The following is a 57,350-nucleotide window of genomic DNA, read 5'->3' as shown; positions in this document are numbered from 1 at the left end:
CTTGAAAAACCGTCATATGCAGGCTGGAAACCGGTGTGAAGGCGAGTTGCGACGCCTCCGGCATGTCAAGGAAACGCTGACGGGTCGAGACGATAGCGCTTTCGGTCTGCGATCCCTCGACAAGATGGCACACGACCGTATTGCCGGGCTCCGGCAAAAACTCACCCTCTGCACTGAAACGGCTGCCCAGATGGCGTGGTGGCTGATCGTGATTGGCGGCAGAGATATAGTCGAGGTCTTTCGAAACGAGCGGGGCGTGCATGGGAAACTCCTTGTGAGATGTTTCCCCCTAGCCTGCACAGACGACAAAGCAATGACATCGACCGCTCAAAGGCCAGTCAATGCGCCTCATCCCAATTGTCGGCCGCCCGCGCATCCACTTTCAGCGGTACCCTCATTGAAATAGCCGGCATGGCCGCATCCTCCATGACTGAGACGACGACAGGCAGGGTCTTTTCGATTTCCGCTTCCTCAACTTCGAAGATGAGTTCGTCATGCACCTGCAACAGCATGCGGGCGGAGAGCTTTTCCGCCTCCAGCGCCGGCTCGATGCGGATCATGGCGCGGCGAATGATATCGGCAGCCGAGCCCTGGATCGGCGCATTGATGGCTGCGCGTTCGTTGAAGGCTTTCACGGATGGGTTGGAAGAGCGGATTTCCGGATAGTGGGCACGGCGGCCGAAAATCGTCTCGACATAACCGTTCTCGCGGGCGAACGCCTTGGTCGCTTCCATGTAGTCACGAATGCCGGGAAACCGCTCGAAGTATTTCTTGATATAGTCCCCCGCCTCCGAGCGGGCGATGCTGAGCTGGTTGGCGAGGCCGAAAGCGGAAATGCCGTAGATGATGCCGAAGTTGATCGCCTTGGCGCGGCGGCGCACTTCCGATGGCATGCCTTCCACCGGTACACCGAACATTTCCGATGCGGTCATCGCATGAATGTCGATACCATTTTCGAAGGCGTTTCTGAGCTGCGGGATATCAGCGACATGGGCAAGCACGCGCAGTTCGATCTGGCTGTAGTCGGCCGAGAGAAGCTTGTGTCCTGGCGTGGAGATGAAGGCCGTGCGAATCTTGCGGCCTTCGGCGGTGCGGACCGGGATGTTCTGAAGGTTCGGCTCCGACGACGACAGGCGCCCCGTGGTGGTGGAGGCGAGCGCGTAGGAGGTGTGCACCCGTTTCGTCTCGGGATGGATATAGCTGGGTAGCGCATCCGTATAGGTGGATTTCAGCTTGGTCAGCTGTCGCCAGTCGACGATCTTGCGCGGCAGCTCCGCCCCTTCCGCCGCGAGATCCTCCAGAACCTGCGCCGAGGTCGACCACTGGCCGGTCTTGGTCTTGGAGCCGCCCGGCAGTCCCATCCGGCCAAACAGGATATCGCCGAGCTGTTTTGGCGAGCCGATGTTAAAGCGCTCCCCCGCCAGCTCGTAGATTTCCTCTTCGAAGCTCGCAGCCTTCTGCGCAAGTTCGCCAGAAAGGCGTGACAGGATCTGCCGGTCGACGGTGATGCCGCGCTCCTCCATATGTGCCAATACGGGCACGAGAGGCCGTTCCAGCCGCTCATAAACCTTGGTCAGCCGTTCCGAGACGAGCCGGGGCTTAAGCGCCATCCACAGCCGCAGGGTGACGTCAGCATCTTCAGCCGCATAGGCGGTCGCTTTGTCGATATCGACAAAATCGAAGGTGATGCTCGACTTGCCCGATCCCGCCACGTCCTTATAGGCGATCGGCGTGTGACCCAACCAGCGTTCGGAGAGCGTATCCATGCCATGCGTGGTCTTGCCGGCTTCGAGAACATAGGAAATCAGCATCGTATCGTCGAAGCTGCGCATAACCACGCCGTGGCGTTTCATCAGCAGGTAATCGTATTTGAGGTTCTGTGCGACCTTGAGGACAGCCTCGTCCTCATGCAGGTCCTTCAGACGCTCCAGCGCTTCGGCAAAGGGGGCCTGGCCCTCTGCGAGCTTGATGCCATCGCTGAAGAGATCGCCACCGGAGCCGGTCTTGTGCGTCAAAGGGACATAGGCGGCGCGGATATCCGTGCCTGAGGCATCCTTGCCATTATCGGCAATGGCCAGCGAAAAACCGACGAGTTCAGCCTGCATCGGGTCGAGCGAGGTCGTTTCCGTATCGAAGGCGACGACGCCCGCCTCCCTGGCCGCGGCGATCCAGAGATCCAGCGTCGCGATATCCCTGATCGTCGTATAGGCGGTGGTATCGATCTCGGTGGCGGCAAAAAGCGCCTGTCGCGCCGTGGCGAGATCGGCGGGCGTGCTGCCTTCGCCAATCATCCTTTTTGCGGGAGCTACAGCCGAAGCCGGCCTATTGTTAGCCTCGGCGGACACGTCACCAGCCATAGCGGCGGCCGGCGCATCGAGATCGGGACCATGGGCATCGGCGCCCCATTGCACCGGCACATTGGCGGGGTCGATGGCAGAGGCATCGCTGTCAGTCGCTTCGGCGACGCGGCGGGTCAGCGTCGTGAATTCCATGGCCTTCAGGAAGGCAATGAGCTTCGGGCCGTTCTGCGGCTCAAGCACCAGTTCCTCGAGAGACTGCTCCAGCGGCACATCGGTTCTGAGCGCCACGAGCTGTCTGGAAAGGCGGGCAAGCTCCGCATTGGCGATGATGTTTTCCCGGCGTTTCTGCTGCTTGATTTCCCCTGCCCGCGCCAGAAGCGTATCGAGATTGCCATATTCCTCCAGCAGCTGCGCCGCCGTCTTCGGCCCGATGCCGGGAATGCCCGGAACATTGTCGGTGGAATCGCCGGTCATCGCCTGCAGGTCGATCATCTTTTCGGGGCCGACGCCCCATTTTTCGATGACATCGGGAACGCCGATCTGCTTGTCCTTCATGGCATCGTACATATGCACATTGGCGGTGACGAGCTGCATCAGATCCTTGTCGGACGAGATGATGGTGACATCGGCGCCGATCGCCTCGGCCTGCCGGGCATAAGTGGCGATGATGTCGTCTGCCTCGAAGCCTTCCGTTTCGATGCAGGGAAGGTTGAAAGCGCGCGTCGCCTCGCGGATCAGACCGAATTGCGGCACCAGATCTTCCGGCGGCGCAGAGCGATTGGCCTTGTAGAGATCGTAGAGCTCGTTGCGGAAGGTTTTTGACGAATAGTCGAAAATGACAGCGAAATGGGTCGGCGTGACGCCGACATCGGTATTGCGCGCATCCTTCAGGAGCTTCCACAACATGTTGCAGAAGCCGGAGACGGCGTTGACCGGCAGCCCGTCCGACTTGCGGTTCAGCGGCGGGATGGCATGGAAGGCCCGGAAAATGAAACCGGAGCCGTCAACGAGGAAGAGATGATCGCCTTTTTTCATGGGTAGCATGGATAGCGCGCCAGAGGTGAAAGGTCTATCGTCGAGATCAGATGCGAGGCTATATCTTTGATGATTTCTAGGGAAAAAGCCGATGTCCAAAGTTTCTATATTTAAGGCCTATTTCGGAGCAGTTTTTCTCACCGCCATAATCGCGATTGCCGCTTGGTGGCAGGGGGATAACGCAACAACGATTTTTCACAAAGCCCTCGTCGTGCCGCTTTACCTGTTAGCAAGCACGGGTCTGCGCAGCTATTTCCCAGAGATATTCGACTCTAAACGCGGTATTTTGGGCACGCTTGAGTTTCACATCCTTAATTCAGCGATCCTGGCGGCATTCTTCATTCTTGTACTCCGTCCTTTTCCAGACGACATTGGCAACCAGCTAGTATCTTTCTTCTTCTTGATCGCCTTTACGGGGACCGCCAATTTCGCAAGGGCGATGCACGCGAGGAAGAAAAATCAATACAGCGACCAAACGTCACCACACCTTACCGATTTGTAATCCGCTCTTCCCTTGAAAAGCCGCATTTGCACACACATTTCTTAGAGGACGGCGCCTGATCACGCCGTAGTCTGATAGCTGGCTCGTCCCCCGCCGCGTCAGACCGGACAAAGGCCTTTCCCCCTCTCCGGGCCTTTGTCCTCCAATATGACCGCCATGGCCGACCCCTCCCGGCCATGGCGGTTTTATTTTGCCCCCTGTTTGGGCTAGTCTAAACATATCATGCGATATATACCACGCTATTAAAGTTACCGGCTTTCCGCTGGTGGCGACGTGCATGGACGGAAGAATGGGTTTTTCCCGGGATGAATCGGCAATCTATCTCGCCGCGAAGATGGCGCGGGAATTTACCATGGCGCTGCAGAAAAGAGCCGCTGCGCTCGGTTTTTCTCCCGGCCAATTTCCCATCCTCATCGAGCTCTGGCATGAAGAAGGCCTGACCCAGCGGCAATTGCTTGATCGAATCGATGTCGAACAGGCAACGCTTGCCAACACGCTGTCTCGCATGGAACGTGACGGGCTGATTGTCCGCAAATCCCATCCGAGCGATCGCCGCGCCCAGATCATCGAACTGACCCAGCGTGGCAGGGATCTGGAGGCGAATGCCATCGCCGCTTCCGAGGCCACCGAAGACACATTGCTTGCGAATTTCCGCCGCTTCGAGCGACAGCTTTTGCTGGAATATATGCGCCGGGCGATCGAAAGCGCAAAAAAAGCAAAATAACGTCTACGGTCCAAAACCGCTTCGCAGTTTTCGTGAACTGCTCTATCGTTCCGGCGGCCACGCGCTTGCCGATTCACGACAAGCCCGCGCCTTGTTTCCCGCGATGTGCGATGCCCGGATATTTCGTCTTTCGCCGGGTCACGACAGACATGACAGGATCAGCGATGACAGACGTTTCCCCTATTCTTTCCAACGCCGACGACAATCTGACTTCCAGCCTGGAGCGGCTTTTCGAACTCGTGCGCATTCCGTCGATTTCCACCGATCCCGCCTATAAGGCAGAATGCCGCAAGGCTGCGGACTGGCTGGTGAGGACGCTTTCCGCGCTCGGTTTTACGGCTTCGGTGCGCGATACGGCCGGTCACCCGATGGTGGTTGCGCATCACGATGCGGCGACCAAGGATGCGCCGCATGTACTTTTTTACGGCCATTATGACGTTCAGCCGGTCGATCCGCTGGAACTCTGGGAAAATGATCCGTTCGAGCCTGCCATCAAGGATATCGGCGCCGGCCGGAAGGTGATCACCGGACGTGGCACGGCTGACGACAAGGGCCAGCTGATGACCTTCGTCGAGGCCTGCCGGGCCTATAAGGCAGTCAATGGTGTCCTGCCAGTGCGTGTTACCATTCTGTTTGAAGGCGAAGAGGAATCCGGCTCGCCTTCGCTGAAACCGTTCCTCGACGCCAACGCGCAGGAACTGAAGGCCGATTATGCGCTGGTCTGCGATACCGGCATGTGGGACCGGGATACGCCCGCCATCGCCGCTGCGCTTCGCGGGCTGGTTGGCGAAGAGATCGTCATCACCGCGGCAGACCGCGACCTGCATTCCGGCCTTTTTGGCGGCGCCGCCGCAAATCCGATCCACATCCTCACCGATATCCTCGCCGGACTGCATGACGAGACGGGCCGCGTGACGCTTGCCGGCTTTTATGACGGTGTGGAAGAACCCCCTGCCAACATTAAGGCATCCTGGGAAACGCTCGGACGTTCGGCGGAAGCCTTCCTCGGTGAAGTCGGCCTTTCGGTTCCCTCGGGTGAAAAGGGCCGTTCCGTGCTGGAGCAGACCTGGGCGCGGCCGACGGCGGAAGTCAACGGCATCATCGGCGGCTACACCGGCGATGGTTTCAAGACCGTGATTGCGGCGAAAGCCTCCGCCAAGGTGTCGTTTCGCCTAGTCGGCGAGCAGAACCCCGCAGCCATTCGCGACAGCTTCCGGGCCTATGTGCGCTCCAAAATTCCAGCCGATTGCTCCGTGGAGTTCCACGAGCATGGCGCATCACCAGCCATCCAGCTGTCTTACGACTCGCCCGTGCTCACCAAGGCCAAAAACGCGCTATCGGAAGAGTGGCCAAAACCCGCCGTTGTCATCGGCATGGGCGGCTCGATCCCGATCGTCGGCGATTTCCAGAAGATGCTGGGCATGGATTCGCTGCTCGTCGGCTTCGGCCTGACTGACGACCGCATTCATTCGCCGAATGAAAAATACGAGCTGCAATCCTTCCATAAGGGCATCCGCTCCTGGGTCCGCATTCTGGACGCACTCGCAGCGAAATGACAAAAAAAAGAGGAAGCACCGGGTAATCCGGCGCTTCCTCTTTTCCGTTTGCGCATCGCAAAAACAAAAAGGCCGGGCGAGCCCGACCTTTCCATCCGTTTTTCGTCAGTGCCAGTACATCCGTGGTCAAAGCGTTCAACGGTCTGATGTTCCAGGGCGCGTCCATTTTCATGGCCGCTGCCTTTCACCATCAGGATCGGCTGCTTCGGTTAATCTTTGGTTAACACGATAACAGCGGCACTTTCAAAATGCCCGCCTGACAGTTTTCATCCGAAACACTGCTGAACCCTATATTGGTATGCACTGCCACTTTTTCAAGGCCTGCCTGTTCGGCACGCTTTCAAAAGAAAAAGGCCGGAAAAATCCGGCCTCTCCATTCATGCGAATGACCCTTCAGGCCAAAGCGCTTATCAGGAAGCGACGAGCTCACCTGCGGACATCTTGCCCGAGCGGCGGTCCTGCATCAGCTCGTAGGAGAGCTTCTGGCCGTCGTTGAGGGCGGTCAGACCAGCACGCTCAACAGCGGAGATGTGAACGAATACGTCCTGCGAACCGTCGTCCGGCTGAATGAAGCCGTAGCCCTTGGTTGCGTTGAACCACTTTACTGTACCAGTCGCCATAACGATTTCCTTCCGTTGGCAATTGTATTTGCACTGCAAGCAGTGCGGACTTGGGTCGAATTTGAAGGAAAAGATCGTCGTGAGCGTCTGGAAAGACGCCGAAGCTCTGGTCGTCAAACAAATATCGATGGCGAAGTACGTAGGTTGGAAGGGTCTCAAAGTCAAGTTTCTTTGAACCGCGCAGCGTCTGAGAGCGGAGGGATAAAAAGACAACCAGATCGCCAAAAACGCAAAAACCCGGCGCGGGAGGAGGTGCGCCGGGTTCTTGAAACTGACTGACAATTGGGAGGAGGAGTATTGTCAGTCCAATCGGGCGACGCTGGGAGGAGGAGTGCGTCGCTTCGATGATTTGAAGATACAGGATACCAGCTTAAAAAAAAGACGTTTCATCGCAGCGCAGCATTGCAAAAAATGCATGGCTATTTTAGGACGACTTGAAGCCTGCCCGCTTAGCGCCTAATAAATACGCATGTCTATCGAATCCGTCAGAGCCTTTTTTATCGAGAAATCGCCCGAAGTGACCGTGATTGAAACGGAGGGGAGTTCGGCGACGGTTGCACTGGCCGCTGAAGCGCATGGTGTCGACCCCGACCAGATCGCCAAAACCATCTGCCTGAAGGCTGGCGACACCATTCTTCTCGTCGTCGCCGCCGGCACCAGACGCCTCGACAACCGCAAATTCCGCGATCATTTCGGTGCGAAGCCACGCATGCTCGGAGCGGAAGAGGTAGTTGCGGTGACCAGCCATCCCATCGGTGGCGTGTGTCCTTTCGGCCTTCCTTCGGCCCTACCGGTGTTTTGCGACATATCGTTGAAAAACTATCAAGAGGTGGTTCCAGCGGCTGGCGCCACCAATGCGGCGGTGAAGATTTCGCCTGATGTCATGGTTGAATTGACGGGAGCGGAATGGGTCGACGTCTGTCAATGACGCCGATTTGATCCGGCCAGGACTTAACCCCGCCTTAAATCGCCGCATTTACACTCTTCATCCTGGATTAAGGATCGCGCAGGCATAGAGACGCGAATAGGAGCGACTTCGGCTGGATGGCAGGCAAGGGTAAATCACGCGAACGGGTAGAACCTTCCTTCGGGGATTTTCACGAGTCCGGTGATGACCTGCGTCTTGACGCCAGCGAACGCATCAGCGGAACCTCAAAACGGCCGACGAAAAAGCCCCAACAAACATCTGGCCGCAGCAAGCCACGGAAGAAAGAAAAGCGCAGCCGCAATTCGGGCCGGGGCGTGACGGGCTTCATCCGCTCCCTCTTCTACTGGTGCATCGTGCTCGGCATCTGGGGCGGGATCGGCGTTGCCGGGCTTGTTCTTTATTATGGTGCGCGCATGCCGAGCGCCAGCAGCTGGTCCATTCCCGAACGGCCGCCGAATGTGAAGATCGTTTCGGTCAATGGCAGCGTGCTTGCCAATCGCGGCACCACCGGCGGCGAGGCGCTCGCGCTGGAAGACATGTCGCCCTATATTCCGCAGGCGGTCATGGCAATCGAGGATCGCCGGTTTTATTCGCATTTCGGGGTCGATCCGCTAGGTCTCGGACGCGCCATCGTGACGAATGTTCTGACGGGACGAGCTGTGCAGGGCGGCTCGACGCTGACGCAGCAGCTGGCGAAAAACCTGTTCCTCTCGCCCGACCGGACGCTGGAACGCAAGGTGCAGGAAGTGCTTCTGTCCTTCTGGCTGGAGCACGAGTTCACCAAGGACCAGATCCTCGCGATGTATCTCAATCGCGTCTATTTCGGCTCCAATGCCTATGGCGTCGAGGCGGCTTCCCGGCGCTACTTCAACAAATCCGCGCGTGACGTCAATCTTGGCGAAGCGGCAATGCTGGCCGGGCTTCTCAAAGCGCCCTCACGCCTTTCACCGGCGCGCGATCCGCAGGCGGCGGAAGAGCGGGCGCAGGTGGTGCTGCAATCCATGCGCGATGTCGGCTTCATCACCGATGACGAAATCAAGACCGCGATGTCGCAGCCGCCGACAAAGGCGAAGCGGTTCTGGTCGGGTGCCGAACATTACGCCGCCGATATGGTGCTGGAGGAAGTCCGCGGCCTGGTGGGCGAGGTCAAGCAGGACATCGTTGTCGATACAACCATCGACCCCAATCTCGAGCGCGACGCCGAAAAGGCGCTGACCCATGTGCTGCAGAGTGACGGCAAAAAACAGGGCGCCTCGCAGGCGGCGCTCGTTTCCATCGACGGTACGGGCGCGATTCGGGCCGTCGTCGGCGGGGCGGATTATGCGCAAAGCCAGTTCAACCGCGCCGTAAAGGCAAAACGGCAACCGGGCTCTGCCTTCAAGCCGTTCGTTTACGTCGCCGCACTCGAATCGGGGCTTACCCCCTACACGATCCGCAATGACGGACCAGTGCGCATCGGAAACTGGACACCGGAAAACTACGAGAAGAAATATCGCGGCGAAGTCACGCTCGCCACCGCGCTTGCCAATTCACTGAACACGATCGCCGCACAGCTGGTGATGGAGGTCGGCCCGGAACGGGTGACGCAGGTGGCGCATCGCATGGGCATCGAATCGGAGCTACAGAACAATGCCTCCATCGCCCTCGGTACCTCTGAGGTGTCGCTGATGGAACTGACCGCCTCCTATGCTCCCTTCATGAATGGTGGCTACAAGGCGACGCCGCACATCGTCAAGCGTATCACCGATGCCGACGGCAAGGTCCTTTACGAAAACAAATACGATAATCCGCCGCGCGTGCTGAGCGAAGAGATTGCCGCGACCATGAACGGCATGTTGTCCCGCGTCATCACCGAAGGCACCGGCAAGGCCGCGCGCCTGCAAGGCTGGCAGGCGGCAGGAAAATCCGGCACGACCCAGTCCTTCCGCGACGCACTTTTTGTCGGCTACACAGGCAACCTCACCACCGGCGTCTGGTTCGGCAATGACGACGGCACCTCCATGAAAAAGGTCACCGGCGGCGGACTGCCGGCACGGGCATGGAAGGATTTCATGACCGCTGCCCATTCCGGGCTCTCGCCTTCGCCGCTTTTCGGCCTCGGCGCAGGTGGCGTACCGCCGCTCGGGGACATGCATCAGCCGGCACCGGAAGCTGCTCCCTCATCCATCGGCGACATCATTTCCAATGCGCTGGGTGGCGGAACGACGGACACCCGCGCCTATCCCGATGCGCCGGTTTCACCCAACCAGCCGGGCATGGCCATGCCGCCGACGAACATACCCTCCCGCGATATCGAACCAGGCTACCCGGCCGGCAACGGGCCCGTGCCACCCGCCGACATAGGCGGCCGGGCCCCCGCACAATCGGGGCCGAAGCAGACGACGCTGCTTAACATTCTGATGGGAAATTGACCCGCGTCTGGTAATGGGCCAGCGGAGATCATCACGAATGGCGAGATGGTAGCGACACACTCGCCCTCCCGAAAAACCCCGCTTTTCCGAAGACTTTGCCCTTCGCATCCGCAGCCATGAGCGGAGGCGGCGCGACGGCGCAACATATGCGTGCGCGCCGATTAACCCTAGATTGCCATTTGCGCAAATACGACTACATTTCGGGTGACTTTTTAGGGTAAATGAATTATTAATCGTTCATATAAATTAATTTTCTTGTTTCAAAATAACTTTTCAGGGTTCCATATTATGCTGGGTACTAAAAGCTCATCGCATGCCGTTTTTTACGGCGCTCCCTATCCTGCCGTCCCGTTTGAAACGGCGGAAATGCAATCTCCCATATCGGATAAAAAACCATCTTCATTGCAGCGCGGTCAGTTTGCGCTCAAAAGAACCATCGACATTGCAGGGGCGTCCATCGCCCTTGTCGCACTTGCCCCTGTATTGGCGACCGTCGCATTGCTGGTAAAGCTCGACAGCAAAGGCCCGGTCCTGTTCTCGCAGGTCCGCTGGGGCATGAATGGAAGAAAAATCCGCGTCTATAAATTTCGCTCGATGCAGGCCGAACTGGGTGATGTCACCGGAGTAGCGCAAACGGTGAAGAACGACCCGCGGATAACCCGTATTGGCGCCATTCTCCGGCGTACGAATATCGACGAACTGCCGCAGCTGATCAACGTCCTGAAGGGCGACATGTCGCTGGTGGGCCCACGCTGCCATGCCGTCGGCATGCTGGCAGCCGGCCGTCTTTATGAGGAGCTGGTTCCGCACTATCACATGCGGCACCGAATGCGGCCCGGCATTACCGGCCTCGCCCAGATGCGGGGACTACGCGGCCCGACGGATCGCAGCGACAAGGCTCGTGCCCGAATCGTCTCCGATCTCTATTATGTCGAGAATTTTTCGGTCTGGCTGGATATCAAGATCATGGTCGGAACGGTGATTTCCGAATTGCGCGGCGGCAAGGGCTTCTGATTTTTCAGGCGCCATTGCCGTATTTTCAATCCGCCCGTCCAAAAATAAAAGCCCGGCAGCGATGCCGGGCTTTTATCATGAACCATCATGATCATCAGTTCATCGGTGCGGGAGCCGCATTCGGATCCGGAAGCGGAGCCGGGTTTGCCGAAAGTGAGCGCAGATAAGCGATGAGATCGGCTCTTTCCGTTTCCTTCTTCACACCCGCAAATCCCATGGCCGTGCCGGGAACGTGTTTCTTGGGGGCTTCGAGGAAGTAGTTGAGATGATCGTAATCCCAATGCACGGAAGCACCCTTGGAGAAATCCTTCATCCCAGCGGAGTAGCTGAAACCTTCGTGGCTGGCGATCGGCCGGTTGACGACATCGAAGAGATTGGGGCCGACCTTGTTTGCACCACCACTCTCTCCGGTATGACAGCTCGTACACTTCTTGAAGACCGCCTCGCCCTTGGCGGCATCGGCGCTCGCAAGCAATTTTGCGATCGGCGTCGCGGCTGCAGCGGCTTCTCCGCCACCGGCTTCACCACCGCCGCTTTCTGCCGCAACAATGGTGTAACCTTCCTTTTCGGGCGCAGGCGCATGAAAAATGCCCTCAGACGCAATCGACACCGACATCAGGACGAAAACCGTGCCGAGCAACGCCCCAACGCCCATATTAACATAAGAATTCATCTATATGCGCTCCCTCGCATCCGCTCCATATAACCGGGCATCTTGAAATTACTCGAAAGCTATGGCTTTTGCACAGCCTGCGCAACTTGAATGATGGTCCCCACTCCGTGACGTTTTGACACTTTTCGGGCGGGATTTGAAGGGTGTCGGATGAAGAATCGGGATTTCGAGAAAGCGGTGGTCCTTATACCGGCCCGGATGGCATCCACACGCCTTCCAGGCAAGCCGCTCGCGGATATTGGCGGCAGGCCAATGATCGTGCAGGTGGCGTTGCGCGCACGCGAGGCCGGTGCGGAACGAATCGTTGTCGCAGTCGACGACGAGCAGGTATTTGCAGCCGTTCAAAACGCCGGTTTCGACGTGATGATGACACGCGACGACCACCAGTCCGGCTCCGACCGCATTTTCGAGGCGCTGCAAAAGGCCGACCCCTATGGCAAGGCGGAATACGTCATCAACGTTCAGGGCGATCTGCCGACTATCGAGGCGGAAACCATTCGTGCATCATTGCGCCCGCTTGAGAATACTGCCGTCGATATTGCGACGCTGACGGTTGAAATCACCGACGAAGAGGAAAAAACCAATCCGAACGTCGTGAAAGTCGTTGGCAGCCCGCTTTCCGAAACACGATTGCGCGCGCTTTATTTCACCCGCACCACCGCGCCTTATGGTGATGGGCCGCTTTATCACCACATCGGGCTTTACACCTATCGCCGCGCCGCACTTGAAACATTCGTGCGCCTGCCGCCCTCGCCTCTGGAATTGCGTGAGCGGCTGGAACAGCTGCGTGCGTTGGAAGCGGGCATGCGCATCGATGCGGAAATCGTCCGGTCCGTTCCGCTTGGCGTCGACACGCCGCACGATCTCGAAAAAGCCCGCAAGATTCTTGCAGGCAGAACCCTCTAACGGACAGTCCCATGAATTTGATTACAAATCGCATTGCCTTTCAGGGCGAGTTCGGCGCGAATTCCGACATGGCATGCCGTGACATGTTTCCGGATATGGAGCCTTTGCCATGCCCGACATTCGAGGATGTCTTCAACGCTATCGAAAATGGCGAAGCCGATCTCGGCATGATCCCGATTGAAAACACGCTGGCCGGCCGCGTCGCGGATATTCATCACCTGCTGCCCGAATCACGCCTGCACATCATCGGCGAATATTTCATGCCGATCCGTTTCCAGCTGATGGTGGTGCCGGGCGTGACGAAAGACGAGATCCGCACCGTCCACAGCCATATCCACGCGCTGGGCCAGTGCCGCAAGATCATCCGTTCGAACGGCTGGAAGCCGGTCATCGCCGGCGACACGGCGGGCTCCGCAAGGCTGGTTTCCGAGAAGGGCGACCGCAGCATGGCGGCTCTCGCGCCGCGTCTTGCGGCAGATCTCTACGGTCTCGATATTCTGGCTGAAAATGTCGAGGATTCGGAAAACAACGTTACGCGCTTCGTCGTGCTCTCCCGCGATGAGAACTGGGCCAAGCGTCAGTCGAGCGACGAAATTGTCGTCACGACTTTTGTCTTCAATGTTCGCAACATTCCGGCCGCGCTCTACAAGGCCATGGGCGGTTTTGCCACCAACGGCATCAATATGACGAAGCTCGAAAGCTACCAGCTCGGCGGCAAATTCGTGGCGACGCAGTTTTATGCCGATATTGAAGGCCACCCCGATGACGAACCGGTGCGGCACGCGCTGGACGAGCTGCGCTTCTTCTCGGAAAAAGTCCGCATTCTCGGCGTCTACAACGGCCATGCGATGCGCGGCAAGCTCAACCAGAGCTGAGCCTGCCGCAACCCCTTACTTGGGCCATTCCACCCAGTCGCGCATCAGCCGATGCGCGATGGCGCCGATTGGCGGGGCCGAAAAACCTTCCCCCGCCGGAGCCTCCAGCATCTTGGCCACTTCTTCCCTGGTGAACCACCGGCAGTCCTCAAGCTCGATCTCGTCGCGGGCAATATCGGACGAGAGAGCCTCGGCATAACAGCCGATCATCAGCGTGTGCGGCATCGGCCAGGGCTGGGAGGCGTGATACCGCACCCGGCCGATTTCGACCCCGGATTCCTCATGCGTTTCACGGCGCACTGCCTGCTCTATCGTCTCGCCCGGCTCCACGAAACCGGCAAGGCAGGAATACATGCCCGGTGCAAAATGCGCGCCGCGACCAAGCAGGCAGAGATCACGCTCGATATCGATCGTCATCATGATGACAACGGGATCGGTGCGCGGAAAAATGGTGTGACTACAGGCGGCGCAGATGCGCTTGTAGCCGCCAATCCGCTGCTCCATGGTCCCACCGCACCTGCCACAGAAGCGGTTATCGGCATTCCAGTGGGTGAGGCTGACGGCCTGGGCGACCTCGCTCAGCAATTCCTCGTCGAGCAGATGATCGCGATAAAGCGTGCGGGCGTCCGCCAGCTTGTAGTGGCTCGCCAGCTGGTCTTCGGCCACGGCAACCGGCACCGCGATTCTCGGTTCGCCGGTTTCGCGATATCCCAGCAGCACGGCATTGTCGAAATCTGGCTGCAACTCGGCCAGCTCATAGGCGGAAAACAGGGGATCGATGACCTGCTCGTCATGTTTCAGAACAAGCCGGTTGCCCGAAAAGGCAAAAATATGGGTGCCGTCAACCTTCAGAGCCTCGGCAACACATTCCTCCGTTCGCTTTTCAGCGAAACGGTCGAGAGCATTTTTGGAAAAGGCCGTCAGCAGGCTTGCTTCGGGATGGGGGGCAGTGGTTTCAAAAATTTTCATTGACATCATCAGAGCGCGCCGGAGATTTTTTTCATTAAACTTTCCTTCTCGCCCGCCGCATAAGGCACCGCCGTTCCGTGCCCCCAGATGGGACCGGGCCAGCAGGTGTCGCCTTCATTGCGGGCGATAATATGGACATGCAGCTGCCGGACGATATTGCCCAAGGCACCGACATTTATCTTGGTGGCTCCGGTGATTTCCTTCAAGGCGGATGCGACGAGATTGGTCTCGAATGTCAGCACAGCCTGATCGAGCGGGGTGAGATCGAACAATTCGCTGACGCCGTCTCTTTGCGGCACCAGCACCAGCCAGGGCCAGCGATTGTCATTCTGCAAGCGAAGCTCGCAAAGACCCAATCGTGTCACCAGGACGCTATCGCGCGCCAGTCTCTCGTCCAGCCGGAATGTCTCCAAGGTGTCCTCCATGTTTGTTTTCATCGTGATAGCAGTTTTTTGAAGGCTTGGCTTGCATTTGCTGCCGATATTGCCGATATGTGGCCCCGGGAGGTTGGTGGTGGACGAGCCACTCGCCAACCGGGTCAGGTCCGGAAGGAAGCAGCCCTAACGAGCCAGGCACGGGTCGCCGTGCCAGCCTCCCACCTTTTTAAAAGACGTGCTCAGCTTTCGCCGGGCCAGTTCCGCGCCCCGAGACAACTGGCAAAACAAACTGGCGAGGCAATGAGCGATACCGTACCCCCCAAATCAAGCGAATCCCAGGTCGGGACCGGCTACCGGGTACTGGCGCGCAAATATCGCCCGAAGGATTTCTCCGATCTGATGGTCGGCCAGGAGCCGATGGTTCGAACGCTGACCAATGCGTTTGAGACCGGCCGCATCGCGCAGGCCTATATGCTGACCGGCGTTCGCGGCGTGGGCAAGACGACCACGGCCCGCATTCTCGCCCGCGCACTGAATTACAAGACCGACACCATCGACAAACCGACCATCGACCTTCGTATTCCCGGCGAACATTGCCAGGCGATCATGGAAGGCCGGCATGTCGACGTGATCGAGATGGACGCCGCATCCCATACCGGCATCGACGATATTCGTGAGATCATCGAGCAGGTGCGCTATCGCCCGGTCTCGGCGCGCTACAAGGTCTATATCATCGACGAAGTGCACATGCTGTCGACGCAGGCTTTCAACGGTCTTCTGAAGACCCTGGAAGAGCCGCCGGAGCATGTGAAATTCATCTTCGCGACCACCGAAATCCGCAAGGTGCCGATTACCGTTCTGTCGCGCTGCCAGCGTTTCGACCTGCGCCGCATCAGCGCCGCCGATCTTGTCGGCCTGTTCACCGCCATTGCCGGCAAGGAAGGTTTCGAAGCCGAGCCGCAGGCGCTGTCAATGATCGCCCGCGCAGCCGAGGGTTCCGCCCGTGACGGTCTTTCCCTGCTCGACCAGGCGATTGCCCATGGCGGCGGCCGTGTGGAGGCCGAAGCGGTGCGCGGCATGCTCGGCCTTGCCGACCGTGCGCGCATTGTCGATCTCTTCCAGCACGTCGTCAAAGGTGACGTGGCGGCTGCCCTTTCGGAATTCAACGGACAATATGAGGCTGGCGCAAACCCGGTTGTCGTTTTGAACGACCTCGCCGATTTCACCCATCTCGTCACCCGCATGAAATACGTTCCCGACGCAGCGGAAGACCCCTCGCTTTCCGAAATCGAGCGCACGCGCGGCGCGGAGTTTGCCGAAACCATCGCTGTAACGGCGCTGTCACGCATCTGGCAAATGCTGCTGAAGGGCATTCCGGAAACGGAAAACGCTTCGCGCCCGGCGGGTGCCGCTGAAATGGTGCTGATCCGGCTTTCGCATGCCGCCAATCTGCCGGCACCGGAAGATGCGGCGCGGCGCCTGCTGGAGCTTTCCAGCGCTGACGGCGGTTACACCAATGGCGGACCTTCCGGCGGCGGCAACGGCGGTGGCGCGCGCGCCTATTCGTCGGCGCAGACCGTGGCAGCGGCAAGACCTGCAGAATTTGCCGCCCCGAGGCAGGCCGGTCCGCAGCCCTCCACCATGCTGCGCGCCGTTCCAGACAGCCGGCCGCAGGAGATGCAGGTCGCGGCCCCGAAAACCGAAGAACGGCCGGAGCCGAAGGTTCCCGTCAATTCGCTGCAGGATATTGCCGATCTCTGCCAGAAAAACCGTGATCCTGTCATGCGGGCGAAGGTGCGCAACTTCGTGCGGCTGGTGCGGCTGGAGCCCGGCCGCCTTGATATGCGCCTCGGCGAAGGCGCCCCCGGCTCGCTGCCCGGTGAGCTTGGCGTCAAGCTGAAGGAATGGACCGGTATCCACTGGATCGTCAGCCTCAGCAAGGAACAGGGCGAGCCGACCTTGGTCGAGGCGGAAGGCAATGCCCGCGATGCCCGCCTGGTCGACGCGCGTCAGGATCCTGATGTTGCCGCGATCCTGGCGCAGTTTCCCGGCGCAAAAATCACCGACGTACGTATTCGCGCGGCGATACAGGATGAGGCGGAGGATATCACCCCGCCATCGGTTGCCGAATCGAGCGAAGGCGACATCCTTCCCGGCGACGACATCGAGTTTTAAACAAGAAGAACAGGAGATTGGCACATGCGCGACATCATGGGTATGATGGGCAAGGTCAAGGAAATGCAGTCCAAGATGGAGAAGGTGCAGCAGGAAATTGCCGCCCTCGAAATCGAAGGCCGGGCCGGTGGCGGTCTGGTGACCGTCATTTTGAACGGCAAGGGCGAAATGCGCGGCCTGAAAATCGATCCTTCGCTCTTCAAGGAAGACGAGGTCGAAATCCTCGAGGATCTGATCGTTGCGGCCCACAAGGACGCCAAGGAAAAGGGTGAAGCGCAGGCCCAGGAAAAGATGGCTGACCTGACCGCAGGTCTGCCGCTACCGCCCGGCATGAAGCTGCCTTTCTGAGATATTCCAACTGAAGAGGATGGCGTTGAGCATTCGCCATCCTCATCTCAGGACACGGCCTAAGATTCCAGCATCGCACGAAATCGGCTTGCGAGCGGTGTTTCAAGATAGGCCGTGCGTTCGGCCTCGTTGAGTTGCATGGGACGGAAGCGCTGCAGGATAGTCGGTATCGGCAGTTTCGTTCCCGGATAGGGTTCGAACATCACCTCCTCACCGGCCGCAAGCATTCCACCTTTCAGCACCCGGCAATAAAAACCCGACTGGCCCGCCTGCCGGAAACGCGGGGCAAAATTGGGATCGCCGATGCGGGCCGACAGCGTGGCGCAGGGGATGCGGGCAGCGGTCACCTCCAGCACGACGTCGTTGGCCGTAAACCTGTCGCCCACATGCAGTTTTGCGCTGTCGACACCATCAAGCACGAGATTCTCGCCGAAAAATCCGGGTTCGACCGTGGAGCCCAAGGTGCTGGACCAGAAGTCGAGATCGACTGAGCCCATCACGTAAATCGCCTGATCCGGTCCGCCATGATGTTTGCGATTGCAGACGGCGTCGCTGACAATGCCTTCCGCGTCGACCATGACTGGGCCGTTCACGGCATGTTTGAAGATGCCCGTCTTCGTCGTCTTTCCCGGCAGGCTTTTTGCCTCGCCCCGGCACACCGCCCTGATTTTCATCGACTGCCCTTCAAGCTTCATGATTCCCGTTTCCCGATTTATGCAGTAGAAAGCGCTCATGGCAAAACGAGTCACCGGTCCCGAAATTGAAAAACTGATCCAGCTTCTGGCAAAAGTGCCGGGGCTTGGCCCCCGCTCGGCGCGGCGGGCGGCATTGCATCTCATCAAGAAGAAAGAACAGCTTCTCGGGCCGCTCGGCCATGCCATGGGCGAAGCCTATGACAAGGTGAAGATCTGCTCCTGCTGCGGCAATGTCGATACGATCGATCCCTGCACTGTCTGCGCCGATGACCGGCGTGACCAGTCCGTCATCATCGTGGTGGAAGACGTGTCGGATCTCTGGGCACTGGAGCGGGCGGGCGCGATGAACACAGCCTATCACGTTCTGGGTGGCACACTGTCACCGCTCGACGGCGTCGGACCGGAGGACCTGAACATCAAGGGCCTGATCGACCGCGTGAGTGCTGGCGGCATTCGCGAGCTCATCATCGCCGTCAATGCGACGGTGGAAGGACAGGCGACCGCCCATTACATCACGGACCGCCTCTCCGGCCTCGGCATCAAGATCACGAGGCTCGCCCATGGCGTGCCTGTGGGCGGTGAGCTTGATTATCTCGACGAGGGCACATTGACGGCGGCGCTTCGGGCGCGAACGACGATCTGAAGCCTTCCCTCCCCACCATCCAAGAGGAGACCGAATGCCACACCGATTTGCTACCAAGGCACTGGCCGCCATTCTTTCCGTTTTTTCAGCAACGACAGTTCTTGCACAGTCCGCCCCAACAGGTGCTGCTGCCGCCAAATATGATGCAGACTTCAATGCTTGGCTGAAAAAGGAAATCTGGCCGGAGGCCCGCAAGGCCGGTATTTCGCAAAAGACGCTGGAGGCCACGCTCAGCGGTCTTTCCATCAGCTGGAACCTGCCCGATCTTGTCATTCCCGGTCAGAAACCGCCGAAGGAACAGAGCCAGAGCCAGGCGGAATTCTCCTCGCCTGGCGCTTATTTCTCCGAAAAGCGGTTACAGGGGCTTGCCGGTACCGGCCGTTCGCTTGCGGCCACGCACGCAGCGACGCTGCGCAGGATCGAGGCGAAATATGGTGTTCCCGGCGATATCGTCGTTGCGATCTGGGGCCGCGAATCCGGTTTCGGTCGGGCAAAATTGCCGCATTCGGTGGTCGATGTGCTGGCCACGAAAGCCTATATGTCGACCCGCAAGGAGATGTTCCGCACCGAGCTGATCGATGCGCTGAAGATCGTCGAAAGCGGCGATATAGCGGCTTCACGCATGATGGGCTCCTGGGCCGGCGCGCTTGGCCAGCCGCAATTCATGCCGTCGAGCTATCTCAAATATGCCGTGGATTTCGATGGCGATGGCCACCGCGATATCTGGAATTCGGTGCCGGATGCACTGGCATCCATAGCGAACTATCTTTCCCAGCGCGGCTGGCAGCGCAATCGCGACTGGGGCTTCGAAGTCTCCATCCCCGCCAATGTTTCCTGCGCGCAGGAAGGCCCTGATCTGGCCCGACCGGTGGCCGACTGGGCGAAGATGGGCATTACCCGCATTTCCGGAAAAGCCTTTCCTGTCAATGACCTGACCGCCGACGGCATGATGCTGGTGCCGGCCGGGCGCCATGGGCCGGAATTCGTGGTGACGCCGAATTTCTATGTCATCAAGGAATATAATAATTCTGACCTCTACGCGCTCTTCATTGGCAATCTCGCCGACCGCATCGCCCATGGAGCGGGACCGTTCAAGGGGGAATGGGGCAATGTCGGGTCAATGCTGCGCTCCGACGTGCTGACCATGCAGAAGGCTCTGGTCGCCAAGGGTTACGATGTCGGCAAGGCGGACGGGCTGGCGGGCTTCAAGACGCGCCGCTCACTCGGTGACTGGCAGTCGAAAAACGGCCTTGCACCGACATGTTTTCCCGATGCGACACTGAAGGCGAAGCTGAAATAATCCGTCTCCGGCCCATCGTCTTTTAATGCTGGTCGGTATGGGGCTTGTGAAAGATATCGTCGGTTGGCGGAATGGTCTGCCGTTCGATCATCCGGTGCACCCGCGGCCGCGTCTTGCCGCGGTGAAGCTCCAGTAGCCGGTCCCAGGCTTCCGCATCCGCCTGGGTGCGACGATGGTTGTGGCGGACATATTCCACCCATGTCGGCACGTGGTAACTTTCCGTCCAGATATCGGGGTTTTCGAGATCGCGCATCAGGTTCCAGTTGCGTGCGCCATCGCGCAGACGGATGCGGCGGCGCTCCGCCATCAGCGGCAGGAATTCGCCAAGATCCTCATCATGGATTTCATAATCGATCAGAATGGCGATGGGTCCACTACGCGGCTTGACGTCGAGTCTCAGCGGCGGCTCCACGAAACGATTGAGCGGATCGAGATTGAGCGAAGCGAAGGCGGGCATGGCGAGCTTGAGGCCGACGACAACGCCGAGCAGCATCAGCACGCACGAACAGAGAAGTGAATAGGAAATGCCGTAATCTTCCGCCAACTCGCCCCACAGCCAGCTGCCGACAGCGATGCCGCCGAAGGTGAGCGTCTGATAGAGCGACAGCGCCCGGCCGACCACCCAGCGCGGGGTGGACAGCTGGACGATCGTGTTGAAGAGCGATAGCGCCAGCACCCAGCAGGCACCGGCTATGGCGAGAACCAGCGAGGTGATAATCGAACTGGTGCTGACCGCCGTTACGCCGGAGCTGAAAGCGAAGCCCAGAAAGGCAACACGCACGATCCATTCGCTGGACATGACTTCCCGCAGCCGGGCGCTGACGAGCGCACCGCCAATGGCGCCGACGCCGAAGGCACCCAGCATGACGCCGTAGGTCAGCGGGCCGCCCTCGACCAGATCGCGGGCGACAATGGGCATCAGGGCAAGAATGGCACTGGCGGAGAGGCCGAAGAGAAAGCCGCGCACCAGCACCTTGCCGATATTGGGCGACATCGCCACGTAACGCATGCCGGCCGAGATGGCGGCCAGAAGCTGCTCGCGCGGCAGGGTCGACGCATATTTGGGCGGCTGCCAGCGAAACAGCGCATAGATCAGGGTGAAATAGCTCAGCGCATTCACGAAAAAGGCGGCAGCAGCACCGGCGGCGGCAACGATGATACCGCCGATGGCCGGGCCGACGCTGCGGGTGATGTTGAAGCCGACGCTGTTCAGCGTCACGGCGGCGGGCAAATCCTCACGCGGCACCATTTCGCCGACCGAGGCCTGCCAGGAGGGATTGTTGAGCGCCGTTCCGCAGCCGATCATGAAGGTGAAGAACAACAGCAGCCAGGGCGTGAGCCAGCCGGACCAGGCAAAGACGGTGAGCAGCACGGAGGCCGTCAGCATCAGAAGCTGCGCCGAAATCATAATGCGGCGACGGTCGAAACTGTCGGCCAGCGCGCCTGAAATCAGCGAGAACATCATGATCGGCAAAGAGGTGGAAGCCTGCACCAGAGCGATCATGTTTTCCGAACTCGAAAGCGAGGTCATCATCCACGCGGCACCCACCGCCTGGATCAATCCGCCGAAATTCGAGGCAAGGCTCGCGATCCAGATTCGTCTGTAAGTCAAATGCCTTAAAGGCGCGAGTGGCGATTTACGGTCAGGCACGCTCTGTCCACTTGATGCAACTGCGATTTGTCAAACGGCAACTATAGACAGTGCCGACGATCATGCCAGCCTTTCCGACACGGTAAGGGTGAAAATGTGGCGGAGGCGGGACCCAAAGCGGAAGAGCCCGGTAAAACCTTGCAATCCTGCCCCGATGGGTCTATATGACCCCTGAAATTCTTGATCGCTTGATGAAGAGTGGGGCCGCAAGGCTCCGCTCTTTTTCGTTAGGCGAACCGGAAACCACGGGCTGAGTGCCCGGTGAAAATCTAAAGACCGGAAGGCCAGATGGCAGACACCGCACAAGAACCGCGACTGATAACCGAAACGGGCATCGACCAGCGCATTGCCGAGATCATCGAGCCTGTTCTGACGGGCATGGGATATCTCTTGGTGCGCGTGCGGCTCTCCAACCAGAACGGCATGACGCTGCAGGTGATGGCCGAGCGGGAAGACGGAACGATGAACGTTCAGGACTGTGAAGCCATCTCGATGGCGATTTCACCGGTTCTTGATGTGGAAGATCCGGTCGAGAAAGCGTATCATCTCGAAGTTTCCTCGCCCGGCATCGACCGGCCGATGGTTCGCAAAACGGATTTCACCCGCTGGCAGGGCCATCTGGTGAAGGTCGAGACCTCCATTCTGGTCGAAAACCGCAAGCGGTTTCGCGGCAAGATCGTTGAGGTCGATGCGGATGGTTTCAAGCTGGAACGCGATCAGATTGCCTATGGCGAAGAGCCGACGGTCGTCGTTCCGTTCAATGCGCTTTCCGATGCGAAGCTCATTCTGACGGACGACCTTATTCGTGATGCGCTGCGGGCAGACAAGGCGGCAAAGGCCGCCGCCGCAAACCAGAACGACGAAAACGAAGCAGACGAAGACTAATTCCAACGTAAAGCCCGGAAAACGGGCGATCCCCGCAATTATGCGACTTACGGAGATAAAAAAATGGCAGTGAGTGCTAACCGGCTTGAGCTTCTGCAGATCGCCGATGCTGTGGCGCGCGAAAAGGTCATCGACCGCGAAATCGTGCTTGCCGCAATGGCCGACGCTATCCAGAAAGCTGCCCGCTCGCGCTATGGTTCGGAAACCAACATCCGCGCCGACATCAACTCCAAGACCGGCGAAATCCGCCTGCAGCGTCTTCTGGAAGTGGTCGAGGCGGCTGAAGACTATTCGACGCAGATCCCGCTGGAGCTCGCCCGCGACCGCAACCCCGACGCCAAGCTCGGCGACTTCATCGCCGATCCGCTGCCGCCGATGGATTTCGGCCGTATCGCTGCCCAGTCCGCCAAGCAGGTCATCGTGCAGAAGGTACGTGAAGCCGAGCGCGATCGTCAGTATGACGAGTTCAAGGACCGCATCGGCGAAATCGTCAACGGCACCGTGAAGCGCGTCGAATATGGCAATGTCATCGTCGATCTCGGCCGTGGCGAAGGCATCATCCGTCGCGACGAGATGATCCCGCGCGAAAACATGCGTTATGGCGACCGCGTTCGCGCCTATGTCTACGACGTTCGCCGCGAACAGCGCGGCCCGCAGATTTTCCTGTCGCGTACCCATCCGCAGTTCATGGTGAAGCTCTTCACCATGGAAGTCCCTGAGATCTACGACGGCATCATCCAGATCAAGTCGGTTGCCCGTGACCCCGGTTCGCGCGCCAAGATCGCCGTTATCTCGAACGATAGCTCGATCGATCCGGTCGGCGCCTGCGTCGGTATGCGCGGTTCGCGCGTCCAGGCCGTTGTCGGCGAACTCCAGGGCGAGAAGATCGACATCATTCCGTGGAGCCAGGAACCGGCTTCCTTCATCGTCAACGCCCTGCAGCCGGCGGAAGTCGCCAAGGTCGTTCTGGATGAAGAATCCGAGCGTATCGAAGTGGTTGTTCCCGACGAGCAGCTGTCGCTCGCCATTGGCCGCCGCGGTCAGAACGTGCGTCTGGCATCGCAGCTGACCGGCTGGGATATCGACATCATGACCGAGCAGGAAGAATCCGAGCGTCGCCAGAAGGAATTCAACGAGCGCACGGCACTCTTCATGGAAGCGCTGGATGTCGACGAAATGGTCGGCCAGGTTCTGGCTTCGGAAGGGTTCGCACAGGTTGAAGAACTGGCCTATGTCGATCTTGACGAAATTACCTCGATCGATGGCTTCGACGAAGACACTGCTGATGAAATCCAGACCCGCGCCCGCGAATATCTGGAACGCCTGGAAGCCGAAATGGACGCCAAGCGCAAGGAACTCGGCGTTACCGACGAGCTGCGCCAGATCGATGGCCTGACCTCGCAGATGATGGTCGCGCTCGGTGAAGACGGCATCAAGACCATCGAGGACTTTGCCGGCTGCGCAGCGGACGATCTGGTCGGCTGGAGTGAGCGCAAGGACGGCGAGACGAAGAAGTTCGAAGGCATCTTCTCCAAGCTCGATGTTTCGCGCGTCGAAGCCGAGAACATGGTGGTGCAGGCCCGTCTTCTGGCAGGCTGGATCACCGCTGAAGAGCTTGCTTCCGAACAGGAAGTCGAGGCGGAAGCTGCCGAGGAGGCGGATACCGCCGAACAGGAATGACATCGCAGGCGCATGAGCCGGACGATCTGCCCGAGACTGACGATGACGGGCGGATCAAGGGCGACGTTAATGGACGTATGTGCATTGTGACACGGCAGAGCGGATCGCCAGATGAGTTGATCCGCTTCGTCGCAGGCCCGGACGGCAGCGTCGTTCCGGATTTGAAACGCCAATTGCCGGGGCGCGGCTGCTGGGTGACACCCGAGCGCGCCCTGATCGAAAAGGCCATCGCGAAGAAGCTCTTCGCGCGGGCTCTTAAACGCGACGTCAAGGCCGGACCCGAGCTTCTCGCTCTTCTCGACCGGCTGATGGCGCAGCAGCTTGCAGGAATGATGAACATGGCGCGCAAGGCGGGCCAGTTCATCAGCGGCGCGACGAAGGTCGATGCAGCCGTCCGGTCCGGGAACGCGATCGCCGTGTTCCACGCGACCGATGCTGCGGCCGACGGTGTAAGAAAACTGGACCAGGCCCGCAAGGCCTGGGCGCTCGGCAGTGATGCCGGCAATGAAATTCCGTCCTTCCGGCTCTCTAGCGAAGCCGAAATGGACGAGTTGATGGGCCAGAATGCTTTTATCCATGCCTGCGCGCTTGCAGGGCAGGCGGGTGAGGGTGTAGTGAAGCGCGCAACGATGCTTGAGCAGTACCGCCTTGGCGGTCGATCTCAGGCGGAACGCGACGCTGCCCGGACAGAACAATGACGCGGTTAACCGACATCAACGGTCGCCGCGTTCCGATGCAGCAATTGAACGACGAGACCTGATGGACGTCATCCGGTTCTCGTCCGAAGGAACGGGAACGGAATGACCGACAACAACGACGACAAGACACTCAATGCGCCGGCCAAGAAGACTCTTACCCTGAAACCGGGCGGGATGAATCAGGGCACCGTGCGGCAGGATATGGGTCGAGGTCGCACCAACGCGGTTGTCGTGGAAACACGCAAGCGCCGCCCCCATCGACCTGAAGACGAGAAGCCGGTTCAGCCTGTTGTGGCAGCACCGAAGCCTGCCGCCCCTGCCCCGGTGGCGGCGCGTCCGCAGGCTCCCCAGCCGCGTATTCACCAGCCAGGCGGCCAGCAGCAGCGTCCGGGTTCCTCCCAGTCGCAGCAACGCTCCGGCTCGTCCGCGCCCCAGCAGCGCCAGGCCGACCGTCCGCGTGGCAATGTTCTGCATGATCTTTCGGCAGGCGAAATGGAAGCCCGTCGCCGCGCGCTGATGGAAGCGCAGGCTCGCGACGTGGTTGAAGCCAAGCAGCGCGCCGAAGATGAAGCCCGCCGCAAGGTCGAGGAAGAACAGCGTATCGCCGCCGAAAAAGTGGAAGCAGCAAACCGCGCCGCCGAAGAGGCTGCGGCCGCCAAGGTGGCTGCAAGCCAGCCTGCCGCTGAAGTAAGAGCCGAGCCTGCCAGCGAAAGGCCGGCTGCGGCCGCCGCGCCGGCGCCTCGCACTGACGCCCGCCCGCAGTCTGCGGCCGCCGCTCCCCGTTCCGCTCCCGCCACACCCGACGCTGCCGCTCCGCGCGGACGCCGTACCGGTGGTGACGATGAGGACGATCGTGGTGCCGTGCGTCGCGGCAGCAGCCTTCCGGCCCGCGGCAAGGTCGTGGCTCCGGCTCCGGCCAAGCCCGCTGCTCGTCTCAAGACGGAAGAAGAACGCCGTCGTGGCAAGCTGACCGTCACATCCAATCTGGAGGAAGACGGCACGCCGCGCGGCCGCTCCATGGCATCCATGCGCCGCCGGCAGGAGAAATTCCGCCGCAGCCAGATGCAGGAAACCCGCGAAAAGGTTTTGCGCGAGGTCATCCTGCCGGAAACCATCACCATTCAGGAATTGTCGCAGCGTATGTCCGAACGGGCAGTTGACGTCATCAAGTTCCTGATGAAGGAAGGCCAGATGTTGAAGCCGGGCGACGTGATCGACGCCGATCTGGCCGAACTGATCGCGGTCGAATTCGGCCACACCGTCAAGCGCGTGTCTGAATCCGACGTCGAAGAAGGCATCTTCAACCAGACGGACGATGAAGGCGAGATGGTTTCCCGTCCGCCGGTCGTCACCATCATGGGTCACGTCGACCACGGCAAGACCTCGCTGCTCGACGCCATCCGTCAGGCAAACGTGGTTTCCGGTGAAGCCGGTGGCATCACCCAGCATATCGGCGCCTATCAGGTCGAGAAGAACGGTCACAAGATCACCTTCATCGACACGCCCGGCCACGCCGCCTTTACGGCCATGCGTGCCCGTGGTGCACAGGCAACCGACATTGCCGTTCTGGTTGTTGCCGCAGATGACAGCGTGATGCCGCAGACGATCGAGTCCATCAATCACGCCAAGGCAGCCGGTGTTCCGATCGTCGTTGCAATCAACAAGATCGACAAGCACGAGGCAAACCCGGACAAGGTTCGCCAGCAGCTGCTGCAGCACGAAGTGTTCGTGGAATCGATGGGTGGTGAAGTTCTTGACGTCGAAGTGTCGGCCAAGAACAAGCTCAATCTCGACAAGCTGCTCGAGGCGATCCTGCTTCAGGCCGAAATCCTCGATCTGAAGGCAGATCCGAGCCGCACGGCGGAAGGCACGGTCATCGAGGCCGAGCTGGACCGTGGACGTGGCGCCGTCGCCACCGTTCTCGTGCAGAAGGGTACACTGAAGCCCGGCCAGATCATCGTCGCCGGCGACCAGTGGGGCCGTGTACGTGCGCTCGTCAACGACAAGGGCGACCACGTCAAGGAAGCCGGTCCGGCCATGCCGGTCGAAATTCTCGGCCTTTCCGGCACGCCCTCGGCCGGTGACCGTTTTGCGGTCGTCGAAAACGAAAGCCGCGCCCGCGAGATTTCCGAGTACCGCCAGCGTCTGGCCCGCGACAAGGCTGTCGCCCGTCAGACCGGCCAGCGCGGCTCGCTCGAACAGATGATGAGCCAGTTGCAGACTTCGGGATTGAAGGAATTTCCGCTGGTCATCAAGGCGGACGTGCAGGGTTCGGTCGAAGCCATTATCGCTTCGCTCGACAAGCTCGGCACAGACGAAGTCCGCGCTCGTGTCGTTCACTCTGGTGCTGGTGCCATCACGGAATCGGATATCTCGCTTGCCGAGGCATCGAACGCCGCGATCATCGGCTTCAACGTTCGCGCCAACGCACAGGCACGTACGGCGTCCGAACGCGCCGGTATCGAAATCCGCTACTACAACATCATCTACGATCTGGTGGATGACGTGAAGGCGGCGATGTCGGGTCTGCTTTCGCCGGAACGTCGCGAGACCTTCCTCGGCAATGCAGAAATTCTCGAGGTGTTCAACATCACCAAGGTCGGCAAGGTCGCGGGTTGCCGCGTCGTCGAGGGCAAGGTGGAACGTGGTGCGGGTGTCCGTCTGGTGCGCGACAACGTCGTCATCCACGAAGGCAAGCTCAAGACCCTCAAGCGCTTCAAGGACGAAGTCAACGAAGTGCCGGTCGGTCAGGAATGCGGTATGGCCTTCGAAAACTACGAAGACATCCGCGCCGGCGACACCATCGAGTGCTTCCGCGTCGAACACATCACGAGAACGCTCTAAGCGTTCTCGCCGCAAAACAGGAATTTACTGTCGGGCGCCGGCTTACCGGCGCTCGCTCCGTTTGAGGCATTACCCATGGCAAAAGCTACATCATCGGCCCCTTCGCAACGCATGCTGCGTGTTGGCGAACAGGTGCGCGCCGCCCTGACACAAATTCTCCAGCGCGGCGAAGTTCGCGACGATCTGATCGAAGGCACCGTCATTTCCATCTCGGAAGTGCGCATGTCGCCCGATCTCAAGATCGCCACCGCTTACGTGACGCCGCTTGGCGTTGCCGATCACACCGACATCATCAGCGCGCTGAACCGCCACGCAAAATTCATGCGCGGCCGCCTCGGCCCGCAGCTTCGGCAGATGAAATACATGCCGGAACTGCGCTTCCGCGACGATACGAGTTTCGACAATTACCAGAAGATCGACGCGCTCCTGCGCTCGCCTGAAGTTCAGCGCGATCTCGGTCCTTCAAACGAAAAAGACGACGAACAGAACTGAAGCATGTCCAAACCACGTAAACAGCAGCACCGCAAACCCAAAGGCCGTCCGATTTCGGGCTGGCTCATCCTCGACAAGCCGCTCGATTTCGGCTCCACAGAGGCCGTTTCCAAGATCAAATGGCTGTTCAACGCCCAGAAGGCGGGCCACGCCGGTACGCTTGATCCGCTCGCGTCCGGCATGCTGCCGATCGCGCTCGGCGACGCCACCAAGACCGTGCCCTACGTCATGGACGGCCGGAAGATCTACGAATTTACCGTGACCTGGGGCGAACAGCGCGCGACCGACGATCTCGAGGGTGAGGTAGTCGAATCCTCTGACCAGCGCCCGGAAGAGCAGGCGATCCGCGATATTCTGCCCAATTATACCGGCGTGATCATGCAGACACCGCCGCAGTTTTCCGCCATCAAGATCGCCGGCGAGCGTGCCTATGATCTGGCGCGTGATGGTGAGACGGTGGAAATTCCCGCACGCGAGGTAGAGATCCATCGTCTGACGCTGCTGGCCTGCCCGGACGCCGATACCGCGCATTTCGAGGTGGAATGTGGCAAGGGCACCTACGTGCGGGCGCTGGCCCGCGACATGGGCCGCGATCTCGGCTGTTTCGGCCACATCTCGGAACTGCGCCGCACCATGGTCGCCCCCTTCGGCGAAGACATGATGGTGCCGCTCGAAACGCTGACGGCGCTGGAAGCGATAGAAGATCGTGACGAACGGCTGGAAGCGCTTGATGCCTTTCTGATCGATACGGCCGAGGCGTTGTCCTCCCTTCCCCGCCTTATCATCAACGATGATCAGGCGCACAGGCTGAAGATGGGCAACCCCATCCTGCTGCGCGGGCGCGATGCGCCAGCCAATCACCCGGAAGCCTATGCCACCGCGCAAGGCAAACTGGTCGCCATCGGCGAGATCGGCGAAGGCGAGTTCAGGCCGAAGCGGGTTTTTGGCTAACCATACGGCTCGGAGGCGCTGTCAATCGCCTCTTTCAATTGCACCCGGAATAGTTTATAGGCAGCGCCAGCTTGGGCTTTGCCTGTGCTGCTGAATGGCCAGAGCTGGACGACATCCCGGCTCTAGGCGTCCCCGTTTTTCCTTAAAACAAGAAAGGATCGTACGATGTCGATTACTGCAGAGCGCAAAGCCGCCCTCATCACGGAATATGCCACCAAGGCAGGCGACACCGGTTCTCCGGAAGTTCAGGTCGCAATCCTGACCGAGCGGATCAACAACCTGACCGGTCACTTCAAGGACCACAAGAAGGACAACCACTCCCGTCGTGGCCTTCTGACGCTCGTTTCGAGCCGCCGTTCGCTTCTCGACTATCTGAAGAAGAAGGACGAAGCCCGTTACACCAAGCTGATCGGTGCTCTCGGCATTCGCCGCTAAAATCTTATCCGGCGGGTTTCACAACGATACCCGCCGGTTTTTATATCGGGCCTTTTGAAGGCCACATGAATTTCCGGGCGTCTGCCGCAGATGTGGCCCCGGACCGATAAGGTAGACCCGGATGGGCCGGTGTCGCCTTTTCAACCGCAGACCTGTCATGGGGCAGGATTGCAGGATGCTTGATCTTGAAAGCCTCCCGCTGTCTTGCCCGTGATTGCGTCATTCGTTGCCCCTTTTTGGTGGCACGCACAAACAAGGACAAGATATGTTCAATAAACACTCCGTGGAAATCGAATGGGCAGGCCGCCCGCTGAAGCTTGAGACCGGCAAGGTTGCCCGTCAGGCTGACGGCGCCGTCATCGCAACCTACGGCGAGACGATGGTTCTCGCGACTGTGGTTTCCGCAAAGTCTCCGAAGCCCGGCCAGGACTTCTTCCCGCTGACCGTCAACTATCAGGAAAAGACCTACGCAGCCGGCAAGATCCCCGGTGGCTATTTCAAGCGCGAAGGTCGTCCGTCGGAAAAGGAAACCCTCGTTTCCCGTCTGATCGACCGTCCGATCCGTCCGCTTTTCCCTGAAGGTTACAAGAACGACACGCAGGTTGTCGTCACGGTCATCCAGCACGATCTGGAAAATGATCCGGACGTTCTGTCGATGGTTGCCGCATCCGCTGCGCTCACACTGTCCGGCATTCCTTTCATGGGTCCGGTCGGCGGCGCGCGCGTTGGCTACATCAACGGCGAATACGTTCTGAACCCGCATCTCGACGAGATGGATGAATCGGTTCTGGATCTGGTTGTTGCCGGAACGCAGGACGCCGTTCTGATGGTGGAGTCTGAAGCCAAGGAACTCAACGAAGACGTCATGCTCGGCGCCGTCATGTTCGGCCATCGGGGCTTCCAGCCGGTTATCGACGCGATCATCAAGCTCGCTGAAGTTGCCGCCAAGGAACCGCGCGAATTCGAACCGGAAGATTTCTCCGCGCTCGAAAATGAAATGCTCGGCCTTGCCGAAACCGAACTGCGCACCGCCTACAAGATCACCGAAAAGGCTGCGCGTTACGCCGCCGTCGACGCCGTGAAGGCGAAGGTCAAGGCGCACTTCCTGCCGGAAGAAGGCGAAGCGAAGTACAGCCCGGAAGAAATCGGCGCCGTCTTCAAGCACCTTCAGGCCAAGATCGTTCGCTGGAACGTTCTCGACACCAAGAGCCGCATCGACGGCCGCGACCTGTCGACCGTTCGCCCGATCGTCTCCGAAGTCGGCATCCTGCCGCGCACCCACGGTTCGGCGCTGTTCACTCGTGGTGAGACCCAGGCGATCGTTGTTGCGACGCTCGGCACCGGCGAAGACGAACAGTATGTCGATAGCCTGACCGGCATGTACAAGGAACGCTTCCTGCTGCATTACAACTTCCCGCCCTACTCGGTCGGCGAAACAGGCCGCATGGGCTCCCCGGGCCGTCGCGAAATCGGTCATGGCAAGCTCGCATGGCGCGCTATCCGTCCGATGCTGCCGACTGCGGAACAGTTCCCCTACACGCTGCGCGTCGTTTCCGAAATCACCGAGTCCAACGGCTCCTCGTCGATGGCAACGGTTTGCGGCACCTCGCTTGCTCTGATGGACGCCGGCGTGCCGCTTGCTAAGCCGGTTGCCGGTATCGCCATGGGCCTGATCCTTGAAGGCGAGCGCTTTGCGGTTCTCTCCGACATCCTCGGTGACGAAGATCACCTCGGCGACATGGACTTCAAGGTTGCGGGTACGGCCGACGGCATCACCTCGCTGCAGATGGACATCAAGATTGCCGGTATTACCGAAGAGATCATGAAGATCGCTCTGGAGCAGGCACAGGGTGGCCGCAAGCACATCCTCGGCGAAATGGCCAACGCCATCACCGAGAGCCGTGGCCAGCTCGGCGAATTCGCACCGCGCATCGAAGTCATGAACATTCCGGTCGACAAGATTCGTGAAGTCATCGGTTCGGGCGGCAAGGTCATTCGCGAAATCGTCGAAAAGACCGGCGCCAAGATCAACATCGAAGACGACGGCACCGTCAAGATCGCTTCTGCTTCCGGCAAGGAAATCGAAGCGGCCCGCAAGTGGATCCACTCGATCGTTGCGGAACCGGAAGTCGGCCAGATCTACGAAGGCACTGTTGTCAAGACCGCTGACTTCGGCGCTTTCGTCAACTTCTTCGGCGCTCGTGACGGCCTCGTCCACATCTCGCAGCTCGCTTCCGAGCGTGTCGCCAAGACCTCCGACGTCGTCAAGGAAGGCGACAAGGTCTGGGTCAAGCTGATGGGCTTCGATGAGCGCGGCAAGGTTCGCCTGTCCATGAAGGTTGTCGACCAGGCAACCGGCAAGGAAGTCGCTGCCGACAAGAAAGACGGCGAAGCCGCTGCCGAATAAGGCTGCGCCGCCAGACCCTATCGAGGCGCGGGTTCTGCCCGCGCCTTTTTTTCGTTTTTGTTATCGTTTGTCTTTTCGGGAAAACCGGTTTCCACTTTTCCCTGACAAACTCCATCCTACCTTGAGGACGCTCCAATGAGCCGTGACGCCGTGAAAACCCTTTTCCATCCCTTTGCCTCAGACATGCTTGCCATGCCGAAAGAAGGCGAACGCGTTCTGTTTCTGGGAGCGGAAGCCGGCCCACGGCTGGATGGCTTCGATGCGGAGATCGTCGCGGTTCAGCATCTTCGCCCGCTCTATCGCGCTCTTGAGGCTCAGGGCACAGGGGTTGCCCCAGACGTTTCGGGCGAAGACTACGATGCGGCGCTGCTGCTCTGCGGCAAGCACCGTGGCGAGAACGAAAACCGTGTCGCAGAAGCGCTTTCGCGCGTGAAGGCCGGCGGCTTGATCGTCGCGGCAGGATCGAAGGAAGATGGCATTGTGACGCTGCGCAAGACGCTGTCGAAGCTCGGCATCGAGTCGGAATCGACACCGAAATATCACGGCGTCACAATCTGGTTCAAACGGCCGGAGGATGTCTCCGCCGCTGTCTTGAAGCTTGCCCAGAAGCCCGCCACTGTCGAGGGTCGCTTTACCGCCCTGCCCGGCATGTTCTCCCATGATCGCGTGGATGACGGTTCGGAGCTTCTCGCATCGCGCCTGCCGACCGACTTTGACGGTAATGCAGCCGATTTCGGTGCAGGCTGGGGTTATCTCTCCATCATGCTGGCGGAAAAATCGCCGCGCACCGCCCGTATCGATCTTTTCGAAGCAGACTGGAATGCGCTGGAATTCGCCAAGACCAATCTTCTCGAAAACAATCCGCGACTGACGGCACGCTTCTTCTGGCAGGATCTGGCAAACGAGCCGCCGAAGGAAAAATACGACCTCATCATCATGAACCCGCCTTTCCATGCAGCCGGACAGGCGGCGGAACCGGCGTTGGGCCAGGCCTTCATCAAGGCTGCGGCCGGTGCGTTGCGCAGCGGCGGCAAGCTGCTGATGGTGGCCAATCGCGGTCTGCCCTACGAACCGGTTCTGGCGGCGGAATTCCGCACGACCGCCGAAGTGTGCCGCAACGCCCGCTTCAAGATCCTGAGCGCCCAGAAATAACCAAAATCAGCTCAGCAGCCAGGCCCATAGCGACACGGACAGAACGCCGGTCGCTGTGGAAATGCTGATGGTGGAGGCCGCGACACTGTGGCCGATACCGAAGCGGTTGGCGATCAGCCATGCATTCACGCCCGTCGGCACCGACGACGTGAGCGCCAGCGCCGCCGTCCATTCGCGGCTGAGGCCGAGCGCGTGGCCCATGGCCCATACGCAGGCAGGCAGAAGCAGCAGCTTGAAAACGGTCATGGTGACGGCAATGCCCATATTGCCGCGAATGGTGTATTTCGTCAGCGCCATGCCGAGCGAGATAAGAGCCGCCGGCCCCGCCATCGAGGCGATCTGATCGACCACGGTTTTCAAAATGGGTGTCAGCGCGACGCCGGAAACATTGGTCGAAAGCCCGATGGCAAGACCGATCACCAGCGGATTGGTCACGAGATTGCGGCCCACCTGTTTGAAGACCGCAGCCATGCCGCGCTTTTCGCCCCCGACCGCCTTGTGTGTGGCATTTTCCATCAGGATGGTGCCTGCAATCATCATGACCGGCAGATGGATGGCGAGCAGGATGGAGAGAGCCACCAGCCCCTCATCCCCCACCGAACGCCCGACCAGCGGCAGGCCGATGAAGATATTATTCGCGAAAGCCGAGGAAATGCCGGCGATGACGGCGATGCGCACATCCTGCTTGAAGACATAACGGGTGACGATATGCCCGAACGCCCAGGTGACGGCCACGCCGGCGAAATAGGTGATCCAGAGGCGGAAGGGCGATGCGCCGTGAAAATTCGCCTCTGCAAGCGTGCGGAAGATCAATGTCGGCACCGCGATCTTGAAGACGAAATCGCTGAGGATATCGCCGGCATCCGCCCTGAACAGGCCAGCCTTGACGGTCAGCCAGCCGATCAGGATAAGAATGAAAATCGGGGCGACATTCGCGGCAACGGCAGACATGGAGGGAAAGCTTTCGCGGCTTTTGCGGGAGATAACTCCGCTTTAGAGCCTTTTCCGCGGGAATGGAATCGCGAATACGCTTTCACTCTTTGTTTTCATCAAATGAGGCGTGCCGGAGGGAAGTAACTTGGAGATCCATGGGCAGAACCGCCGCTCAACATCCGCGCGATACCGCAGGCTGGAACGTCCCCAAAAAAGAAAAAGCGGGGTCACCCCCGCCTTTTATGTCCGTTAAATGCCGCCAGTACATCCGTGGCGGAGATAACGGTTGAGCCCGAAGACCTCATGTCCTCTATTTCGGTACGCATACACACACCTTTTGCTCTGATCGGAGTAATAGCTTAACCACATTACAGAGAAATGACGCGCTTGCGCCTGTCGTTGAGAACCGCATATTTTCTCTTTGGGCTTTTCTTGCAGCCAGAAATGTTTAAGACCATTCGAAAAAAGCACACCCCGTGCGAACCGGATAGGGCCTATGACGAAATTCGACGTACTGACTGTCGGCAATGCCATCGTCGACATCATCTCCCGCTGCGATGATCGCTTCCTCAACGACAATGCCATCACCAAGGGTGCGATGAACCTGATCGACGCGGAACGCGCCGAACTGCTTTATTCGCTGATGGGACCGGCGCTCGAAGCCTCCGGCGGCAGCGCGGGCAACACGGCGGCGGGCGTTGCGAATTTCGGCGGCAAAGCCGCTTATTTCGGCAAGGTGGCCGAAGACCAGCTCGGTGAAATCTTCCAGCACGACATCCGCGCCCAGGGCGTCTATTTCGAAACCAAGCCGGAAGGCACATTCCCGCCGACCGCGCGTTCGATGATCTTCGTGACCGAAGACGGCGAACGCTCGATGAATACCTATCTCGGCGCCTGCGTCGATCTCGGCCCGGAAGATGTGGAAGACGACGTCGTGGCTGAGACCAAGGTCACCTATTTCGAAGGTTACCTGTGGGATCCGCCGCGTGCCAAGGATGCCATTCGCGAATGCGCCCGCATTGCCCATGAAAACGGCCGCGAAGTCTCCATGACGCTCTCCGACAGCTTCTGCGTCGGCCGCTACCGCGACGAGTTTCTGGACCTGATGCGGTCTGGCACGGTGGACATCGTCTTCGCCAACAAGCAGGAAGCGCTTTCGCTTTACGAAACCGAGGATTTTGAGCTGGCGCTGACGAAAATCGCCGCCGATTGCAAGATCGCCGCGGTGACGATGAGCGAAGAAGGCGCCGTCATCCTGCGCGGCACGGAACGTGTGAAGGTGGAAGCCTATCCCGTGCATGACGTGGTCGATACGACGGGTGCGGGCGATCTTTTCGCCGCAGGTTTCCTCTTCGGTTATACGCAGGACCGTTCGCTTGAAGATTGCGGCAAACTCGGCTGCCTTGCGGCGGCTGCGGTCATTCAGCAGGTCGGACCACGCCCCATGTCATCTCTGAAGGCGCTGGGCGAAAAACACGGCCTTATTTAAAGGCTTCGCCGGGGTAAGCGCCCCAGATTTCCCCCTGGGATACCCAGCCCGAGGCCTGACCGGCCTCGGCACGGCACCAGTCACCATTGCATTCGCCGATCCGGAAGACGACGCCTGGCTCCAGCCGGGCGGTCACGGCAGCGCCAGACTGTGCCTCACGGCGCATGTTCACATAGACTTCCTTGCCCTTGCCGCGCATCCATGGGGCGGCGACGGCCGTACGTTCGCCTGATAACAGAGCCTGATTGACCCAGCCTTCCGTCCCGTCGGCATCGCGGATGCGTCGCCAGTTTTCATATTCCTGAATGATTTCCACCGGCATTCCCGATTTCAGATACATCCAAGACACGGCATAATCCGTGCTGGGGCCGATGCGCATGTTGACGCGCTTGGATTTCAGGCTGACGAAACGCGGCAGCGGCAGGCCGCTTGCGCCCTTGGCCGCACCCTGCGCCATGGCTTCTCCCGCCGCACCGAGGAGGCCGAGAGACAATGCAATGCAAACGATAGAAACCACACTGCGCATGCCCATTTCCGTTTCCCGCCTTCTGCAAACCGGATGATATTCGAGGGGGCGCGTTTCCACATGCCTCAAGCCACGGCGAGTTTTATTTGTCTTCGCCGGTGGGTCTGGTAGAAACGCCCTGATTGAAAGAAATTATCGCTCTTTCTGGTTAATGACTTCTGAACAAGGCAGCGGCAAACGATGACCCACAAGAAGAGACCGACAGTCTATATCACCCGCAAATTGCCTGACGTCGTCGAGACCAGAATGCGCGAACTCTTCGATGCGGAACTGAATATCGACGACAGCCCGCGCAGTGAGGAGGAGCTTGTCGCCGCCATGCAGCGCGTGGATGTGCTGGTGCCGACCGTGACCGACCGCATCACCGCTGCGATGATCGAGAAAGCCGGACCGCAGCTGAAGCTGATCGCCAGCTTCTCGAACGGCATCGACCATGTGGATGTCGATGCGGCCGCCCGCAAAGGTATCACCGTCACCAATACGCCGAATGTGCTGACTGAGGATAGCGCCGATATCACCATGGCGCTGGTGCTGGCGGTGCCGCGCCGCATGATCGAGGGAACGCGCGTGCTTGCCAATGGCGCCGATGAATGGCTGGGCTGGTCTCCGACCTGGATGCTCGGACGCCGCATTTCCGGCAAGCGTATCGGCATTGTCGGCATGGGCCGCATCGGCACCGCAGTTGCGCGGCGCGCCAAGGCTTTCGGGCTTTCCATCCATTACCACAACCGCAAGCGCGTCAATCCGGCAACGGAGGCGGAGCTTGAAGCCACCTACTGGGACAGTCTCGACCAGATGCTGGCGCGGGTGGATATCGTATCGGTCAATTGCCCTTCGACGCCGGCGACCTATCACCTGATCTCGGCACGGCGGCTGGCCCTGATGCAGCCGACCAGCTACATCGTCAACACAGCGCGCGGCGATATCATCGACGAGGCGGCGATGATCCAGTGCCTGCGCGAGGGCAAGATCGCCGGCGCCGGTCTCGATGTCTATGAGAATGAGCCGCAGGTGAACCCCAAACTCATCAAGCTCGCCAAGGAAGGCAAGGTCGTGCTGCTGCCGCATATGGGCTCGGCAACGATCGAAGGCCGCATCGAAATGGGCGACAAGGTCATCATCAATATCCGCACATTGTTCGACGGGCACCGCCCACCGAACCGGGTGCTGCCGGGGCGGAACTGAGCCGGCTTAGCCAAGCATCTTTCGAGCACCACAGGGAGTGAGAGTTCAATGGGAATACAGGCAAAGTTTTTGTTGCTGATCTCCGTTCTGCTCGTGCTGGTCGGCAGCCCGGCCCGTGCTCAACCGCCTTCACCGGAAGAGACCGCCGAACTCTATTACCGCGCGTGGCTGAATTTTGATCGCGCCAGCATGGTCCGCCTGGACAAAGAGTGGGGAGCGTCTGGCAGCGGGCAGCGCTATACCGATATGGAACTGGTTGCAGACCCGATCGCATGGCAACGTCAATACAAGGGCGTGCATTCCCCCAAGGGAACGACGAGCGAACAATCGGACCAGTTCGCAAAGCTCTGGGTGGCGAGTACTGCGCGGGTGCTCTGCAAGGCGGAGCCTGCACATGTCGGCTCGCAAACGCCTGCTGGTGTTTTTGTCGCCCGTATAAAAATGAACTGCTCTCTGCCGGATGTCGGGCCAGCCTTCCAGCGGCTGAAGGCCGCCACAAGTGCCGATGAGATTGGTGACAGAACCCGTATGCCTTCCGTAAAACTCATGAAACAGATGGTGGAAGCGACGAGGACGGCTCCGCTGACCCACAAGGTCACGACGGAAGTTCAGCTCGTCAGCGGGCCGGACAAGAGCATCTGGCGAGTGGGAACGGCAGAAATCCAGCCGCAGACCGGTATTGACCGCGTGTCTTCCGTCTTCCTCTCCCAGATGGTGCAATCCGGCCTTTTGCAATAGGCGGCTTCAGCCGAGGAATTTGGTCATTTCGATCGAGGTGGTCCGATCATAACCCGCATGAGCGTTTTCAGCGGTCTTGACGAAACCCCAGGCGGCGAACTTCGTATGGTTGGAGAGAAGCTCGATACGCGTTTCCAGCCTGAGCGCCGGCAGCGCCAGTTCCCGGGCCAGCGCTTCAGCCTGCAGCAGAAGCAGCTTGCCGATACCTTTTCCCTGCGCTTTCGGAGAAACGCAGAGCTTGCCGACATAAAGCGAGGCCGGCGGTTCCGGCCGGCAAAACAGGCAGCCGAGCAGCTCATCACTATCGAGCGCCACGAAAGCGATTTCTGCCCTGGCTTTTTCGGCTAGATTTTCGAGCGTCAGACGGTAGGCCGACGATGGGGGGTCAATGACACCATCCATATAGGCAAAGGAGGTCATGATGAGCGCCAGCAGATCCTGCCAGCGATCGAAGTCATCGCCGATCTTCGCTATCTCGATCATGGTTTATTTCTCCCTTGCCCGACGTTTGTATTTTACCGTTTCGAACCGCGCCGACAAAGCATCGTAAAGCAGCAGTCTTCCAATGAGGGGCTCACCGGCACCGGTAATCACCTTGATTGCTTCCATCGCCATCAGCGTACCGATGACCCCGGTCAGCGCGCCGACAATGCCCGTTTCCGCGCAGTTGGGAATGAGGCCCTGTGGCGGCGGCGCCGGGAACAGGTCGCGATAACCCGGCAGCAAACTGCCTTCCGCGTTGGTCTCATAGGGTTTCAGGACCGTTACCGAGCCATCGAAACGACCAACAGCGCCTGTGACCAGCGGTCTTTTTGCCGCCTCCGCGGCATCCGCTGCGGCGTAACGTGTATCGAAGTTGTCCGAACCATCGATCAGGAGATCGAAGGATGGCAGGTGGTCGTGCGCCCAGACCTGCGAGAAACGTTCTTCATACATAAGCGTGCGGACATGCGGATTGAGCCGGGCGATGGTCTTGCGGGCACTTTCCGTTTTCAACTCGCCAATGGTGCCGGTGTCGTGGATCACCTGCCGCTGGAGATTGGAGAGGGAGACCACATCATCATCGATCATGCCGAGCGTGCCGACGCCGGCGGCGGCGAGATAATGAAGGACGGGAGCGCCGAGACCGCCCGCGCCTATCACCAGCACACGCGCCGCTTTCAGCCGCTGCTGCCCGGCACCGCCGATCTCCGGCAGCAGGATGTGGCGCTTGTAGCGTTCGATTTCTTCCGGGCTCAGCGGGTCCATGCCGTCCTCCATTTCTCTGCCGTCATGCCGTGATGCCTCCATGGGAAACATTGAAGAACTGTGCCCGCTCGCCGAGAGCGGAGAACATGGCCGCATCCGTTCCGGTCATGAAACTCTGACCGCCCAGCGCGTGGATGAGATCGAACAGGGCGGCCCGCCTGCCCTCGTCCAGATGAGCAGCAATTTCGTCCAGCAGCAGAACTGGCGCGTAACCGGTCATATTGGCTGTCAGCTGCGCATGGGCAAGCACCAGCCCCACCAACAGCGCCTTCTGCTCCCCGGTCGAACAGCGTTCGGCTTCCATGTTCTTTTCCGCGTGGCGCACGAAAAGGTCGACCCGGTGAGGCCCATCCAGCGTGCGGCCTGCGGCTGCGTCCCGATACCGACCATCCCGCAGCATGAGACCATATTCGTCTTCCAGATCGACAGCCGGGCGGTTCAGCCTGTCATCCATAAAGCCGGCGAGCGACAACGTTGCCGAAGGAAAGGCTGCATTGCCGGCCCTGCCTTCAATCAGGGTCTTCAACAGGCCGAGCATTTCATAACGGGCGACCGCCATGGAGATGCCGAGTTCGGCCATCTGTTTTTCTATGCCATCCAGCCAGACCGGATCAAAACGGCCTTCCGAAAGCAGGCGGTTGCGGCCACGCATGGCTTTTTCGAAATCGCTTGCCCGCCGGCCGTGGCCCGGATCAAGCGACAGGACCAACCGATCGAGAAAACGCCGGCGGTCCGATGAAGAACCGGTAAAGAGGCCATCCATGGCGGGCGTCAGCCACAGAACCCGCAGATGGTCGGTCAATTCATCGACGGACTTCACCGGCGTACCGTTCAGCCGCAGGCGACGTGACACTACCTCGCCATCACCCTCTATCCCGGTGCCGATGGCGACCTCGCCATCCATGCCATCAACATCGGCGAAGATCGAAAAACCGGTGGCATCCGCGCCAACGCGCGTAACGTCGGACAGGACCGCACGGCGCAGGCCGCGTCCCGGCGAAAGAAACGAAACCGCCTCCAGAAGGTTGGTCTTGCCGGAACCGTTGTCGCCGGTCAGCACCACATGGCGCTCATCAAGCACAAGTGCGGCAGCCGCATAGTTGCGGAAGTCCGTAAGTTTCAGTCGGGAAAGCGACACCTTGTTCGTCATCGTTACGGCCTAAAACGAAGCTGGCCGGATGGCAAGGTGGCGAATGCCAGAGCCCATCGACCAGCGCCAAAACCACGCGAATTATTCAGTAGTGGCAACTTTTTTAGCGGGCAGCTATTTATGGACTTTCATTGTCACCGGTAACCCGTCCATGCGCCTCATTATTTCTTTCGTTCTTATGATCAGCCTTCTGTCGTCCTGCGCCGGGCGGCCGGGAGCGGACGTGCTGCAAGCCGTCAATACGAGGGCGAAGGACGCGAAAATCGTTACCGCCTATGTTGCGAGTACGCGTGAAAAAAGCGAAGAGGCAAAAAAGGGGTTCAGCGCCCTTCGCGCGGCCGAGCCGAACTATGCCCGCTTCGATATTTCGATACCACCGACCCACAAGAGTGGAAAAATAGAATGGTCGACCGGCAAACCTGATGCGAAAAAGGATTTCGTCGTCACAAAGGCGCAGATGCTGAGCAAGACAAGTTTCACCACCGATCTCGGCGATATTTCCCGCTCCGGCAAACAGATCGCGCTTTTCGTGCACGGTTATAATTACAGCTATCAGGAAGCACTCTTCCGCGCGGCGCAGATGGCTGCCGATGCAAATATGGATGGTGTACCGCTGGTCTTTTCCTGGCCGTCGCAAGCCAACCTCACCGGTTATGTGGCCGACAAGGAATCAGCGACCTACTCGCGTGATGCACTGGCCACATTGTTGGCCGACCTTACCCGGCAGACCCCGCGCAAAAGCATTGTCGTGTTCGGTCACAGCATGGGCGGCTGGCTTGTCATGGAGGCGTTGCGCCAGCTGCGCTTCGAGGGCCGAAATGACGTTATCGCCAAGCTGCAGGTGGTGCTGGCCGCACCCGATATCGATGCCGATGTCTTCCGCAAGCAGATCGAGGTGGTCGGCAGGCTCAATCCGCCCCTCACGGTGCTGGTCTCCAAGGATGACCGCGCCCTCAAGGCGTCGTCCATCCTGGGCGCAGACGTGACGCGGATCGGCGCACTGGATGTCACCGATCCCCAGGTGCAGGAGGCAGCATTGAAGGAAGGCGTTCAGTTCATGGATATTTCCAACCTGAAAGCCTCGGATCCGCTCAACCATGACCGCTACGCGGCGTTGGCGTCGCTGGTGCCGCAGCTGGAGGCAAGCCGGAACGGCAATGGACAAAACGGCATCGGTCGCGCCGGCGCCTTCGTGTTCGATGCAATCGGCGCAACCGTCTCCAGCCCCTTCCGGCTTGCGAGTCAGGTGGTGAACCCGCAATAGTTTGTGGACTTGTGCTGACAGTCCCGGCTTCAGAAATCCCAGTCTTCATCCTCGGTGGCGACCGCCTTGCCAATGACATAGGACGAGCCGGAACCTGAGAAAAAGTCGTGATTTTCATCGGCATTGGGTGAGAGCGCCGAGAGGATCGCCGGATTGACCCGGCAGGCTTCGGCGGGAAACAGCGCTTCATAACCCAGATTCATCAGGGCCTTGTTGGCGTTGTAATGCAGGAACTGCTTGACGTCTTCCGTTAGGCCGACGCCGTCATAAAGGTCTTCGGTATATTTCGCCTCATTGTCGTAAAGCTCGAGGAGGAGATCGAAGGCGAAATCCTTGATCTCCTGCCTTTGCGCCTCGCCAAGACGGTCCAGCGCCCGCTGGAACTTGTAACCGATATAATAGCCGTGCACGGCCTCATCGCGGATGATGAGGCGGATGAGGTCAGCCGTGTTGGTGAGCTTGGCGCGGCTTGACCAGAACATAGGCAGGTAGAAGCCGGAATAGAACAGGAAGCTTTCCAGAAACACGCTGGCGATCTTCTTCTTCAGCGGGTCGCCGCTGTCATATTCCCGCATGATGATCGCGGATTTGCGCTGCAGGAACTCGTTCTCCTCAGACCAGCGATAGGCATCATCGACGTCAGGCGTGGAGCAGAGCGTCGAGAAGATCGACGAATAGGAACGGGCGTGTACGGCCTCCATGAACGAGATGTTGGAAAGCACCGCCTCCTCATGCGGCGTTGCCGAATCCGGCATCAGGCGCACGGCGCCGACACCGTTCTGGATGGTGTCGAGCAATGTCAGCCCGGTGAAGACACGGATCGTCAGCTTCTGTTCTTCCGGCTTCAGTGTTCCCCAGGAGGGAATGTCATTGGAAAGCGGCACCTTTTCCGGCAGCCAGAAGTTCGAGGTCAGGCGATTCCAGACTTCGAGATCCTTGTCGTCCTCGATGCGGTTCCAGTTGACCGCGCGGATGCGGGACGCGGGTTTTACGGCGATATTCATTCTCTTGTCCCTCAAATCAGAGCGTGCAGGAAACGCAGCCCTGAACCTGCGTGCCTTCCAGCGCCATCTGACGCAAACGAATGTAATAGATAGTCTTGATGCCTCGTCTCCAGGCGTAGATCTGCGCCCGGTTGATATCGCGCGTCGTGGCGGTATCGCGGAAGAACAGCGTCAGCGACAGGCCCTGATCGACATGCTGGGTGGCTGCCGCATAGGTGTCGATGATCTTTTCCGGCCCGATCTCATAGGCATCCTGATAATATTCGAGATTGTCGTTCGAAAGATAGGAAGCCGGGTAATAAACGCGACCGATCTTGCCCTCTTTACGAATTTCGATTTTCGAAACGATCGGATGAATGGAGGAGGTGGAGTGGTTGATATAGGAGATCGAGCCCGTCGGCGGCACGGCCTGAAGGTTCTGGTTATAGAGGCCTGATGCCATGACATCCTGTTTCAACGCCGTCCAGTCTTCCTGTGTCGGAATGGCGATGCCGGCCTTTTCGAACAACTCGCGGACCTTCTCCGTCGCGGGCAACCATTCCCGGTCGGTATATTTGTCGAAATAGTCGCCCGAGGCATATTTGGAGTTCTCAAAGCCCTTGAAGCTCTGGCCCCGCTCCAAGGCGAGCCGATTGCTGGCACGGATGGCGTGATAGGTCACGGTGTAGAAATAGATATTGGTGAAATCGATACCTTCTTCCGAACCGTAGAAGATGCGCTCACGCGCCAGATAACCGTGCAGGTTCATCTGGCCAAGGCCGATGGCGTGGCTGGCATCATTGCCCTTTTCCACCGAAGGAACGGAGGAAATATGACTCATGTCCGATACAGCGGTCAGTGCCCGGATGGAGGTCTCGATCGTCTTGCCGAAATCAGCGGAGTCCATGGCAGAGGCAATGTTGAGCGAGCCGAGATTGCACGAGATATCCTTGCCCATATGGCTATAGGAGAGATCGGCGTTGAACTCGCTCGCTTCGCTGACCTGCAAAATTTCCGAGCAAAGATTGCTCATGCTGATGCGGCCCGCGATCGGATTGGCGCGGTTCACCGTATCCTCGAACATGATGTAGGGGTAACCGCTTTCGAACTGGATTTCGGCGATGACCTGGAAGAATTCGCGCGCCTTGATCTTCTTCTTGCGGATGCGGCTGTCGGCAACCATCTCGTGATATTTTTCGGTGACCGAGATCTCCGTCAACGGCACGCCATAGACCCGCTCCACATCATAGGGCGAGAACAGGTACATATCCTCGTTGTTGCGGGCGAGCTCGAAAGTAATGTCGGGTATCACCACGCCGAGCGACAGGGTCTTGATGCGGATTTTTTCATCGGCATTTTCGCGCTTGGTATCGAGGAAACGCATGATGTCAGGGTGATGGGCATGCAGATAGACCGCACCCGCGCCCTGGCGTGCACCCAGCTGGTTGGCGTAGGAAAAGCTGTCTTCCAGAAGCTTCATGACAGGAATGACGCCGGAAGACTGGTTTTCGATCTGCTTGATCGGTGCCCCGAATTCGCGAATATTGGTCAGGGACAGCGCCACACCGCCGCCACGCTTGGAAAGCTGGAGAGCCGAATTGATCGAGCGGCCAATGCTTTCCATATTGTCTTCCACGCGCAGCAGAAAACACGAGACCAGCTCGCCGCGGCTTTTCTTGCCGGCGTTGAGGAATGTCGGGGTTGCCGGCTGGAAACGGCCGGAAATGATCTCGTCCATGAGATCACGGGCCAGCTGCTCGTCACCGCGCGCAAGAGCCAGCGCCACCATGCAGACCCGGTCCTCGTAACGCTCGAGATAACGTTTTCCGTCGAAGGTCTTCAGCGTATAGGACGTGTAATATTTGAACGCGCCGAGGAAGGTCGGAAAACGAAACTTCCGGGAATAGGCCTCGTCATAGAGGTCACGGACGAAATTGAAGGAGTACTGGTCCAGCACTTCCTGCTCGTAATATCCCTCCGTTACCAGATAATCGAGCTTCTCCCGCAGATTATGGAAGAAGACGGTGTTCTGGTTGACGTGCTGGAGGAAATATTGCCGGGCAGCCAGACGATCCTTGTCGAGCTGGATCTTTCCGTTCTCGTCATAAAGGTTCAGCATCGCGTTCAGCGCGTGATAATCCAGTCCCGTATCAACCGGTTTCTGGCTTGCGGCTACGGGCTGTTTGGCATCCTTGCGCAGCGCGCTTGAGGTCAGCGTGTCCAAAATCGTTCCAATCCATGTTTGACGTTGGCGACATCTTCTTCCGTGCCGAGAAGCTCGAAACGATAGAGAAACGGCACCGCGCATTTGCGCGAGACGATATCTCCGGCGGATGCGAAAGCTGCGCCAAAATTCGTGTTGCCCGCCGCGATGACACCGCGAATGAGATTTCGGTTGGAGGGCTCGTTCAAAAACCGGATGACCGGCTTCGGCACGGCCCCTTTCGTGCCGCCGCCGCCGTAGGTGGGAGTAACGAGCACATAGGGCTCCGACACCTGAGGCACATCTTCCTCAGCGCCAAGCGGCAGGCGAAACAAACGCCGTTCCAGTTTCAGAAGGAAACGATGGGTGTTTTCAGAACGGCTGGAATAATAGACGATCAGGCCCATCGCCCCCGCCGCCTCAGCTGATCGAGCCGATCATATCAGGCCTGAAACCTGCCCAATGGCGCTCGCCAGCGACGACGACGGGAACCTGCATGTAGCCGAGGCCGCGAACATGATCGAGGGCATCCGTATCTTCGGAAATGTCGATAATCTCATAGGGAACGCCGATGCGGTCGAGCGCGCGATAGGTGGCTGTGCATTGGACGCAGGCGGGCTTGCTGTAAACGGTGACGGTCATAATTTCCCTTTCGAAGCCGATTTCGGACACGGCTCAACATTGCCGATTGCAATCGCAATCGGGTGGCGATGGATCTGTCATTCAGGCGAGGCGCGCGGCTTGAGAGTTCGTCGTATTTTCAGGCGGGAAAACCGGTTCCCATTCCCTGACATACTCAAAGCCGCGGAAAATCACTTTCTACGCCGACGAGCGTAGCAACTCAAAGAAATGCACTGGCATGACTTCACCCCGAAGCTTGTTCTGGAGGGGGCAGAAAAGGGCGCACGCAAATCATTTGCGTCAGACACCTTCCTCCGGACACCCCGCCCGTGGACATTTGCGCTCAAGGCAGGTCTCCTGACTTGCGGGTCACAACATCTATTCCAGCCTTCCCGGAGCTTTTGGCTCCAGTGGCTCAAATCGGAACGATGCTCGCCGCTCACAGTTGCGGGGGCAGTTTCGGCCTTGCTCCGCCGTGATGGCGTTACGCACCGAATTCCCGTCTTAGCTCCCAACCCTAGCGAATCGGAAGAACCTTGAACACCACATATAGTATATGAGAAAATTTTCTCGTCAATAAGTAGACACACAAAAGCCCCACCCTGTGGATCAAAAAGATTCAACACATGGTCAACAAAGGCTTAACGGCAGATCGGAACTGCCACTCAAGGGGGGAAAAGTGTTAATCTATTCCCAGATATCGATGTGGATATCGGCGGGACGGGCGTTTTCGATCACCCTTTTTCCGTTGGGAAGATCGTTTTCAAACAGTTTGGCGTGGATTTGAGCGGCATTGAGCCCATAGCCCTGCCATCTGTTGCGCAGCCTCTCTTCAAGCACCGCGACGGATGGACCCACAAAAATGGTGAGATCGAAACTCCCGGAAAGCACCGTCCATGGCGCCTCGTTGAGCAGCAGATAATTGCCCTCGGCAAGGATCAGGCGCGTGTCCGGCGCAATCGCTCGGGCGGAGGCAATGGCGATCTCGCGGGAGCGGTCGAAAACCGGGACAAGAACTTCCTGCCCGCCCTCGCGGACGGCGGAGACGATATCAAGGAAGCCACGCACGTCGAATGTTTCGGGCGCACCCTTTCGTGACAGCAGACCCCGTTCTTCGAGAATTCCGTTGTCCATATGGAAGCCATCCATGGGCAACACGGCGGCCGTTTCGCCGCGAGCGCGCAAGGCATCACAAAGCGCGTCCGCCAGCGTGGATTTGCCGGCCCCTGGGGGACCGGCAATGGCAATGATGAAACGGGATTGACCCTCTGCCCGTCGAAGCAAGTCTTCGACGATCGTCTCAAGCTTCAGCGTCATGCGGCAAGCGTTTCCTGGGGCGCTTCCTTGGCACCGGTCATGAAGGCGACGGCATCCGACATCGAATAGTCCTTCGGATTGATGACGCAAAGGCGTTTGCCCAGCCGATGAATATGGATGCGATCCGCAACCTCGAACACATGCGGCATGTTGTGCGAGATCAGAACGATCGGCAGACCGCGTGAGCGCACATCGAGAATAAGCTCCAGCACGCGGCGGCTTTCCTTGACGCCAAGCGCCGCCGTCGGTTCGTCGAGGATGACGACCTTGGAGCCGAAGGCTGCCGCACGCGCCACAGCCACACCCTGACGCTGGCCACCCGAAAGGGTTTCCACCGCCTGGTTGATGTTCTGGATCGTCATCAGGCCGAGTTCGGACAGTTTCTCGCGGGCGAATTTCTCCATTGCCGGACGGTCGAGCGCGCGGAACAGGCTGCCCTGAATGCCGGGTTTACGGATCTCCCGGCCCAGAAACATATTGTCAGCTATGGAAAGCGCCGGCGAGAGCGCAAGGTTCTGATAGACCGTTTCAATACCCGCCTTGCGCGCCTCAATGGGCGAACGGAACTGGACGGGCTGGCCTTCGAGCCTGATTTCCCCTTCATCGGGCGTCACCGCACCGGAAATCGCCTTGATGAGCGAGGATTTTCCGGCGCCGTTATCACCGATGACCGCGAGGATTTCGCCCGGATAAAGATCGAAGTCAGCATTATCGAGTGCGGTCACGCGACCGTAGCGTTTAACGAGATTGCGCGCTGTGAGGATAGGTTCTTTTGCCATCAGCCTGCTACCTTTCTAATCCACTGGTCGATTGCCACGGCCAAGATGATGAGGACGCCAATCAACAGATAGGTCCATTGCGGATCTGTCCCGATGAGCCTGAGGCCCAGCGAAAAGACGCCGACGATCAGCGCACCGAAGATCATGCCCATGATGGAACCGCGTCCGCCGAACAGCGAGATGCCGCCGATGACCACTGCAGTGATGGATTCAATGTTGGCGAACTGACCGGCAGTCGGCGACACCGAGCCGATGCGACCGATGAGAGCCCAACCCGCGAAGGCGCAGATAAGGCCGGACAGGGTATAGACGGTCGTCAGCATGCGCTTGACGTTAACGCCAGCAAGTTCAGCCGCGTCTGGATCGTCACCGACCGCATAAAGATGGCGCCCCCAAGCGGTGCGGTTGAGCACATACCAGAGCAAAGCGACGAGCAGAACCATCGCGAGAACGCCGTAGGTGAAGACGGCATTGCCGATACGAATATTATTGCCGAAAAACTGAAGAATGGGCGCTTGCTGGACAATGTCCTGAGCGCGGATCGTCTCGTTAGCCGAATAGAGGAAATTGGTGGCCAGCACGATCTGCCACATGCCGAGCGTGACGATGAAGGGCGGCAGCCGCATGCGCGATACCAGCACGCCGTTGATGAAACCACAAAACGCGCCGACTGCGAGACCGCAAATAATGGAAAGTTCCGCAGGCAGACCATAACGGAAGGTGAACTGGCCCATGACGACGGAGGAGAGAACCATGATGGCACCGACCGAAAGATCGATACCCGCGGTCAGAATGACCAGCGACTGCGCCGCGCCGACAATGCCGACGATTGCCACCTGCTGAAGAATAAGCGTCAGCGAGAAAGCCGAAAAGAACTTGCCGCCCAGCGTCATGCCGAAGATGGCAAGTGACAGCACCAGAACGATCAGGGGAACAGCCGCAGGGCTGGAATGCAGAAAGTGCTGGAATTTTTCCAGCAAACTCTTGTTGTGCGTATCAAAAGCAGCGACCTGGGTCGAACTTCCTGACAGCACTTTTTCAAATTCATTGTGCGGTTGCGCCCGCACTGGCTGATCGCTCATGGATTTTCCTCCCGATCGCTCCATCGCATCAGCCCTGAAGCCGGGATCGCTCTCCGGAGGGGGATAATGCGTAGATTCAAACTGTTGAGAAGCGTGCCTCAGTTCCGTCAGCGGTCGCCCGGCGCGCTCGTTTGTTTCTGTCCGATCACCCAGATCGAGCTCTTAAACCATTCAGGTTAATGGGCGGGGGCAGATTGCCCCCGCGGCTTTTCAAAGGCGCGGCATCAGCCCCAGCACTTCTTCAGGCCTTCCTTGGTGTCGATGGAATCGAGGCCCTTGACCGGCTTGTCCGTTACCAGCGTCACGCCGGTGTCGAAAAAGTTCTTGCCAGCTGTCGGCTTCGGCTTTTCGCCCGTGTCGGCAAACTTCTTGACGGCTTCGACACCGAGCGCCGCCATCAGCAACGGATATTGCTGGGACGTTGCACCAATCACGCCTTCCGCGACGTTCTTAACGCCTGGGCAACCGCCATCGACGGAAACGATCAGTACGTCCTTTTCGCGGCCGACGGCCTTCAGCGCTTCATAAGCGCCAGCAGCAGCAGGCTCGTTGATCGTGTGGACGACGTTGATCGTCGGGTCTTTCTGAAGCAGATTTTCCATCGCCGAACGGCCACCTTCTTCGTTACCGTTGGTAACGTCGTGGCCAACGATGCGCTTGTCGTCTTCATCGCCGATCTTGTTGATGTCCTTCACGTCGATGCCGAAGCCCTTCATGAAGCCCTGGTTGCGCAGCACGTCAACCGTCGGCTGGGAGGGGGTAAGGTTGAGGAAGGCAATTTTTGCGTCCTTGGCCTTGTCGCCAAGGGTACCGGCGGCCCATTTGCCGATCAGCTCGCCGGCCAGAAGATTGTCGGTGGCGAAAGTGGAATCGGCGGCATCGACGGGTTCCAGAGGCGTATCGAGGGCAATGACGAGAAGGCCGGCGTCACGCGCCTTCTGTACGGCCGGAACGATGCCCTTGGTGTCCGATGCGGTGATCAGGATACCCTTGGCGCCATCGGCGATGCAGGTCTCGATCGCGGCGACCTGGCTTTCGGAATCACCGTCGATCTTGCCGGCATAGGACTTCAGCGTCACGCCGAGTTCTTTCGCCTTGGCGGTCGCGCCTTCTTTCATCTTGACGAAAAAGGGGTTGGTGTCGGTTTTGGTAATCAGGCAAACCGACGTATCGGCGGCAGATGCAGCGGAAGCGAAAGAAACGCCAAGCGCGAGCGCGCCCAGAAGAGCGGAAACAGTGGTCTTCATGAGATCCTCCCAATGGATATTTGAGCACCGTGACGGTACCCGACGATCCCGTCTCCTCCGAGATCGACGACCGTTGATGCAGATGGAACCACCAAAGGAAACGGCTGTCAATAAATAAATCCGATTGAATTATTAATTCCGTGTGGCATTCTGACAAGCGGCAAGGAGGAATGTCGCCGCGTCGTTTAACGTTGCGATAGCAAGATTGCCATAAAGCCCCCTGTATCGGTCGCAGCGGATATGGCGGGCGGGAGGATGACATTATGAGACAATCTGTCGAGACGGCGCCGCAAGCGCCGCCCACTACCATGGATATGAGCGGCGGTGCCAACCAGATCGGGGTGCGCGCTTATAACGAGCGGCTCGTGCTGTCCCTCGTTCGCCGTCATGGCGGTCTGTCAAAAGCCGAAATATCAAGACTTTGCGGCCTTTCGGCGCAGACCGTTTCCGTCATCATGCGTTCGCTTGAAAAGGATGGTCTTCTCATTCGTGGCGAAAGACTGCGCGGCAAGGTGGGCCAGCCATCGACACCGATGCGCCTTAATCCCGATGCCGTATTTTCTTTTGGCGTCAAGATCGGCCGGCGCAGTGTCGATCTCGTGCTGATGGATTTTGTCGGGCGCATCAGGCTCAAGCTCCGCAAGACCTATCCCTATCCCATGCCGGAGTGGATATTACCCTTTGTCATAGAGGGCATATCCGAGCTCGAATCAAAACTCTCTGCGGCCGAGCGTCAAAAAATTGCCGGTGTCGGCATCGCCGCCCCGTTCGAATTGTGGAACTGGGCCCAGGAAGTGGGCGCCCCACAAGCGGAAATGGAACGGTGGCGGGACGTCGATATCCGCTCGGAAATTGCCGATGGCATCAGCTATCCGGTCTTTCTGCAGAATGACGCCACAAGCGCTTGCGGTGCCGAACTGGTTTTCGGCGCGGGCCAGAACTATGCGGATTTTCTTTACGTCTTCATCGGCTCCTTCATCGGCGGTGGTGTCGTCTTGAATTCAGCGCTGTTTTCCGGAAAGACAGGCACCGCCGGCGCGATCGGTCCATTGCCGGTGCAGGGGCAGGACGGCAATACGGTTCAGTTGCTGAAAATCGCGTCGATCTTCGTTCTGGAAAACATGCTGCGCGAAAGGGGCATTGATCCCCGTCCCCTATGGTTCTCCCCGGACGAGTGGATCGACTTCGGCGAACCGCTGGAAAACTGGATTCAAAAAACCGCCGCCGCGCTGGCCCAGGCTGTTATTGCCGCGGCCTCCATTATAGATTTTTCCAGCGTCATCATCGATGGTGGCTTTCCCGACTGGGTTCGGACGAGAATCGTTTCCGCCACCCGGCTTGCCCTGAAGCATCACGATCTTCAGGGTGTCACGCTGCCGGAGATCGTCGAAGGTGCGGTCGGCAGCCAGGCTCGGGCAATCGGCGGTGCAAGCCTTCCGCTGTTTTCGCGTTATCTCATCGATCAGAACGTTCTGTTCAAGGATACGACGGGCTGACGGCCCTTATCGGATTCCTTACCCGGCTCTTTTCGGCTGATTTCGCGATCATTCACCAGCAGCGTGCTGCATTATCGTGTCTAGAAAGGCGGGGCCGTACCGCTCCAGCTTGGTTTCCCCAACGCCGGCGATCTGCGCCATCTCCTTCGCAGAGGCAGGTCTCGCCGCCGCGAGTTCAATGAGGGTCTTGTCGTGAAAGATCACATAGGGCGGAACGTTCTGCGCGCGGGCAATTTCCATGCGCTTGGCACGCAGCGCCTCAAAGAGGCCCCGGTCTGCCTCTGGCAGAGCCGTCGACGTTGCATTCCGTGGCGCATCCCGTCGTGTCGACCGCGGCGCTGACGGTATCCTCAGCATCAGGGAAGGCTTTTCCCGCAGGAACCGCCTCCCGTTCTCTGAAATGGACAATCCGCCATGCCCGGTCAGATCCACCTCAATCAGGCGCAACGCCACCAGCTGACGCAGAATGGCCCGCCAAGTGCGATTGTCGTGTTCCTTGCCGATCCCGTAAGTCGTGATGCTATCGTGCCCGAACTTTGTAATCCGTTCATCCTGCGCGCCCAGCAAGACGCTGATGACATAGGCCTGTCCGAAACGTTCTCCCGTGCGGTAAATGCAGGAAAGCAGCTTCTGTGCGGCAATGGCCCCCTCGAATAGATCGGGCGGCGACGAGCAGGTATCGCAATTGCCGCAAGGCTCGCACCGGTCGCCAAAATAGGAGAGCAGCACCTGCCTCCGGCAACCCGCGGTTTCCGCAAGGCCAAGCAGCGCATCGAGCTTCTGTCGTTCCATGTATTTACGCTGGTCCGCAGCGTCCGACTCCTCGATGAAACGGTTGCGCAGGGCAATATCTTCGTAACCATAGAGCATCAGCACATCGGACGGCAGGCCATCGCGCCCGGCCCGGCCGGTTTCCTGATAATAGGCCTCGATGCTTCCGGGCAGATCGATATGGACGACGAAGCGCACATCCGGCTTGTCGATGCCCATACCGAAGGCAACCGTCGCGACGATGATGACTGCCTCACCATGCTGGAAACGGGTCTGGTTTTCCTCGCGGGCGGCCTTATCCATGCCGGCGTGATAGGGCAACGCGTCACGGCCCTCTTCCCGCAGCCATGCCGCCGTTTCTTCCACTTTGCGTTTCGACAGGCAATAAACGATGCCGCTTTCATTTTCCCGGCCGTTGAGAAAACGTTTCAGCTGAGTACGGGGATTGTCCTTCTCCATGATCGCATAGCGGATGTTGGGGCGATCGAAGCCGGCAATGAAGGCATCGGCTTCATCAATGGCAAGATGGCCGAGAATCTCGGCACGGGTGGGTTCGTCAGCCGTCGCCGTCAGCGCCATCCTCGGTGTATTTGGAAAACGCGCGATCAACATATCGAGCTGGCGATAAGGCGGTCGGAAATCATGCCCCCATTGCGACAGGCAATGGGCCTCGTCGACGGCGATCAGCGACAGGTCAATGGATTGAAGCGCATCAAGGACATCAGGCTTCAAAAGGGTTTCCGGCGCGGCGTAGAGAATATCGACGTTGCCGGCTCGCATATCCCGCCAGAGCGTGCGGCGCTCTTCCGGAGAAAGGTCGGAATTGAGAGCTTCGGCTCTTACACCCGCCTGACGCAGCGCGGCAACCTGATCAACCATCAGCGCGATCAGCGGCGAAACGACAAGCCCCATGCCCTCTCTGGCAAGCGCAGGGATCTGGTAACAAAGCGACTTTCCGCCACCCGTCGGCATCAGAACGAACGCATTGTTGCCTGCCACCACATGCTGGATGATTTCGCCCTGCCGTCCGCGAAACGCATCATAACCATAGACGGCCTTGAGGATATTTAAGGGATCGGCATTCACGTCGTTTTTCCACGCTGGGCTTGATGGCGCATCATGTCCATTTCAGGCTTCCTGGCAATGCCGGAGATGGTTTTTCTGAGGGTTGTTACCGTTCCTGGAGGAACGCAAAAAGGGCTCCGAGTTTCCTCGAAGCCTTTTGATATTGGGTTTAAATTTTGGTTGCGGGGGCAGGATTTGAACCTGCGGCCTTCAGGTTATGAGCCTGACGAGCTACCGGGCTGCTCCACCCCGCGTCCAGCGCATTCGGCAAGGCCGAATGTCGCGGTTACGTCGTTGCTTTAGCGACGACGGATCTTTGCCGGAGATAAATTGCGGAGCAATTTATCTCCTGTAAGGGGCGCACATGATTTTGTACGCCATTTCATTTTGTTTAAAGCTCTGCCTTAAACGACGAAAGGCCGCTTGGATAGCGGCCCTTGGTGTCGGCTGGGCCGAGGTATGTGAGTTGAGAAGATTTTGAGTTGCGTTTTGCAGACCTGGCAGCGACCTACTCTCCCGCGTCTTGAGACGAAGTACCATTGGCGCTGGGGCGTTTCACGGCCGTGTTCGGAATGGGAACGGGTGCAGCCGCCCCGCGATAACCACCAGGTCGGCAAAACGCAACATTGTTCATGTTTTCACATGGACTGTTGTTTTCGAGAAGCTGGGTGGCGATGCCACTTTTTATCTTAATTACACGTCTTACTTGACCTGTCCGCATTCTACCTTTGCTCAACAGTGAGCATAGCAGCCATACAGACCAGAGGTCGTCGCGCCTTCCGGTTTTTGCTCTCAAGCAAAATACCTGTGGCGCGGCCCGTCCGGAGCCCATCGGGCGTCAGGACAGAAGAATGATGTCATCGAACTTTGTTCGATGAACATAATCAATGGGAACGAAGAAGTCGATCGAGCTATTAGTAACGGTAAGCTTCACACATTGCTGTGCTTCCACACCCGTCCTATCAACGTGGTCGTCTTCCACGGCTCTGATAGGGAACACTCGTTTTCAGGTTGGTTTCCCGCTTAGATGCCTTCAGCGGTTATCCATTCCGTATATAGCTACTCTGCTATGCCCTTGGCAGGACAACAGATCCACCAGAGATACGTCCATCCCGGTCCTCTCGTACTAGGGACAGATCCTGTCAATATTCCTACACCCACGGCAGATAGGGACCGAACTGTCTCACGACGTTCTGAACCCAACTCACGTACCGCTTTAAATGGCGAACAGCCATACCCTTGGGACCTGCTCCAGCCCCAGGATGCGATGAGTCGACATCGAGGTGCCAAACAACCCCGTCGATATGGACTCTTGGGGGTCATCAGCCTGTTATCCCCGGCGTACCTTTTATCCGTTGAGCGATGGCCCTTCCACACGGGACCACCGGATCACTATGACCGACTTTCGTCTCTGCTCGACTTGTCAGTCTCGCAGTCAGGCGGGCTTATGCCATTGCACTCGACGACCGATTTCCGACCGGTCTGAGCCCACCATCGCGCGCCTCCGTTACTCTTTCGGAGGCGACCGCCCCAGTCAAACTACCCACCATACACTGTCCCGGATCCGGATAACGGACCGCGGTTAGACATCCACGAAGATAAGGGTGGTATTTCAAGGATGGCTCCACACGAACTGGCGTCCATGCTTCAAAGCCTACCACCTATCCTACACATGCCTTGGCGAATGCCAGTGTAAAGCTATAGTAAAGGTGCACGGGGTCTTTCCGTCTGACCGCAGGAACCCCGCATCTTCACGGGGAATTCAATTTCACTGAGTCTATGTTGGAGACAGCGGGGAAGTCGTTACGCCATTCGTGCAGGTCGGAACTTACCCGACAAGGAATTTCGCTACCTTAGGACCGTTATAGTTACGGCCGCCGTTTACTGGGGCTTCAGTTCAGAGCTTGCACCCCTCCCTTTAACCTTCCAGCACCGGGCAGGCGTCAGACCCTATACGTCGTATTGCTACTTCGCAGAGCCCTGTGTTTTTGATAAACAGTCGCTACCCCCTGGTCTGTGCCACCCCATCATACTTGCGTACAAAAGGGTCACGCTTCTTCCGAAGTTACGCGTGCAATTTGCCGAGTTCCTTCAACATAGTTCTCTCAAGCGCCTTGGTATACTCTACCTGACCACCTGTGTCGGTTTCGGGTACGGTCTATACGGTGGAGCTATTTCCTGGAACCTCTTCGCCGCACATTCAATCCAATAAGAATGTACAACACACGAGATCCGTCACTACCACCAGGCCCACGAATATTAACGTGGTTCCCATCGACTACGCGTGTCCGCCTCGTCTTAGGGGCCGGCTAACCCTGCTCAGATTAACTTTAAGCAGGAACCCTTGGTCTTTCGGCGAGGGAGTCTCTCACTCCCTTTATCGTTACTCATGTCAACATTCGCACTTCCGATATCTCCAGCAGCCCTCACGGGTCCGCCTTCACAGACTTACGGAACGCTCCGCTACCACTGAAGCAACCCGAAGGTTGCCTCAATCCTCAGCTTCGGTGCATGGCTTTAGCCCCGTTACATTTTCGGCGCAAAGACCCTTATTTAGACCAGTGAGCTGTTACGCTTTCTTTAAATGATGGCTGCTTCTAAGCCAACATCCTGGTTGTTTTGGGATCCTCACATCCTTTCCCACTTAGCCATGACTTGGGGACCTTAGCTGGAGGTCAGGGTTGTTGCCCTTTTCACGACGGACGTTAGCACCCGCCGTGTGTCTGCCGACTAGTACTCCTCGGTATTCGGAGTTTGGTTAGGATCAGTAAGACGGTGAGTCCCCATAGCCCATCCAGTGCTCTACCCCCGAGGGTATTCGGTCGACGCTCTACCTAAATAGATTTCGCGGAGAACCAGCTATTTCCGAGTTTGATTGGCCTTTCACCCCTAGCCACAAGTCATCCCAATCTATTGCAACAGATACGGGTTCGGCCCTCCAGTTGGTGTTACCCAACCTTCAGCCTGCTCATGGCTAGATCACTCGGTTTCGGGTCTAATGCAACTAACTAAATCGCCCTATTCAGACTCGCTTTCGCTGCGCCTACACCTACCGGCTTAAGCTTGCTAGTTACACTAAGTCGTTGACCCATTATACAAAAGGTACGCCGTCACCCTTGCGGGCTCCGACTGTTTGTAGGCATCCGGTTTCAGGTTCTATTTCACTCCCCTCGTCGGGGTGCTTTTCACCTTTCCCTCACGGTACTTGTTCGCTATCGGTCATGCACGAGTACTTAGGCTTGGAGAGTGGTCTCCCCATGTTCAGACAGGATTTCACGTGCCCCGCCCTACTCAAGGACAATGACTGTTCTACGCGTAAGGGGCTATCACCCTCTATGGCCGACCTTTCCAGATCGTTCCGCTTTATTCATCATTGCCACTGGCCTGGTCCGCGTTCGCTCGCCACTACTTACGGAGTCTCGGTTGATGTCCTTTCCTGCAGGTACTTAGATGTTTCAGTTCCCTGCGTTCGCTTCTTACCCCTATGTATTCGAAAGTAAGATACCTTATAATAATGCTTGGAAACCCAGGCCGTTCGTTAAAACAGACTGGATTTTCCAAGCATTTAAGGTGGGTTGCCCCATTCGGAGATCCATGGATCAAAGCTTATTCGCAGCTCCCCACGGCTTTTCGCAGCGTATCACGTCCTTCTTCGCCTGTGCATGCCAAGGCATCCACCAAATGCCCTTAATTCACTTCTTCGTTCTCATTGTCTATGCTCATCATCTGTTGGATTTGGCAGAACCTTTCCTTCTCGCTTACGCTCAAAGGGGTGCCAAATCGGGCAATCCGGGCAAAACTCAATCTGCCGCGAAAGCCATTCCATCTCTAACGATAAAGAGAGGAACAACGGTTACGGTTACCTTTTACAACCGCAACACCAACGATGACATCGACGTGTTCGATACAATCCTCTTTGAAGGCACGCCGGTGCACTTCGAGGTCGTATCATTAAGACCAGCTTCTCGAGATATCATCCGGTGATGCGCGGTCAGGCAACATCAATC

At 58.6% G+C, this 57,350-nt stretch carries 49 protein-coding genes, 1 tRNA gene, 2 rRNA genes, 1 other RNA gene and 1 riboswitch (1 of these 54 cut by a window edge); of the genes, 28 read left to right on the top strand and 25 right to left on the bottom strand.

Annotation, left to right across the window (positions count from 1 at the left end; genetic code table 11):
* Both GSF67_RS13890 and polA read right to left on the bottom strand, forming a co-directional pair.
* On the bottom strand, positions 1–262 hold the start of the coding sequence (locus tag GSF67_RS13890) for a DUF1868 domain-containing protein (protein ID WP_006309936.1). It extends 458 nt beyond the left edge of the window; only the first 262 of its 720 coding nucleotides appear in the window; its start codon is at positions 260–262; the stop codon falls past the left edge of the window.
* A gap of 76 nt (positions 263–338) precedes the next feature.
* On the bottom strand, positions 339–3,335 hold the full coding sequence (gene polA / locus GSF67_RS13885) for a DNA polymerase I (protein ID WP_035214524.1): 2,997 nt from the start codon (positions 3,333–3,335) through the stop codon (positions 339–341).
* Between the two features lie 91 nt (positions 3,336–3,426).
* Between polA and GSF67_RS13880 the strand changes: the two genes are divergently transcribed.
* The 3 genes from GSF67_RS13880 to GSF67_RS13870 all read left to right on the top strand — a co-directional run bounded on the left by GSF67_RS13880 (position 3,427) and on the right by GSF67_RS13870 (position 6,117).
* Positions 3,427–3,837 carry a hypothetical protein gene (locus GSF67_RS13880; RefSeq protein WP_006309934.1) on the top strand — a complete coding sequence of 137 codons (411 nt, stop codon included), beginning with the start codon at positions 3,427–3,429 and terminating at the stop codon, positions 3,835–3,837.
* 289 nt (positions 3,838–4,126) lie between these two features.
* Positions 4,127–4,561, top strand: coding sequence for a MarR family winged helix-turn-helix transcriptional regulator (locus GSF67_RS13875; RefSeq protein ID WP_035214523.1), 435 nt, complete (start codon positions 4,127–4,129; stop codon positions 4,559–4,561).
* Positions 4,562–4,725: 164 nt separating this feature from the next.
* On the top strand, positions 4,726–6,117 hold the full coding sequence (locus GSF67_RS13870; RefSeq protein ID WP_010970659.1) for a dipeptidase: 1,392 nt from the start codon (positions 4,726–4,728) through the stop codon (positions 6,115–6,117).
* A gap of 410 nt (positions 6,118–6,527) precedes the next feature.
* On the opposite strand, the gene GSF67_RS13865 is transcribed toward GSF67_RS13870, so the two are convergent.
* Positions 6,528–6,737 carry a cold-shock protein gene (locus tag GSF67_RS13865; protein WP_006309931.1) on the bottom strand — a complete coding sequence of 70 codons (210 nt, stop codon included), beginning with the start codon at positions 6,735–6,737 and terminating at the stop codon, positions 6,528–6,530.
* A 265-nt stretch (positions 6,738–7,002) separates the two neighbouring features.
* Between GSF67_RS13865 and GSF67_RS13860 the strand changes: the two genes are divergently transcribed.
* The 4 genes from GSF67_RS13860 (at position 7,003) to GSF67_RS13845 (ending at position 11,090) form a co-directional block, all read left to right on the top strand.
* A complete protein-coding gene (locus GSF67_RS13860) occupies positions 7,003–7,197 on the top strand; it encodes a hypothetical protein (protein ID WP_035214522.1) in 195 nt (64 codons plus the stop codon).
* Positions 7,198–7,206: 9 nt separating this feature from the next.
* Positions 7,207–7,665: a YbaK/EbsC family protein gene (locus GSF67_RS13855; RefSeq protein ID WP_006309929.1), complete on the top strand. Its 459-nt coding sequence runs from the start codon at positions 7,207–7,209 to the stop codon at positions 7,663–7,665.
* A gap of 116 nt (positions 7,666–7,781) precedes the next feature.
* The gene (locus GSF67_RS13850; RefSeq protein WP_006309928.1) at positions 7,782–10,076 is read left to right on the top strand and encodes a transglycosylase domain-containing protein; all 2,295 of its coding nucleotides are present in this window, start codon (positions 7,782–7,784) and stop codon (positions 10,074–10,076) included.
* Between the two features lie 288 nt (positions 10,077–10,364).
* Positions 10,365–11,090, top strand: a complete 726-nt coding sequence (locus GSF67_RS13845; RefSeq protein WP_006309927.1) for a sugar transferase — start codon at positions 10,365–10,367, stop codon at positions 11,088–11,090.
* Between the two features lie 94 nt (positions 11,091–11,184).
* Here the strand turns inward: GSF67_RS13845 and GSF67_RS13840 are convergent, their stop codons facing one another.
* Positions 11,185–11,763 (bottom strand): cytochrome c family protein, encoded by a 579-nt coding sequence (locus GSF67_RS13840; RefSeq protein ID WP_006309926.1) that lies wholly within the window; start codon positions 11,761–11,763, stop codon positions 11,185–11,187.
* 150 nt (positions 11,764–11,913) lie between these two features.
* On the opposite strand from GSF67_RS13840, the gene GSF67_RS13835 reads away from it, so the two are divergent.
* A complete protein-coding gene (locus GSF67_RS13835) occupies positions 11,914–12,669 on the top strand; it encodes a 3-deoxy-manno-octulosonate cytidylyltransferase (RefSeq protein ID WP_006309925.1) in 756 nt (251 codons plus the stop codon).
* Positions 12,670–12,680: 11 nt separating this feature from the next.
* Positions 12,681–13,544 (top strand): prephenate dehydratase, encoded by an 864-nt coding sequence (locus GSF67_RS13830; protein WP_006309924.1) that lies wholly within the window; start codon positions 12,681–12,683, stop codon positions 13,542–13,544.
* A 15-nt stretch (positions 13,545–13,559) separates the two neighbouring features.
* Here GSF67_RS13830 and nudC read toward each other — a convergent pair whose 3' ends face one another.
* Both nudC and GSF67_RS13820 read right to left on the bottom strand, forming a co-directional pair.
* Positions 13,560–14,519: an NAD(+) diphosphatase gene (gene nudC / locus GSF67_RS13825; protein WP_035214556.1), complete on the bottom strand. Its 960-nt coding sequence runs from the start codon at positions 14,517–14,519 to the stop codon at positions 13,560–13,562.
* A 2-nt stretch (positions 14,520–14,521) separates the two neighbouring features.
* Positions 14,522–14,950 (bottom strand): HIT domain-containing protein, encoded by a 429-nt coding sequence (locus GSF67_RS13820; protein ID WP_006309922.1) that lies wholly within the window; start codon positions 14,948–14,950, stop codon positions 14,522–14,524.
* A gap of 65 nt (positions 14,951–15,015) precedes the next feature.
* Here GSF67_RS13820 and ffs point away from each other — a divergent pair.
* From ffs to GSF67_RS13805, 3 genes are all read left to right on the top strand, one after another.
* An RNA gene (gene ffs / locus GSF67_RS13815) (signal recognition particle sRNA small type) lies at positions 15,016–15,112 on the top strand.
* A gap of 78 nt (positions 15,113–15,190) precedes the next feature.
* Positions 15,191–17,065: a DNA polymerase III subunit gamma/tau gene (locus tag GSF67_RS13810; protein ID WP_006309921.1), complete on the top strand. Its 1,875-nt coding sequence runs from the start codon at positions 15,191–15,193 to the stop codon at positions 17,063–17,065.
* 24 nt (positions 17,066–17,089) lie between these two features.
* The gene (locus tag GSF67_RS13805; RefSeq protein ID WP_006309920.1) at positions 17,090–17,413 is read left to right on the top strand and encodes a YbaB/EbfC family nucleoid-associated protein; all 324 of its coding nucleotides are present in this window, start codon (positions 17,090–17,092) and stop codon (positions 17,411–17,413) included.
* A gap of 59 nt (positions 17,414–17,472) precedes the next feature.
* On the opposite strand, the gene GSF67_RS13800 is transcribed toward GSF67_RS13805, so the two are convergent.
* Complete coding sequence (locus GSF67_RS13800; RefSeq protein ID WP_006309919.1) at positions 17,473–18,108, bottom strand: MOSC domain-containing protein; 636 nt, start codon at positions 18,106–18,108, stop codon at positions 17,473–17,475.
* 37 nt (positions 18,109–18,145) lie between these two features.
* Here GSF67_RS13800 and recR point away from each other — a divergent pair, with 37 nt between their 5' ends.
* Both recR and GSF67_RS13790 read left to right on the top strand, forming a co-directional pair.
* Entirely contained in the window at positions 18,146–18,751 is a 606-nt protein-coding gene (recR, locus tag GSF67_RS13795) for a recombination mediator RecR (protein WP_006309918.1), read from the top strand.
* A 34-nt stretch (positions 18,752–18,785) separates the two neighbouring features.
* Positions 18,786–20,051, top strand: coding sequence for a lytic murein transglycosylase (locus GSF67_RS13790; RefSeq protein WP_006309917.1), 1,266 nt, complete (start codon positions 18,786–18,788; stop codon positions 20,049–20,051).
* A gap of 22 nt (positions 20,052–20,073) precedes the next feature.
* Here the strand turns inward: GSF67_RS13790 and GSF67_RS13785 are convergent, their stop codons facing one another.
* Positions 20,074–21,702 (bottom strand): MFS transporter, encoded by a 1,629-nt coding sequence (locus GSF67_RS13785; RefSeq protein ID WP_035214521.1) that lies wholly within the window; start codon positions 21,700–21,702, stop codon positions 20,074–20,076.
* Positions 21,703–21,990: 288 nt separating this feature from the next.
* Between GSF67_RS13785 and rimP the strand changes: the two genes are divergently transcribed.
* The 9 genes from rimP to GSF67_RS13740 all read left to right on the top strand — a co-directional run bounded on the left by rimP (position 21,991) and on the right by GSF67_RS13740 (position 33,246).
* Positions 21,991–22,587: a ribosome maturation factor RimP gene (gene rimP / locus GSF67_RS13780; protein WP_006309914.1), complete on the top strand. Its 597-nt coding sequence runs from the start codon at positions 21,991–21,993 to the stop codon at positions 22,585–22,587.
* 63 nt (positions 22,588–22,650) lie between these two features.
* A complete protein-coding gene (gene nusA, locus GSF67_RS13775; RefSeq protein ID WP_006309913.1) occupies positions 22,651–24,267 on the top strand; it encodes a transcription termination factor NusA in 1,617 nt (538 codons plus the stop codon).
* Positions 24,264–24,965 (top strand): RNA-binding protein, encoded by a 702-nt coding sequence (locus tag GSF67_RS13770; RefSeq protein WP_006309912.1) that lies wholly within the window; start codon positions 24,264–24,266, stop codon positions 24,963–24,965. Before nusA ends, GSF67_RS13770 begins: the two co-directional genes overlap by 4 nt.
* Positions 24,966–25,067: 102 nt before the next feature.
* Entirely contained in the window at positions 25,068–27,809 is a 2,742-nt protein-coding gene (gene infB, locus GSF67_RS13765) for a translation initiation factor IF-2 (RefSeq protein ID WP_006309911.1), read from the top strand.
* 75 nt (positions 27,810–27,884) lie between these two features.
* On the top strand, positions 27,885–28,301 hold the full coding sequence (gene rbfA, locus GSF67_RS13760; protein WP_006309910.1) for a 30S ribosome-binding factor RbfA: 417 nt from the start codon (positions 27,885–27,887) through the stop codon (positions 28,299–28,301).
* A 3-nt stretch (positions 28,302–28,304) separates the two neighbouring features.
* Positions 28,305–29,252, top strand: a complete 948-nt coding sequence (gene truB / locus GSF67_RS13755; protein WP_006309909.1) for a tRNA pseudouridine(55) synthase TruB — start codon at positions 28,305–28,307, stop codon at positions 29,250–29,252.
* A 165-nt stretch (positions 29,253–29,417) separates the two neighbouring features.
* Positions 29,418–29,687, top strand: a complete 270-nt coding sequence (gene rpsO / locus GSF67_RS13750; RefSeq protein ID WP_006309908.1) for a 30S ribosomal protein S15 — start codon at positions 29,418–29,420, stop codon at positions 29,685–29,687.
* Positions 29,688–29,952: 265 nt separating this feature from the next.
* On the top strand, positions 29,953–32,094 hold the full coding sequence (gene pnp / locus GSF67_RS13745; RefSeq protein WP_006309906.1) for a polyribonucleotide nucleotidyltransferase: 2,142 nt from the start codon (positions 29,953–29,955) through the stop codon (positions 32,092–32,094).
* A 135-nt stretch (positions 32,095–32,229) separates the two neighbouring features.
* Positions 32,230–33,246, top strand: a complete 1,017-nt coding sequence (locus GSF67_RS13740; RefSeq protein ID WP_006309905.1) for a class I SAM-dependent methyltransferase — start codon at positions 32,230–32,232, stop codon at positions 33,244–33,246.
* Positions 33,247–33,252: 6 nt separating this feature from the next.
* Here GSF67_RS13740 and GSF67_RS13735 read toward each other — a convergent pair whose 3' ends face one another.
* Positions 33,253–34,197: an AEC family transporter gene (locus GSF67_RS13735; RefSeq protein ID WP_006309904.1), complete on the bottom strand. Its 945-nt coding sequence runs from the start codon at positions 34,195–34,197 to the stop codon at positions 33,253–33,255.
* A 478-nt stretch (positions 34,198–34,675) separates the two neighbouring features.
* Between GSF67_RS13735 and GSF67_RS13730 the strand changes: the two genes are divergently transcribed.
* Positions 34,676–35,668: an adenosine kinase gene (locus GSF67_RS13730; protein WP_006309903.1), complete on the top strand. Its 993-nt coding sequence runs from the start codon at positions 34,676–34,678 to the stop codon at positions 35,666–35,668.
* Here GSF67_RS13730 and GSF67_RS13725 read toward each other — a convergent pair.
* Entirely contained in the window at positions 35,661–36,194 is a 534-nt protein-coding gene (locus GSF67_RS13725; protein ID WP_035214555.1) for an SH3 domain-containing protein, read from the bottom strand. The genes GSF67_RS13730 and GSF67_RS13725 overlap by 8 nt on opposite strands.
* A gap of 180 nt (positions 36,195–36,374) precedes the next feature.
* On the opposite strand from GSF67_RS13725, the gene GSF67_RS13720 reads away from it, so the two are divergent.
* Both GSF67_RS13720 and GSF67_RS13715 read left to right on the top strand, forming a co-directional pair.
* Positions 36,375–37,379: a D-glycerate dehydrogenase gene (locus tag GSF67_RS13720; protein WP_006309901.1), complete on the top strand. Its 1,005-nt coding sequence runs from the start codon at positions 36,375–36,377 to the stop codon at positions 37,377–37,379.
* Positions 37,380–37,427: 48 nt separating this feature from the next.
* The gene (locus tag GSF67_RS13715) at positions 37,428–38,117 is read left to right on the top strand and encodes a hypothetical protein (RefSeq protein ID WP_006309900.1); all 690 of its coding nucleotides are present in this window, start codon (positions 37,428–37,430) and stop codon (positions 38,115–38,117) included.
* A gap of 6 nt (positions 38,118–38,123) precedes the next feature.
* Here the strand turns inward: GSF67_RS13715 and GSF67_RS13710 are convergent, their stop codons facing one another.
* From GSF67_RS13710 to recF, 3 genes are read right to left on the bottom strand one after another with little or no spacing between them, the layout of a single operon-like run.
* Positions 38,124–38,600 carry a GNAT family N-acetyltransferase gene (locus GSF67_RS13710; RefSeq protein WP_006309899.1) on the bottom strand — a complete coding sequence of 159 codons (477 nt, stop codon included), beginning with the start codon at positions 38,598–38,600 and terminating at the stop codon, positions 38,124–38,126.
* Positions 38,601–38,603: 3 nt separating this feature from the next.
* Entirely contained in the window at positions 38,604–39,365 is a 762-nt protein-coding gene (locus GSF67_RS13705) for a molybdopterin-synthase adenylyltransferase MoeB (protein WP_010970639.1), read from the bottom strand.
* A 22-nt stretch (positions 39,366–39,387) separates the two neighbouring features.
* Positions 39,388–40,515 (bottom strand): DNA replication/repair protein RecF, encoded by a 1,128-nt coding sequence (gene recF / locus GSF67_RS13700; RefSeq protein WP_006309897.1) that lies wholly within the window; start codon positions 40,513–40,515, stop codon positions 39,388–39,390.
* A gap of 151 nt (positions 40,516–40,666) precedes the next feature.
* On the opposite strand from recF, the gene GSF67_RS13695 reads away from it, so the two are divergent.
* Positions 40,667–41,779: an alpha/beta hydrolase gene (locus tag GSF67_RS13695; RefSeq protein WP_035214553.1), complete on the top strand. Its 1,113-nt coding sequence runs from the start codon at positions 40,667–40,669 to the stop codon at positions 41,777–41,779.
* A 29-nt stretch (positions 41,780–41,808) separates the two neighbouring features.
* Here GSF67_RS13695 and nrdF read toward each other — a convergent pair whose 3' ends face one another.
* From nrdF to GSF67_RS13655, 8 genes are all read right to left on the bottom strand, one after another.
* Positions 41,809–42,783, bottom strand: coding sequence for a class 1b ribonucleoside-diphosphate reductase subunit beta (nrdF, locus tag GSF67_RS13690; RefSeq protein WP_006309895.1), 975 nt, complete (start codon positions 42,781–42,783; stop codon positions 41,809–41,811).
* A 16-nt stretch (positions 42,784–42,799) separates the two neighbouring features.
* Complete coding sequence (nrdE, locus tag GSF67_RS13685) at positions 42,800–44,986, bottom strand: class 1b ribonucleoside-diphosphate reductase subunit alpha (RefSeq protein WP_006309894.1); 2,187 nt, start codon at positions 44,984–44,986, stop codon at positions 42,800–42,802.
* Positions 44,974–45,372, bottom strand: a complete 399-nt coding sequence (gene nrdI / locus GSF67_RS13680) for a class Ib ribonucleoside-diphosphate reductase assembly flavoprotein NrdI (RefSeq protein WP_006309893.1) — start codon at positions 45,370–45,372, stop codon at positions 44,974–44,976. The genes nrdE and nrdI overlap by 13 nt, the downstream gene beginning before the upstream one ends.
* Positions 45,373–45,385: 13 nt before the next feature.
* Positions 45,386–45,607: a glutaredoxin-like protein NrdH gene (gene nrdH, locus GSF67_RS13675; RefSeq protein WP_010970634.1), complete on the bottom strand. Its 222-nt coding sequence runs from the start codon at positions 45,605–45,607 to the stop codon at positions 45,386–45,388.
* A gap of 308 nt (positions 45,608–45,915) precedes the next feature.
* Positions 45,916–46,140, bottom strand: a riboswitch (cobalamin riboswitch).
* A 133-nt stretch (positions 46,141–46,273) separates the two neighbouring features.
* Positions 46,274–46,903, bottom strand: a complete 630-nt coding sequence (locus GSF67_RS13670) for a nucleoside triphosphate hydrolase (protein ID WP_006309891.1) — start codon at positions 46,901–46,903, stop codon at positions 46,274–46,276.
* Positions 46,900–47,682 carry an ATP-binding cassette domain-containing protein gene (locus GSF67_RS13665; protein ID WP_006309890.1) on the bottom strand — a complete coding sequence of 261 codons (783 nt, stop codon included), beginning with the start codon at positions 47,680–47,682 and terminating at the stop codon, positions 46,900–46,902. The genes GSF67_RS13670 and GSF67_RS13665 overlap by 4 nt, the downstream gene beginning before the upstream one ends.
* The gene (locus GSF67_RS13660) at positions 47,682–48,764 is read right to left on the bottom strand and encodes an ABC transporter permease (protein ID WP_006309889.1); all 1,083 of its coding nucleotides are present in this window, start codon (positions 48,762–48,764) and stop codon (positions 47,682–47,684) included. Before GSF67_RS13660 ends, GSF67_RS13665 begins: the two co-directional genes overlap by 1 nt.
* A 224-nt stretch (positions 48,765–48,988) precedes the next feature.
* The gene (locus GSF67_RS13655) at positions 48,989–50,011 is read right to left on the bottom strand and encodes a sugar ABC transporter substrate-binding protein (protein ID WP_006309888.1); all 1,023 of its coding nucleotides are present in this window, start codon (positions 50,009–50,011) and stop codon (positions 48,989–48,991) included.
* Between the two features lie 263 nt (positions 50,012–50,274).
* Here GSF67_RS13655 and GSF67_RS13650 point away from each other — a divergent pair, with 263 nt between their 5' ends.
* Positions 50,275–51,507, top strand: coding sequence for an ROK family transcriptional regulator (locus GSF67_RS13650; RefSeq protein WP_006309887.1), 1,233 nt, complete (start codon positions 50,275–50,277; stop codon positions 51,505–51,507).
* A 48-nt stretch (positions 51,508–51,555) separates the two neighbouring features.
* Here the strand turns inward: GSF67_RS13650 and recQ are convergent, their stop codons facing one another.
* The 4 genes from recQ to GSF67_RS13630 form a co-directional block, all read right to left on the bottom strand.
* Complete coding sequence (recQ, locus tag GSF67_RS13645) at positions 51,556–53,364, bottom strand: DNA helicase RecQ (RefSeq protein ID WP_006309886.1); 1,809 nt, start codon at positions 53,362–53,364, stop codon at positions 51,556–51,558.
* 156 nt (positions 53,365–53,520) lie between these two features.
* Positions 53,521–53,597 (bottom strand) — tRNA-Met (locus GSF67_RS13640).
* A 241-nt stretch (positions 53,598–53,838) separates the two neighbouring features.
* Positions 53,839–53,953 (bottom strand): 5S ribosomal RNA (rrf, locus tag GSF67_RS13635).
* Positions 53,954–54,236: 283 nt separating this feature from the next.
* Positions 54,237–57,045: ribosomal RNA gene (locus tag GSF67_RS13630) — 23S ribosomal RNA — on the bottom strand.
* Between the last annotated feature and the right edge of the window lie 305 nt (positions 57,046–57,350).

The sequence above is a fragment of the Agrobacterium sp. CGMCC 11546 genome, assembly GCF_013365515.1.
In the GTDB taxonomy this organism is placed as follows: Bacteria; Pseudomonadota; Alphaproteobacteria; order Rhizobiales; family Rhizobiaceae; genus Agrobacterium; species Agrobacterium fabrum.
Note: the sequence above shows the minus strand (reverse complement) of the source record. Positions and strands in the feature narration are given on the sequence as shown.

Excerpts from the sequence above, each read along its gene's own strand:
- polA (WP_035214524.1), bottom strand. The coding sequence starts at position 3,335 with ATGAAAAAAGGCGATCATCTCTTCCTCGTTGACGGCTCCGGTTTCATT.
- GSF67_RS13880 (WP_006309934.1), top strand. The coding sequence starts at position 3,427 with ATGTCCAAAGTTTCTATATTTAAGGCCTATTTCGGAGCAGTTTTTCTC.
- GSF67_RS13875 (WP_035214523.1), top strand. The coding sequence starts at position 4,127 with ATGGGTTTTTCCCGGGATGAATCGGCAATCTATCTCGCCGCGAAGATG.
- GSF67_RS13870 (WP_010970659.1), top strand. The coding sequence starts at position 4,726 with ATGACAGACGTTTCCCCTATTCTTTCCAACGCCGACGACAATCTGACT.
- GSF67_RS13865 (WP_006309931.1), bottom strand. The coding sequence starts at position 6,737 with ATGGCGACTGGTACAGTAAAGTGGTTCAACGCAACCAAGGGCTACGGC.
- GSF67_RS13855 (WP_006309929.1), top strand. The coding sequence starts at position 7,207 with ATGTCTATCGAATCCGTCAGAGCCTTTTTTATCGAGAAATCGCCCGAA.
- GSF67_RS13850 (WP_006309928.1), top strand. The coding sequence starts at position 7,782 with ATGGCAGGCAAGGGTAAATCACGCGAACGGGTAGAACCTTCCTTCGGG.
- GSF67_RS13845 (WP_006309927.1), top strand. The coding sequence starts at position 10,365 with ATGCTGGGTACTAAAAGCTCATCGCATGCCGTTTTTTACGGCGCTCCC.
- GSF67_RS13840 (WP_006309926.1), bottom strand. The coding sequence starts at position 11,763 with ATGAATTCTTATGTTAATATGGGCGTTGGGGCGTTGCTCGGCACGGTT.
- GSF67_RS13835 (WP_006309925.1), top strand. The coding sequence starts at position 11,914 with ATGAAGAATCGGGATTTCGAGAAAGCGGTGGTCCTTATACCGGCCCGG.
- GSF67_RS13830 (WP_006309924.1), top strand. The coding sequence starts at position 12,681 with ATGAATTTGATTACAAATCGCATTGCCTTTCAGGGCGAGTTCGGCGCG.
- nudC (WP_035214556.1), bottom strand. The coding sequence starts at position 14,519 with ATGTCAATGAAAATTTTTGAAACCACTGCCCCCCATCCCGAAGCAAGC.
- GSF67_RS13820 (WP_006309922.1), bottom strand. The coding sequence starts at position 14,950 with ATGAAAACAAACATGGAGGACACCTTGGAGACATTCCGGCTGGACGAG.
- GSF67_RS13810 (WP_006309921.1), top strand. The coding sequence starts at position 15,191 with ATGAGCGATACCGTACCCCCCAAATCAAGCGAATCCCAGGTCGGGACC.
- GSF67_RS13805 (WP_006309920.1), top strand. The coding sequence starts at position 17,090 with ATGCGCGACATCATGGGTATGATGGGCAAGGTCAAGGAAATGCAGTCC.
- GSF67_RS13800 (WP_006309919.1), bottom strand. The coding sequence starts at position 18,108 with ATGAAGCTTGAAGGGCAGTCGATGAAAATCAGGGCGGTGTGCCGGGGC.
- recR (WP_006309918.1), top strand. The coding sequence starts at position 18,146 with ATGGCAAAACGAGTCACCGGTCCCGAAATTGAAAAACTGATCCAGCTT.
- GSF67_RS13790 (WP_006309917.1), top strand. The coding sequence starts at position 18,786 with ATGCCACACCGATTTGCTACCAAGGCACTGGCCGCCATTCTTTCCGTT.
- rimP (WP_006309914.1), top strand. The coding sequence starts at position 21,991 with ATGGCAGACACCGCACAAGAACCGCGACTGATAACCGAAACGGGCATC.
- nusA (WP_006309913.1), top strand. The coding sequence starts at position 22,651 with ATGGCAGTGAGTGCTAACCGGCTTGAGCTTCTGCAGATCGCCGATGCT.
- GSF67_RS13770 (WP_006309912.1), top strand. The coding sequence starts at position 24,264 with ATGACATCGCAGGCGCATGAGCCGGACGATCTGCCCGAGACTGACGAT.
- infB (WP_006309911.1), top strand. The coding sequence starts at position 25,068 with ATGACCGACAACAACGACGACAAGACACTCAATGCGCCGGCCAAGAAG.
- rbfA (WP_006309910.1), top strand. The coding sequence starts at position 27,885 with ATGGCAAAAGCTACATCATCGGCCCCTTCGCAACGCATGCTGCGTGTT.
- truB (WP_006309909.1), top strand. The coding sequence starts at position 28,305 with ATGTCCAAACCACGTAAACAGCAGCACCGCAAACCCAAAGGCCGTCCG.
- rpsO (WP_006309908.1), top strand. The coding sequence starts at position 29,418 with ATGTCGATTACTGCAGAGCGCAAAGCCGCCCTCATCACGGAATATGCC.
- pnp (WP_006309906.1), top strand. The coding sequence starts at position 29,953 with ATGTTCAATAAACACTCCGTGGAAATCGAATGGGCAGGCCGCCCGCTG.
- GSF67_RS13740 (WP_006309905.1), top strand. The coding sequence starts at position 32,230 with ATGAGCCGTGACGCCGTGAAAACCCTTTTCCATCCCTTTGCCTCAGAC.
- GSF67_RS13735 (WP_006309904.1), bottom strand. The coding sequence starts at position 34,197 with ATGTCTGCCGTTGCCGCGAATGTCGCCCCGATTTTCATTCTTATCCTG.
- GSF67_RS13730 (WP_006309903.1), top strand. The coding sequence starts at position 34,676 with ATGACGAAATTCGACGTACTGACTGTCGGCAATGCCATCGTCGACATC.
- GSF67_RS13725 (WP_035214555.1), bottom strand. The coding sequence starts at position 36,194 with ATGCGCAGTGTGGTTTCTATCGTTTGCATTGCATTGTCTCTCGGCCTC.
- GSF67_RS13720 (WP_006309901.1), top strand. The coding sequence starts at position 36,375 with ATGACCCACAAGAAGAGACCGACAGTCTATATCACCCGCAAATTGCCT.
- GSF67_RS13715 (WP_006309900.1), top strand. The coding sequence starts at position 37,428 with ATGGGAATACAGGCAAAGTTTTTGTTGCTGATCTCCGTTCTGCTCGTG.
- GSF67_RS13710 (WP_006309899.1), bottom strand. The coding sequence starts at position 38,600 with ATGATCGAGATAGCGAAGATCGGCGATGACTTCGATCGCTGGCAGGAT.
- GSF67_RS13705 (WP_010970639.1), bottom strand. The coding sequence starts at position 39,365 with ATGGACCCGCTGAGCCCGGAAGAAATCGAACGCTACAAGCGCCACATC.
- recF (WP_006309897.1), bottom strand. The coding sequence starts at position 40,515 with ATGACGAACAAGGTGTCGCTTTCCCGACTGAAACTTACGGACTTCCGC.
- GSF67_RS13695 (WP_035214553.1), top strand. The coding sequence starts at position 40,667 with ATGCGCCTCATTATTTCTTTCGTTCTTATGATCAGCCTTCTGTCGTCC.
- nrdF (WP_006309895.1), bottom strand. The coding sequence starts at position 42,783 with ATGAATATCGCCGTAAAACCCGCGTCCCGCATCCGCGCGGTCAACTGG.
- nrdI (WP_006309893.1), bottom strand. The coding sequence starts at position 45,372 with ATGGGCCTGATCGTCTATTATTCCAGCCGTTCTGAAAACACCCATCGT.
- nrdH (WP_010970634.1), bottom strand. The coding sequence starts at position 45,607 with ATGACCGTCACCGTTTACAGCAAGCCCGCCTGCGTCCAATGCACAGCC.
- GSF67_RS13670 (WP_006309891.1), bottom strand. The coding sequence starts at position 46,903 with ATGACGCTGAAGCTTGAGACGATCGTCGAAGACTTGCTTCGACGGGCA.
- GSF67_RS13665 (WP_006309890.1), bottom strand. The coding sequence starts at position 47,682 with ATGGCAAAAGAACCTATCCTCACAGCGCGCAATCTCGTTAAACGCTAC.
- GSF67_RS13660 (WP_006309889.1), bottom strand. The coding sequence starts at position 48,764 with ATGAGCGATCAGCCAGTGCGGGCGCAACCGCACAATGAATTTGAAAAA.
- GSF67_RS13655 (WP_006309888.1), bottom strand. The coding sequence starts at position 50,011 with ATGAAGACCACTGTTTCCGCTCTTCTGGGCGCGCTCGCGCTTGGCGTT.
- GSF67_RS13650 (WP_006309887.1), top strand. The coding sequence starts at position 50,275 with ATGAGACAATCTGTCGAGACGGCGCCGCAAGCGCCGCCCACTACCATG.